The organism is Salinisphaera sp. Q1T1-3, from assembly GCF_003602005.1.
Lineage (GTDB): Bacteria > Pseudomonadota > Gammaproteobacteria > Nevskiales > Salinisphaeraceae > Salinisphaera.
In genome coordinates this window covers 230686-288356 of sequence record NZ_QZWD01000003.1, presented here as the reverse complement: position 1 = coordinate 288356, position 57671 = coordinate 230686, and the positions used below count along the sequence as shown (strand labels likewise).

Here is a 57671-nt window from a genome sequence, read left to right as displayed (position 1 = left end):
TCTGTTCGCGACCGTCCTCCCGGCCAGCCTGCGCCTCGCGCTGTGGGCGGCCGGGCTCGCCGTGGCCACCATGCTTCTCTACAAGATACTTTCGCCCCAGGCACGCATCGGCGAGGCCAAGCGCGAGGCCCGCGAGGCTCGTCGCACCCTCAACCGCTTCGACGGTGAATTCGCCGATGCCGGCCCGCTGATCAAGAACCAGTTCGTCACCGCGTTCCGCCATATCGGGCTCGTGGTGCCGGGCACGTTCATCGCCATCCTCCCGTTGCTGTGTTTTCTGGTCTGGGCCGACAATCAGTTCGGCCACACCCTGCCCGCACCGGGTGACCCGGCACCGGCTGTCCGCACCGTGCCCGAGAGCGGCAGCGACATGCAGACAACCTGGCAGGCGGCCAACGGCGCCGACCGGCCGGCGCAGCTCGATGTGCGCTACGGATCGCAGGCACAGCACTACGCGATGACGGCCCCGGTCAATATCGTAGCCAAGTCCTCGGCCTGGAACTGGCTGGTCGGCAACCCGCTCGGGTATCTGCCCGCGGACGCGCCGGTCGAGGCCGTGACGATCGAATTGCCGACGCGCGAGTTCATCCATTTCGGGCCGGCCTGGATGCGCGGCTGGTTCAGTATCTTCATCCCGGTGATGTTCATCATCTCGCTGGGGATGTTCCGATGGGCGAAAATCGAATGAGCGATCACAACGACGATCACCAGAACACGCCCCGGACGGCCCGCTCGGCACCCAGCGAAGCGGCCGTGGCCAGCTTCGCCGTGCCGGGCTGGATGCATCGCGTGGCAGGATGGCAGGAACGCCATCCCCGTGGCGCCATCCGTCTGGGCAATTTCGATACCCGTATCGCCGCCGAAGCGATCGAAGACCGACAGGTCGTGGCGCCGATCTATATTTCCGGCGTCGCACGCTCGGGCACGACCATGCTGCTCGAACTGCTGGCCGGGCACACGGCCGTGGCCAGCCATCGTTATCGCGATTTCCCGCCGGTGTTCACGCCCTGGCTTTGGGATCGCTGGCTCGCCCGTGCCGCACGCGACGACGAGGCCGCCGCCGAACGGGCCCACGGTGATGGTATCCGGGTGACCTCGCAGAGTCCGGAAGCCTTCGAAGAAGTGCTCTGGATGGCTTTCTTCTCCCATCTGCACGACCCGAGGCAGACCAACCGGCTCGGCCGAGATACCGAAAACGCGCCATTCGCGCAATTCTACGACGATCACATCCGCAAGTTGCTCGCCATACGCGACGGCACGCGCTACGTGGCCAAGGGCAACTACAACCTCATGCGCCTGCCCTATCTACAGAGTCTCTACGCCGATGCGCGTTTCGTGCTCGCCGTACGCGACCCGGTCTGGCACATCGCCTCGCTCATCAAGCAGCAGCGTCTGTTCGAGGCCGGTGAGAAGGCGCACCCGAGAGCACTCGATCATCTGCGACGTGTCGGCCATTTCGAATTCGGTCTCGATCGACGGCCCATCAATCCCGGGGATGAGGCGCGCGTCGAGCAGATCGAGGCCCTGTGGGCCGACGGCCGGGAGATCGAGGGCTGGTCGCGCTACTGGGCGCTCATGTACGACGCGCTCGCCGACGAACTCGCCGGCGATGCCGCGGTCAACGAGGCGGCGCTGGTGGTGCAGTACGAAGCACTGTGCGCCGACTCGGCGTCGCTTTTGCAGCGTCTCTACGCCCACTGCGATCTGGCCATCGACGACGCACGCCTGGCCGAGCAGGCCGCCTCGCTCAACGCGCCCGCCTACTACGAGCCGGCGTTCACGCCGGAAGAACTCGGCCAGATCCGCGAGATCACCGGGCCGACCGCGGCCCGGTTCGGCTATGATCCGGCTCGCCTCGGCGAGCCGGATCCGCTACGCGCCTCGTAAGACCGGTCGTTACGCCGGCTGGATCGCGCCCACGCCGGCCTTGGCGGTCTGGGCGTCCTGATCCGGCTTGACGCCGGAGACGCCGACCGCGCCGACGATCTGCCCGTCCACGATGATCGGTACCCCGCCGGTCATCGTGCCCTGCAGCACCGGCGCCGACAGAAACGCCTGTCGCCCGCCGTTGATCATTTCCTCGAAGACCTGGGTTTCCTTGCGACCCAGCGCCGCCGAACGGGCCTTTTCGGTGGCGATATAGCTGCCCATCGGCGCGCAATCGTCAAGGCGGCGCAGCGCCAGCGGATGCCCGCCGTCGTCGACCACCGCGATGGCCACCGCCCACCCCTGGGTTTCGGCTTCGGCCTGCGCGGCGTCGAGAGCGCGGTTCACGTCATCGAGAGACAGCACGGATTTGGTTTTCATGAACAATCCAGACAGCGAATGAAACGTCGAAGATAACCCGGCCTGATTCAGCGGCCGAGCAAGGGATCGGACAATCCCAGCACATAGAAGCCGATCAGGCCGATGATGCCGGTCAGCAGGCAATAGTAGAACGTCGGCAGAATGGTCTTGCGCAACGTGGTGCCCTCGCGGCCGAGCAGGCCCACGGTCGCCGAAGCCGCCACCACGTTGTGAATGGCGATCATGTTGCCGGCGGCCGCCCCCACGGCCTGCAACGACACCATGAGCGCGGTCGAGACACCGAGTACATCGGCGATGTTGTACTGGAATTCGGCCAGCATCAGGTTCGAGACCGTGTTCGAGCCGGCGATGAAGGCACCGAGCGCGCCGACCGACGGCGCGAACAACGGATAGACATCGCCCACCCCGTTGGCCACGAGTTGTGCCATCGCCACCGGCATGGAGACCAGATCGGCGCCGTTGATGCCGGAATTGATCAGCACGCGCACCATCGGCACGGTGAACACCAGCACGAAACCGGCGCCGAGCATCGTCTGCGTCGATTCGGAGAAGGCCGTGATCGCCGCCCGTGTACGCATGCGATGGATGAAGAACGTGAGGATCACGGCCAACACGATGATGCCGCCCGGCAGATACAACGGCTCGATCGAGCCGGATATGCCCTGCTCGCCCAGAATGTTGGACCACGAGATCGCCACCGACTGCAGCGCTTCCTTGACCGGCGGCACCATGCGCGAGACGACGAGCAGGATCGCGAGCAGCCCGTAGGGCACCCAGCCCATGAACGTCGACATCGGGGCCCGCCCGGCCACGTCCTCGAACTTGATCTCCATCGTGCCGAGCCACTCGTTCGGCCAGGATTCGGCGGGCGGAAATTCCCAGGTCTCCCTGGGGATCAAAAACCCGCGACGGGCGGCCGGGACCACGATCGCCAGTCCGACCAGCGCACCGATCATTGAGGGGAACGACGGGCCCAGAAAGATGCCGGCCAGCGCATAGGGCACGGCAAAGGCCAGGCCGCCGAACAGGCAGAACGGCAGCACGGCCAGACCGTGTGTCCATTTCTTGTCGCGACCGAAGAAACGCGTGAGCACGGTGACCAGGATGAACGGCATCGTCACGCCGCAGATGGCATGAATGACCGCCACCTCGCTGGTGACCAGCTGCAGGTAGTCACTCCACTGGGCGCCCTGTGCGGCCAGCTGTGCTGCGATATCACTCTGATTCACCCCGCCGGTGACCCCGACGATGATCGGGGTACCAACCGCACCGAAGGATACCGGCGTGGACTGGACCATCAGCCCCATCACGACCGCAGGCAACGCCGGAAACCCGAGCGCCACCAGAAGCGGCGACGCCACCGCCGCCGTTGTGCCGAATCCCGAGGCGCCCTCGATGAAGCAGCCAAACAGCCAGGCCGCGATCACGACCTGAATGCGTCGATCTCCGCTGATACCGGAAAAGCCGTTGCGGATTGCCGCGATGCCGCCCGAGTGCTTGAGCGTATTGAGCAGCAGAATGGCGCCGAAGATGATCCACAGGATCGAGATCGTCAGCATCAGTCCCTGCAGCGACGAGGCGACGACGCGCATCGCCGGCATCTGCCAGACCAGAAGCGCGATCACGACGGTATAGATGTACACGATCGGCATCGCGATGCGGGCGGCCAGCCGAAAGCCGATCAGCAGAATGGCGGCAAGCGCCAACGGCGTGAACGCCATCAACGACATCCAGGTCGAAGTCATGCAGACAATTCCTTGTGCAGCGCACGACCGTCGGTCCGGTCGTCGCGCCTTGTTGTGCTCCTCCGCGGGTCTTGTGCCCGCCGTCGGCTCATAGAAAGCACGAACCGGGTGCCCGTCTCAACGTCGCGCCGATAACGCCGCGCCAATACAGGCGTTATCCGAACACCCGGTGTCTCATGCGAACAGGCCGTGGAGACTGGCGTTGATCGCATCGACCGATCACACGTCGTGCCCGATCTGCAAAGCGGCATAATCGACAAATTGATGAGACCTCGGGCCGTTCGAACCGGCGATCACGACCCGCGAACGCGCAACGCCAGGCCGTACGAAATCGTCTTGATCCCCCGCACGGGGACATGGCATGGCCGGCTCCGTTCGGGCGCCCACGAACCCGCCGCGTCAGGGCCGTCAGGCCAGCCCGATCGCACGCAGACCCGCGGTGATCAGCGCTGCCCCGAGTACAACGGCGAGCATGGGCGCGCGCCACCAGGCCAGCCCCGCCCCCACGGCGACCCCGGCGAGGCGCGCCGGATTGAGCCCGCCGTCATCCGCCGACTCTCCGGCCACCGTGGCAGTCGCCGCCAGCGCGATCAGCAGCACGACCGGGGCGACCTCCAGCAGACGCGTGACGGTCGGGCCCGGCTGCCAGCGCGCACCGACCGTCGGGCCGACGAGCCGCAGGGCATAGGTCCCGCCGGCCAGGCCTGCCACGAGTAGTAACCAGAACATCATGACCGTGCCCCCGGCCGCCGAAACCGGCGTGATGGACCGGCTTCGAGCAAACAGGCGACAAGCGCAATCAGTACCGGCACGCCGGGCGGCACGAACGGGGCGCTCGCGATTGCCAGCACGGCACCGGTCAGTGCACAGCGCCGTACCGCGGGCGCACCGAGATGCGGTCGTGCCAGGGCAAACAGAATGGCCGGCAGCACGGCATCCAGACCGAGTGCTGCGGTATCGGTGATGCGATCGCCCAGCAAGAGCCCGGCCACCACCGACAGATTCCATACCGCGAAGATCCAGAGCCCGGCCTGGCGAAACAGGCGATGGCGACGATGGGAATCGTGCTCGCGCAGAATGAGCGCGGTATTGACGTCGGTGATCAGGTGCGCGGTCGCCAGACGGGCACCGCGCGAGCGGCCGAGGGCATCCCGTGCCTGGAAGCCGTAGGCCATGAGCCGTGCGTTGATCACCAGTGCCCCGACCAGGGCCGCGACCAGTCCGCCCCCGGCGAGTACGATCCCGAGCGCGGCGAATTGGGCACTGCCGGCAAAGACCGTCAGCGACATGAGCGGTGCGACCCACCACGGCATGCCGGCGGTGGCTGCGATCGCGCCGAAGGACGCACCAACCAGTGCATAAGCCGCGCAAACAGGCCAGACTTCACGCTGTACGATGCGGCCGATAGCCGTATTATTATTTGAACACATCGTTCGATTTAAAAAACGATCTGAGGCGGCGAGTGTACGCTGTCGTCTCGTGTTTGCCGAGAGGTTTTCGTGTCGATTTCACCCCGGACCGCGCCGACCGAGAACGCGAGCGCGCTCGTCGATGCCATCGCGGCTCGCCTCATCGCGCTTCGGGCCGAACGCGGCTGGTCCGCCTCCGCACTGGCACGCCGGGCCGGTATGGCCAAATCCACGCTCACCCAGCTCGAACAGGGCAACGGCAATCCCGGCATCGAAACGCTCTGGGCGCTCGCCGCCGCACTCGGCGTGCCGTTCGCGGACCTGCTGACCGGCGAAGAACCGCCTGTGCAGGTGGTGCGCGCCAACCAGGGCACGACCACGCAGGGCGAGAACGCCGATTATCGCGCGCGCCTGATGGCCCGTCTGCAATCGACACGGCAGCAGAGTCTCTATCATCTGGATATCGCACCGGCCGCGCGGCACGACGCACGCCCCCACCCACCCGGGACGAGCGAGCATCTGATCGTCACCGCCGGCGGGCTCACGGCCGGCCCGCAGAACGCCCCCGTCACGCTGGCGGTCGGCGACTATCTGCGTTTTGCCGCGGATGTCGACCATACGTATGTTGCCGATGCGACGACCGGGGCCAGCGCGATCCTGATCATCGCCTACGCCTGATGCCGCAGGCGACGCGGGGCATCGCGCGGCTTGGCAGCCGGCGCGGCCCGTGTCAGATACGCGTGTTGTGGTCGCCGGCCGTGATCGCGGTGCCGTCGGCATATCGCACGTCGTGGATCACGAACCCACGCGCGGTGTAATTCGCCAGCGCCCGCGGATGATCGAAATTGCAGGTGTGCAGCCAGACCCGCCGGGTATCGCCCTGCCAGGCGGCCCGCACGCCGGCAGCGAGCACGGCGGCCCCGTAGCCACAGCCGATGAAGGCCGGACACAGGCCGAAATACACGATTTCGACGTGGCGATCGGCTTGTCGAGCCAGTTCGACGAATCCGACGATAGCGGCCTCTCGCCGGGCGACCCAGAGCTCGATGTCGTCCCGTCGCCCGTAGGCCGCCCAGTCCGACAGCCGCCAGTCGGCGCGGTCGTTCCACTGCCAGCGCGTACCGACCGTCATGTAGAGCCAGCGATGCAACGACGGCTCGACCGGCCGACACTGATCGAAGGTAAACGACGGCGGCATCCGGCGCGGCCCACACAGCGCCGCCGGGTCCGTCATTTCCAGATACGTGATGATTTCGTCCACGCTGGCTCCCATAGTCGTTGCGCGGGGCGCCGTCCCGCAATCCCTGCCCAGCATAGCGCCGGCCGGCCGCGCAAACGACGCAAGGCGCCGCGCTCGGCTGACAGCGCAGCGCCCGCGAAAACCCCGCACCGCCCGGCCGATGACAGGCCATCGCACCGGGCTCGCCATCGATGGCCATCGATGGGTCGCACACCGGGCGGCGCAGTTCAGCGCACAGACCGGTACACTGCCCGACTGTCGCGAGCGCTCGGCGCATTGAATCCACATAAAGCGAATAGCCATGGCGGACCGGCCGATTCAGAGCCCTTACATGCATTTTTCCCGTGCCCAGTGGGCGGCGCTGCGCAACGCCGTGCCGATGACACTGACGTCCGGCGAAATCGATACGCTGCGCGGGATCAACGAAGCGTTGTCGATGGATGAGGTCGCCGAGATCTATCTGCCCCTGGCCCGGCTTCTCGATCTGTACGTCAGCGCCAACCAGCATCGAAGCACCACGCTGGACCGCTTTCTCGGCAACAACGATCGCCGACCGCCGTTCGTGATCGGCATTGCCGGCAGTGTGGCGGTGGGCAAGAGCACCACGGCCCGCGTGCTGCAGGCCCTGCTCGATCGCTGGCCGACCTCGCGCCGCGTCGCGCTGGTGACCACCGACGGGTTTCTCTACCCGAACGCCACACTGGAAGCGCGTGGCCTGATGGGCCGCAAGGGTTTTCCCGAATCGTTCGACATCAATCGGCTGCTGTCCTTCGTCTCTCAGCTCAAGGCCGGTGTGCCGGCGCTGGAAGTCCCGATCTACTCGCATCTGGTCTATGACGTGCTCGACGATACCCGCCAGGTCGTGGACCAGCCGGACATCCTGATCCTCGAGGGGCTCAACGTCCTGCAGTCCGGCATGGACTATCCCCAGAACGCCGATCATGTGTTCGTCTCGGACTTTCTGGATTTCTCGATCTACGTCGACGCCGAGATCGAACATCTCAATGGCTGGTTTCTCGATCGGTTCATGACGCTGCGCGAAAGCGTGTTCTCGGACCCGAACTCTTATTTCCACAAGTACGCCGGCCTGTCGGACGCCCAGGCTACCGAAACGGCCAACCGTATCTGGCACGACATCAATCGGCGCAATCTGCTGGAAAACATCCTGCCGACACGCGAGCGCGCCAGTCTCATCCTCACCAAGGGCGCGCATCACGCCGTCGAGCAGGTGATGCTCCGCAAATAGCCTCTGCCCTGCCGGCCGGCTGCGCCCCGCCCCGTCAGCGCGACCGCCTGGCGCTGGCCGCGCTTGCCGCCAGAATCAGAACGACACCGCCCAACTGTGCCGGTGTCAGCGTGTCGCCGAACCACCACCAGGCCAGCACGATCCCGACCACCGGCTCCAGCGTGGCAATGACGGCGGCCGCCGGGGCACTGACATGCACGAGCCCGCGCGTGAACAGGACATAGGCCCCCAGCGTGCCAACCAGACTGATACCGGCCACCAGCGCGAACAGCGTCGGCGACCCCGTATAGAGCAACCGGTCCACGGCCTGCCAACTCGTCGGCCAGGCGGCGACGAGCAGCCCGGCGATGATGAACGAGCTGGCCATGACCGCGCCCGGGTCCGCCTCCCGCATCAGCCGCTGACCGAGCACCGGATAGAGCGCATAGCAGGCCCCGGCCGCCAGACCCAGCGCGGCGCCGAACGGTGCCAGCGCCGGCGCCTCACCGATCAGGCCAACGACCAGCGCCACGCCGAGCAGGGCGATCCCCGCCAGCATGAGTTGGCGTATCACGGGCCGTTGGCCCAGTACCAGCCAGCCGAACAACAACACCCAGAGCGGCGCGGTGTACAACAGGCTCACGGCATAACCGACGCCGATACGCTGCACCGCGCCGAAGTAAGCCAGGTTGTAGGCCACCACGCCGAGCAGCGCATGGGCGACGGCAAGCAACGGTCGCACACGCCACATCGCCAAGGCCCGACGCCACCACAGCGGCAACACACAGGCGAGCACGAGCGCACAGACCAGCAGGCGCAGCGCGGCCACGCCCGCACCGCTGAAGCCGGCCGCATTGAGCGCACTGCCCATCGGCCCGAGCAACCCCCACAACACGGCGGCAGCCGCGACCTGCCCCGCGCCGAGGATATTCATCGACCGCTCATTACGTCGCCGACGGCCGGCGGCGACGCCGCCTCGCACCGTGCCAGTGAAAAATTCAACATTCGAGATCGGTACGGCTTTCGAATCAGCGCGTTAGTCTCGCACGCCCGACGTTGCAAGCGGTTGGAAAGCAGCGTCCTCGACATCAACACACATCGCTTTATCGCGCCGAGCCGCAGCCGACACGGCAGGCCGGGGTGAACATTTTGTGACCAACGGCCACTAAGCCAGTCCTAGCAAGCACTGCGGGCGGCTGCGCACAGCGTTATCCACAACAGATGTGAGTTATTCACGAGGCCACACGACGCCCACGGCCTGACATGCACTTGGCGTGTCAGGCCGCGAATACCGCGATACCAACGGGCCCGCCGATACGCAGGATCATCGATCCGGCCGATCACGGCCTTTCGAACGATACGCGTTCGGTCATTTCAAGCGCACCCTCGCCATGGCCCTTCCGCGCCGACAACCGGCGCTGTCGCCGCCGATATCGATGGGCACGACAACCTGGCGTTCGTTCCGATACCACGACACCCCGCGCGACAAGAAGCCGGATCACTGTAGTAATGTCTGTTATCGCAGCGACGGGCGTGGCGGGCAGAGCATCATTGGTACGAGCGATTTCCAGCAACGCCATGCGGTCCCAAAGCCTGCGGCCGGGGGTGGGAAGGTAGTGGAATTGACGAAGAACGCATTACATCTTCGATGCGACCCCCTGTTGCGGTTCGAGCCCCAGATCCAGCGCCGTTATGAAGCCGAACACAGTACGAAGCGGCTGGCGTCGCTGAGGGCCAACATCGTCGTTGGGCTGGTGTTCTACAACATGTATAACCTGACCGCGATCACCCTGATGCCGGACATCCTCTGGCTTTCGGTCTTTCTGCGGCTCGGCCTTGTCACATCGATTTCTGTGTTGATCGCCTGGGTACTGGGCGCCCTGTCGCCGGCCCGTCGGGAACAGCTCGTCCTGTTCGGGGTTATGAACGCCTACCTGATTCCCGCGTTCATGTTCTGGCTCACGCAGGCGCCGCTGGGCAACTACAGCTTCGGTGAACTGCCGCTGCACCTGATGTTCGGCAACATGCTGCTGGCATTGCGATTCCGGTACGCGCTCGTCTTCACCGGGTTCTGTTTCATCACCGCCACTGTCGTTGCGGTGCTCAAATCCGATGTTTCTCCGGCCCTGGAGCTGGCTTTCGTGCTTCAGTCGCTCACGGCCTGCACGTTCGCCATCTATGCGAACTACCAGATCGAGCGACGACGGTGTCTGGACTATCTGAACTCTCTTCAAGCGCGTCTGAATTCGGCCGAGGCCCGACGTGCGGAACAACACTATCGCGACCTGTCTCTGACCGATCCGCTGACCGGGCTGATGAACCGCCGCGCGCTCGATCAGCAGATTCAGGCGTTGATTGATGCCTCGACACCGGTGGCCCTCCTCATGATCGATGTCGACTATTTCAAATCGCTCAACGACACCGAGGGCCACACCCGCGGCGATGACATTCTGGCGAGCCTGGCCAATTGCCTGAAAAACGTTGCCTCGCGTTTTCAGGAGACGCACGCCGGCCACGTGTCGTGCGCGCGTTTCGGTGGCGAGGAATTCGTGGTGATGGCCGATATCGAGCGTCTCGATTCAGCTCGCCTGGCGCGCGACATCGTCAATGCGATACGCGCCGCTGCCATTCCGCACCCGGCCCGGCCCGATGCGCTCAATATCCTCACCGTGAGCATCGGCGTCGCCTGTATGACGCCGCAGCTCACGATGCAGCCCATCGATCTGCTCGTTTCCGCCGACACGGCGCTCTACGAAGCGAAACGCCTCGGCCGCGATCGTATCGTCTCAGCCGATACGGCGGACGCCTTGGAAAGCGCAGCCTGATACGGGACTGGCTACACCCTGCGGCGAGGCCGGTAATCCATCACGGCGTCGCCAGGATCACCACCGGCTGGCCGGCACTCACGGCCCCGCCCTCGCCGATCGGCAGACGGCTCACGCGTCCGGCACGCCGGGCCCGGATTTCGACCTCCATCTTCATCGATTCGACCTTGGCCACGAGCTGGTCCGCAGCCACGTCATCGTCTTGCGCGACTTCGAGTTTCCACAGACTGCCCGAAACCGGCGAGTCGATGCCGTATTCGTCGTCGGCCAGCTCGGCGACCTCGGACGTCTCGGGCAGATGATCCTCGAACGTGAACTGCCCGTTGGCGCGCCAGGCGGCCATTTCCGCCTCGAAAGCGGCCTGTCGCTGCTCGCGGAAGGCATCGATCGAGTCCTGCCTGTCGGCCAGCCAGCGGTCGTGCTCGGCCAGGGAGAACGTGGTCTTTTCGACCTTCAGATCGAACCGGCCGTGCAGGAATTCCGAGCGGATATCCATCAACTCATCGTGGCTGACTTCATAAAACCGTAGCTGGTCGAAGAAGCGCAGCAGCCACGGCCGGTCGAAGAATTCGGTTTCGCGGTAGCGGTTCCAGACCTGTAGCGTGCGCCCGACGAACTGGTAACCGCCCGGCCCTTCCATACCGTAGACACACAGATACGCCCCACCGATGCCCACCGAGTTTTCGGCGGTCCAGGTGCGTGCCGGATTGTACTTGGTGGTGACCAGGCGCTGGCGCGGGTCGAGCGGCGTGGCCACGGGCGCACCGAGATATACATCGCCGAGCCCCATGACGAGATAACGCGCGTTGAAGACTACGTCGCGAATATCCTCGTGGCTGTCCAGACCGTTGATGCGCTTGATGAAATCCAGGTTGCTCGGGCACCAGGGGGCATCCGGCCGGACGCTGCGCTGGTATTTGTCGATGGCTTCCTGACAGGCCGGATCGTCCCAGGACAGCGGCAGATGCACGATGCGCGATTCGATTTCCAGATCCTCGATATCGCGCAGCTCGGCCTCCGCCGGGGCGAGATGAGCCATCAGCGCATCGAGCGACAGGCGGCGCGGGTCGTAATGAATCTGCAGCGAGCGGATACCCGGCGTGAGTTCCTGCATGCCGTCGATGGGACGCTCGCGCAGCCATAGCATCCAGGCATGGGCCCGGAAACGCAGCTTGATGGCCAGTTCCATCTCGCCGAATTCGAGGAGCAGGAAATCGTCTCCGGCACGCCGATAGACCAGTCGTTCACCGGCGGCTTCGGCGTCGCGTGCCCGAACCACCGGGCTGCCGCGTTCGACGGACAGCGCCGGCGAGGTCGGCGCCGAAAGCGATGCGAGTGCCGCATCCTGGGCCTGCTCGAGCCCACGCGCCGTCTCGATGCTGATCGGCACGAAACGTACCGTGTCGCCGGCCCCGAGCTGACCGAGCTTCCAGCGCTCGGCACGGGCCGTGGTCGCCGGACAGACGAAACCGCCGAGCGACGGGCCGTCCGGACCGAGGATGACGGGCATGTCACCCGTGAAATCGATGGTCCCGAACGCGTAGGCGTTGTCGTGGATATTCGATGGGTGCAGGCCGGCCTCGCCGCCGTCCTCGCGCGCCCATTCGGGTCGCGGGCCCTTCAGGCGGATGCCGGTACGGTTGGAGTGGAAATGGACTTCCCAATCGTGGCCGAAGATCGTCTCGATATCGTCTTCGGTGAAGAAATCCGGTGCGCCGTGCGGCCCGTAGACCACGCCGATTTCCCAGTGCCGACCGTTCTCCCCGGCCTGGCCGAATCTCGGCACGAGGTCCCGGGCCAGTGCGGTGCCCCCGCCCGCCGGGCACTCGGGCAGCGCCAGCACGTCGCCGGCCCGCAGCGCGCGGCCGGCATGGCCGCCGAACTGACCGAGCGTGAAGGTCGCGCGTGAGCCGAGATAGGTCGGGCAATCGATACCACCGGCCGCCAGCAGATAGGCCCGCACCCCGCCGACGACCTTGTCGCACTTGAGCACGGCCCCGGCCGCCACGTCGACAACCTGCCATGACTCGATCGGTGCCTCGTCGAGTGTGGCCTGAATGGCCGCTCCGGCCAGCACGATGCGCGTGGCGCGATTGAAGCGCAGCTGCGGGCCGACCAGGGTGATCTCCAGGCCTGCGGCACCCGCATCGTTGCCGAGCAGCCGATTGCCCAGCCGGAACGACCAGTCGTCGAATGGCCCGGACGGCGGCACGCCGACATCCCAGGCGCCGGTCCGACCCGGCCAGTCCTGGATCGTGGTCATCGTGCCGGCATCCAGCACGTCCACGGTCGGCGGCGCCCACTCGAGATCGGCCAGCCAGCGGGTATGGAAATCCGCAGTCGTGAATCTCGAATCGGCCAACACATGCGCGAGCCAGCTCAGATTGGTTTCGATGCCGTAGATGCGGCTGTCGGCCAGCACCTCGCCCAGACCCGCAATCGCCGCGGCTCGATCGGCGCGATGCACGATCAGCTTGGCCAGCATCGGATCGAACAACGGCGAGACCTCGAAGCCGGCCTCGATCGCGTGATCGATCCGGACGCCGGGGCCGTCGGGGAACACGACCTCGGTGAGCAACCCCGCGCTCGGCCGATAATCCTGGTGCGGATCCTCGGCATAGAGCCGGGCCTGGATGGCATGTCCGCACGGCGTCAGCGCCGCCGCCCGGGCAGCGAGATCATCCAGCCCGCCGGCCCCGAGTTCGATCATCCAGGCCACGATGTCCACGCCCCAGACACACTCGGTCACACCGTGCTCGACCTGGAGGCGGGTATTGACCTCGAGAAAATAGAAGGCCTCTCGGTCTGCGTCGTAGATGAACTCGACGGTGCCGGCGCTACGATAATCGATCGACTCGCCCAGGGTCACGGCCGTGGCCAGCAATTCATCGCGCACGGCGACGGGCAGCGCCGGTGCCGGACATTCCTCGACGACCTTCTGGTTACGGCGCTGGCTGGAGCAATCCCGCTCGCCAAGGGCCACGACCCGGCCCTGCCCGTCGCCGAACAACTGGACTTCGAGATGACGTGCCCGCTCGATATAGCGCTCGACGAAGACGCCGGCATCGCCGAAATTGCGCTGGCCCAACCCGCGCACCGAATCAAGGCCATCGGCAACGCTGTCTCTGTCATGGCAGATCTTCATGCCGATGCCGCCGCCCCCGGCCGTGGACTTGAGCATCACCGGATAGCCGATGCGTTCGGCCTCGGCGACGGCTTGTTCGGCCGAATCCAGCAGCGCCGACCCCGGCACCAGCGGCACACCGGCCCGCTCGGCCAACTGTCGGGCTTCGTGCTTGAGGCCGAAGGCCCGGACCTGTGCCGGCGTCGGCCCGAGAAAGACCAGACCGGCCGCCTCGACCGCGCGAATGAAGCCCTCGTTCTCCGACAGAAAGCCATAGCCGGGGTGGATCGCCTCGGCGCCGGTCTGGACCGCGATCGCGAGCAGTTTGTCGATATCCAGATAGGTCTCGCGGGCGCTGCCCTCGCCGAGCGAGTAGGCTTCATCGGCCTGCTGGACGAACAGCGCGTGGCGGTCGGCCTCGGCATAGACCGCGACACTGGCCACCCCGAGTTCGCGACAGGTGCGCTGGATGCGTGTGGCGATGGCGCCGCGGTTGGCGATCAGAATCTTGTTGAGCATGGCGAATCAACCGGTCGGCGGGTCGTCCCGCGGGAATCGGGCCGCGCTGATGACGAGGTCGTCCCCGTCGCGGCCGGACGCGCGATGCGTCAGTCGGACCAGACAAGCACTTCCAGCGGCGTTGGATTGAAGCCGCTGCAGGGATTGTTGAGCTGCGGACAGTTGGAAATGAGCACGACGACGTCCATGGCCGCGGTCATCTCGACGTACTGGCCGGCGCCGGAAATACCGTCGTCGAAGTACAGATCACCCTCGGCGGTCACCGGCACGTTCATGAAGAAATTGATGTTGTGCGCGATATCCCGCTTCTCGATGCCGTATTCGGGATGATTGGCGATCGCCAGCATCCAGTTGTCGCGACACGAGTGCATGTGGCGCTTTTCCAGGTCATAGCGCACGGTGTTGGACTCGCTGGCACAGGCGCCGCCCAGCGTGTCGTGGCGGCCCACGGTGTCGGCGGTGATCGTGAGCATCACGTTGTTGAGATTCGAGCGCAGTTCGCTGCCCGTGGTCAGATACACGTTGCTCTGCTCGCGCAGCGTGTCCATGCAGCTGTAACGCTCGGACGGGTCGGCCAGATTGAAGAACAGCGTGTCGGCGGCCTCGTTGCCCTCGACATCCACGATCCGCAGCGTCTGGCCGGCATAGACCGGGCCGATGTAATGATCGCCGGCATCGATGAACTGCCGGAATAGCGCGTTGTCTTCGCGGCGCTGGCTTGTGATGGTCATGGGGTGGGGTCTCCGAAGAAGTCGTGAAAACGCGGCGTGCGTGCGCTGGCCGGCTCAGGCCACGCCGAGGTGATAAAGGCGGTTATTGGCGAAACCGCGGGCGTTCTCGTCACAGGACTGCCAGCAGGCATCGTGTTCGTCGGGCGGGGTCGTCGTGCCGAGCGCGATATCCACGCCGCGTTTGGGGTAATTGGCGGCCGGGTCCATCGGGTGCGGTGCGGTGTGCAGCATCACCAGCGTGTCCATCTCGAAGCGCAGCGTCACCGACGCACCGGCCTGGCAATGGCCGGAGACGTACTGCATGGCCCCGGTCTCGTCCGTGGCCACCTTGCTGAACAGGTTCAGATTGGCGGCAAGATCGCGCACGCCCAGGCCGTACTTGGCCATTTCGATCAGGAAACTGTCGTGGCCGGTCTGCGTTCGGTCGTTCAGTGCATCCTGGAACGAGACCGGCTGCCACCCCTTGGCCACCATGTGGCCGGCGTGCAGATTCCCGCCGACGCTGTCGTGCCAGCCCAGATCGTCGGCGACGATGGAGGCCAAGATACGACCCATATCGGAGTACAGACAGTGGCCGCGGGTCAGTTTGAAGGTGTGCTGGCACTTGAGCGTGTCCGGCAGATTCAGCCGCTCGCGCGTATTCTCCGGATTGAACAGCAGCACACCCACGTTGGTGTCGGGCTCGCGCGCGGTCAGCGTCATCGTCGTGTGTCGCCGAAGGCGCAGCGACCAGTGCTGCCCGCCGGGCAGGAAAGTGGCGTAGTCGGTTGCTTGCATGACGGACTCCTCGAAGTTCGGGAAGGGGCAGATCAGACGGATGCCGTGCCGCGCGCGGCGGCCGGCGCCGGCTGCGTGCACAACGCGGTGATGACATAAGCCATCAGACCGACGATCGGGCTCAGGAAGGTCGGCAGGCCGTCGAAACCAGCCCCGAAGATATCGTTGGGGATGTACAACAACGTGTTGTCGACACCGAAGGTGGTCGGCGTCAGGACAAAGAAAACGATGCGGGTGGTCATGCCGGCCGCGATGCAGGCCATGGCCGCCGCGGGCGTCGCGCGCGACCAGAACAGCCCCATCGCCAGCGGCACCAGCAGGCTGGCAAAGCCGATGTCGAAGGCCAGCGTGAGCAGAATGCCGGTCTCCGGTACCCGCAAGGCGAAGAACACGGCCAGGCCGGCGATCGGGAACGACATCAGCCGCGTGGTCAGCAGCAGCGAATCCCGGCCATCGTCGGTGCCGGCAGCGCCCTGCCCGCGCTGGCCGAGCAGATTGCGCGCGGCCACCGCCGAGGTTCCCAGGATGGCACCGTCGGCCGTCGACAGGCCCGCGGCCACGATGCCCGAGAGCACGACCACGGCCAGCCATGCCGGCACGGCGTTCTGTAGCAGTGCATACAGAACCGGGCCTTCGACCGTCACGCCGAGGCCGCCGAGAATCGGCCCGGCGGACAGGGCGATGAACGAGAACGGGACCCCGATCATCAACGTACCGAGACCACCGAGAAAACAGGCCCGCTGGGCTGTCTTCGGGTTCTTGGCCGCAAAGATGCGCTGCATGAAATCGATGGCCACGATGTCGCCGAGACCGAGCGCGGCCAGCGTCGCCCAGTTGATATAGGCCCCGTCGGCCGGATCGGTCAGCTGCCCTGTGGCCAGCGGGCCGCTGCCGGACGGCACGGCAAAGCCGTATTCCAAGGTGATATAGACCACCAGCGCCGCAACGCCCAGAAAGACCAGACTGACCTGTATGACGTCGGTATAGGCCACCGAAAACAGGCCGCCGGCCACGGTGTAGAGCATCACGATGCCGACGATGAGCAATACGCCGACCGTATAGCTCGTCCCGAGAAACTCCTGGAACAGATACCCGCCGGCCACCAGATTGCCGGCCAGCAGAATGGAAAAGCTCAGCACCATGATGATCGAGGCCGCAATCTCGACACCGCGCCCGTAGGTCCGGCGATAGAAATCCGGCAGCGTCGTCAATTGCAGCCGATTCATCGGCTTGGCGAAGAATAGCCCGGTGATGAACAGACAGATCGCCAGCCCGACGGGCAGCGCGGCGCCGGCCCAGAAGCCGAATTGGGAGGCCAGGTCCGTGTTGCCCAGCGTGGCATTGGTATCCACCGCCTGGGCCATGAGCGTGGCCGCCGAGACCGGCAACGCGAGACTGCGTCCGGCCACGATGAAATTCTCGCTGTCGCCCGCGACCTGACGCGATGCATAAAGGCCGATCAGAACGATCAGCACGGTGATAAAGACCACGCCCGCTAGAATCATGTGCTGTCCCCGATTGCCAACGGCTGGCATACCGCCGACGAATTTGAATGCAATTCCAGGGCAAGCATGAAAGATGCCATCGGCACGCACGCCGCCGAGGCGGGCCATCACGCGCGCCCCACAGCAGAAACCTCAAGCGACTCTTTTATAATCGTTTTTGAATAAAACCGAAGGCTGGAAACGAGCATCCATCGGTCGATCGGGCCGGCACGCCTGGGGCCGTCGCATATCTATCGGATCGTCTGGCAACGGCGCACCGCCGACGTGCATGGTGCAGCCCGATTATCATTGCATGCACTTTTATCGAGCCCTCGGGACATCTCACGTCGCTGTCATCCAACATCGCCTTTCATGCCCCGAGACCGACCACGAAGACGGCAGGCACTGCCGGTTTTCATAACCCGGTCCGGCTCCTCGCGCGCCGGCGCACGACCGACAAGCGCCGTACCAAGGCAACGTACGACCCCAGTGCATGCAAAAAACGACTCGATGATCGCTCGGACACCGACCCACAGAGGGTAAAACCGGGTGTCAGGCTCGGGCCTGTTGATGTTTCGTTCGAGCGCCTTTTCGTCGAGACCGCAGCGTGTCCGGCAAGGCGCGAGTTGCCGACCGTGGCGTGCCACGATCCAGACTCGCAACGCCGCCGGGCGGGATTTGTGGCCCAACCCTTCGGGACAAGTGCCCCAAAATCAAAAACACGACGGCAATACAGCGTTCTAGCAGGCTGGCGCAGAATGACACGCTATGCCTGCCACGCCTCGTCTTGCCGCAGAACAGCACTTGGCGCGGACTCGCACGAGATCTCAACAGGCCCTAGCCGGTTTCTCTCATGGCACAGACAGTGCATACACTATGAGACCATTCCGACGATTCGAGCCCGTCGCCATGACGCCGACCGATGCCGCTGCCCGCCCCGGTACCACCGTGGCCGACATGGTGCGCGTACTCTCTGAAGACGTGGTTTCCGGGCGGATTGCGCCCGGGTGTCGACTGACCGCCCAGGCCATTGCGCGGCGGTTCGACGTATCACGTACGCCGGTGCGTGAGGCACTCAGCCAGCTGTGTGCGATGGGCCTGGCCGAACACCGCCCGAATCGGGGCGTGATCGCTGCCGAAATCTCACCCGCCCGGCTGCTCGATATGTTCGAGGCAATGAGCGAGCTGGAGGCGTCGTGCGCGCGGCTGTGCGCCCAACGCATGACGCTGGCCGAGCGCCATCGTCTGAGCGCGATGCACGAATCCTCGCGGGCGCTCACCGGAGACGATCACACCGGCCAGTACACCGAATTCAACGACGACTTCCATTCGGCAATCTACGAAGGCGCCAAGAGTACCCACCTGGCCGAGCTGACAGCGGCAACGCGCGATCGACTCGCCCCGTTTCGTCATACCCAGTTCCTGGCCCGGCATCGACCGGCCGAATCGTTCGCCGAGCACACGACGATCGTCAATGCCATCGCGGCCGGCGATGCCAAGGCCGCAGCCGAAGCGGCCCGACAGCACGTGCTTTCCGTGGCCCATGTTTCCCGGGACTACGTCGCTGCGCACGTCCCGCCCACGACTGACTGAAAGACCCTGCCCATGGATCTGAGCTTCAATGTCCTGCACCGCGCCTATCGCAATGGCGATCTCACACCGGCCGATGTGATCGACCATCTGCTGTCACAGCCCGCCCGGCCGGGTCTCTGGATCACGCGCCTCGACCGGGCCCGGATCCAGCCCTATCTGGACGGCCTTGAAGGGCATTCGCCCGAGACCAGACCGCTGTACGGCCTGCCCTTCGCGATCAAGGACAACATCGATCTGGCCGGCGTGGCGACCACCGCGGGCTGTCCGGATTTCGCCTACACACCGAAAGAAAACGCCTACGTCGTCGAGCGCCTGATCGCAGCCGGCGCCATTCCGCTCGGCAAGACCACGCTCGATCAGTTCGCGACCGGGCTCGTCGGCGAGCGCAGCCCGGCCGCATATGGCGCCCCGGCGAACAGCTTCGATGAACGCTTCATCCCGGGCGGCTCCAGCAGCGGCTCGGCGATCGCGGTGGCGACCGGCCAGGCCAGTTTCTCGTTGGGCACCGACACCGCCGGCTCCGGGCGTGTACCAGCCAGCTTCAACAACCTCATCGGCATCAAACCCACGCGCGGCCTACTGAGCACCCGTGGCGTGGTACCGGCCTGTGCCACGCTCGATACCATCAGCATCTTCGCGCTTGGTGCCGACGACGGCCATGATGTGCTGCAACAGACCGCCCATTACGACGACCGCTGTGCCTGGTCGCGGCCGCATCATTTCGAGGCGGCCGGCCAGCGATACGGTCGCCCGGCGCCGACGTTCGATTTCGGCGTCCCGCCGGCCGACCAGTGGGAAACCGATGGCCCGCACACCGCGGCCATGCATACGGCCATGGCGACGTTGCAGCGACTCGGCGGACGCGCGCGCGAGATCGATGCGACGCCGCTGCTCGAGGCCGCCCGGCTGCTATACGAAGGCCCCTGGGTCACCGAACGATATCTCGCGATCCGGGACTTGATCGACAACGCGCCGGCATCGCTGCTGGATGTCACGCATCGCATCATAGCCGGCGGCGCCAAGCCCTCTGCCACGGATGCGTTCTCGGCCCGTTACCGACTGGCCGAACTCAAACGCGCGGCCGACGAGGCGCTCACCGGCATGGCCTTCATGCTTACACCGACCGTTGTGCGCCACCCGACCCGGGGTGAGGTCGCCGTGGACCCGATCGGCGTGAACTCACAGCTCGGGCGCTGGACCAATTTCATGAACCTGCTCGACTACAGCGCCATCGCGGTGCCGGCCAGCCTGATCGATGACATGCCCCAGGGCGTCACGCTGTTCAGCCGTGCTTTCGATGATTTGTCGTTACTCGGCCATGCACGACAGCTGGAAACCCACCTGGCCCTGCCGCTCGGTGCCACTGGACGCGCCCGGGCGGCGGCGGTTGAAAAGCCGCCACAGGCCGACGGTACGGTCGATCTGGTCGTCTGCGGCGCGCATCTGGAAGGCTGCGCGCTGAACGGCCAGCTCACCGAACGCGGGGGCCGGCTGATCGAGCGCACCCAAAGCGCGGCGACTTATCGGCTTTTCGTGCTGCCGGGTACGCCGCGGCGACCGGCCATGGTGGGCGATGCCAGCCACGGCTGCGCGATCGAGGTCGAAATCTGGCGCCTGCCGAGCGCCTTTCTCGGCAGCCTGCTGACCCGCATCGGCGCTCCGCTGGGGCTGGGGCGCGTCACGCTGGCCGACGGGCGCGAGCGCTGTGGTTTCATTGCCGCCGCCGGCACCTTGCCGGCACCGGAGACTCTCACCGACATCTCTAATTACGGTGGCTGGCGCGGCTGGATCGCGGCCGGCGCCCCGGACTGAGCCGGCACGAAACCATTGGCCCGGCGGTATGACTCGGTCTTTTCAATCGGCCGGCATCGCCCACACGGCTTGCGGCACCGGCCAAAGCCCCGGGTCACGGATACCACCGACCCGGCGTTCGAGTCCTACCGGCCGATCGCCCGGCTCGAAAGCGATCAAGAAGCGCATGCCGCGAGAGATTACATCTCTCTGAGCGTGCACTGGCGCCCTCTCAGCGCGTGTGACGGTGCAGGATTGCCACGCCGATGGCTGAGAGCAGCGCGCCGGTCGCAGCAACGGCAACCACGAGACCCAGCGGCCGCGGCGTACCGTCAGCCAGCAGCCCCACGAGCGCCGAGCCGGCCACGCCGCTGCCGTATTGCGTGGCCCCGACCAGCGCCGAGACCGCGCCCGCGCGATGTGGAAAATCCTCCAGCGCGCCGGCGATGGCATTGGCGACAATGAAGCCGGTCATCGACACGAAAACGAACAACGGCAGCGCCAATCCCCAGAGACCGCCCCATCCCGTCGTGGCTGCCACGGCTGTCGCACAGGCCGCCGCCGCGCTCACCACGGTTCCGCCAAGCAGCATCCGATTGACGCCGACGCGCGGCACGAGCTGTGCGTTGACCATGTTGGTGACCATGATCCCCACCACCCCGGCCGCGAACAGAAAACCGTAGAGATTGGACGGCACGCCGTAGTAGTCGATGTAGGCGAAGGGGCTCCCGGCGATATAGGCGAACATGCCGCCATAGAAGAAGCCGCCGACGCCGATATACCCCAGCAGGCGTCGATGCCGGATCAGCTCACCATAGCGTCGGAACGCACGCACCAACGCTTCGTCGTTGCGGCGCGCCACCGGCAATGTCTCCGGCAACAGCCATAACAGCGCGAGTGCGAGCCCGCCTACGATCACCAGCGTCCAGAAGATGAAGCGCCAGCCCGCGAGCACCGCGATCTCGCCGCCCACCAGTGGCCCGAGCAGGGGCGCGATCGCCATCACTGTCATCAGGGTGGACATCATGCGGGCGGCCTGTTCGCCCTGGTACAGATCGCGCACCATGGCCCGTGACAGCGCCACGCTCGCACAGGCACCGATCGCCTGGACGAACCGCCAACCGATGAGCGCGGCCCCGCTATCGGCCAGCGCACAGCCGGCCGAGCCCGCGATGAACAACACCAGTCCGACGGCCACCGGCAATCGACGGCCGAAGCGATCGCTGACCGGTCCCCAGACAAGCTGCGTCAGGCTGAACCCGATCAGATACCCGGAGACCGTCAACTCGATGGTGCCGGTTGCCGTGCCCAGCGCATCCGCCATGGCCGGCATCGCCGGCAGGTAGAGATCCGTCGAGATCGAGGCGAAGGCCATCAACAGACTCAGGATCGCCAGAACACGCCAGTTGCCTGCGGCGGACACGGTCTCGACGGCTGTCGAGGATGTCCGGGATGGGTTCGTACTCATGCGCCTACTCCCGATTCCTGGCTCGGCCGTGGTCAAAACCCGGCACCGAGCAAGACCGGGGCCAGCGATGTCGTGACCACCCTCGATCGAGGGCACCGATCCATCGAATCTGCATCGACATCGCCCGGACAGGCATGGGCCACCGACCCCGGCCTGCGACGATGCCCGATCAACACCGACGTCGCCGGAACGGCGCATACGCCGAAGCGCGGATCGTGGATAAAAAAAAGGCTCTCCGAAAATCGGAGAGCCTTTTTTGCATGGTGCGCCCGGGAAGATTCGAACTCCCGACCTTGCGGTTCGTAGCCGCACGCTCTATCCAACTGAGCTACGGGCGCTTAACTCTTTGTCTGATTGTTTGGCGGAGAGGGAGGGATTCGAACCCTCGAAGAGGCTACAAACCCCTTACTCCCTTAGCAGGGGAGCGCCTTCGACCACTCGGCCACCTCTCCAATCCGATAACAATCGGTTGTCTGATTCAACGCGAGAGGCCAGATCCAGTCCCTTGCGTCGAGAATCGAACAGATCGACTTTCGAATCGGCGGGGCTTGAAGTGCTTCCGCGATCAATCAAGAGCGCGAATAATAGCCCTTCCCCCCGGGTGGGTAAAGCCTTTTTCGGTATTTTTTTCAGGGCCATCCAACATGGCCTGTCATGACGCCGATCAGCCGCGGGAACCGCACCCCGGATACTTCCCGCGCACCGGCCGAACACAACCGATGCGCGATGCACCTGCCGTGCCACGCCGGAGGCGCGGCACCATCACGGCCTTACTGTTCGGCCTTGGGTGTGAGCTCCGATTCGACCTTCTTGGGTTCTTCGTCGAGATCGAACTCGTCGTGCAAGGCACGCACCGCCAGCTCCAGATACTTGTTCTCGACCACGATCGAGATCTTGATCTCGGTCGTCGAGATCATCCGGATATTGATGTTCTCTTCGGCCAGTACCTTGAACATGCGGGCCGCCACGTTGGCGTGCGAGCGCATGCCGACCCCCACCAGCGAGACCTTGCAGACATCCGGCGTGCCGGCGATCTCGCGGGCCCCGATCTCCGGGGCGGCCTTTTCGAGCAGCGCGCGCGCCGTGTCATAGTCGCGCTTGTGCACCGTAAAGGTGAAGTCGGTCAGCGTGTAGTCGCTCGATGAATCGCCCGAGACGTTCTGCAGGATCATGTCGACTTCGATGTTGGCTTCGCCGATCGGGCCGAGCACGGCATAGGCAATGCCGGGCCGGTCGGGGACGCCGAGCACGGTGAGCTGCGACTCGTCCTTGGTGAAGGCGATGCCGGAGATGATCGGTTCTTCCACGTATTCCTCCAGTGTGATCAACGTGCCCGGGCCCTCGTCGAAGGTGGAGAGCACACGCAGCGGCACGCCGTATTTGCCGGCGAACTCGACCGCACGGATCTGCAGCACTTTCGAGCCGAGACTGGCCATCTCGAGCATTTCTTCAAAGGTGATCTTGTCGAGCCGGCGTGCATCGGGCACCACGCGCGGATCGGTCGTGTAGACGCCGTCGACGTCGGTATAGATCTGGCATTCATCGGCCCCGAGAGCGGCCGCCAGCGCCACCGCGGTGGTGTCCGAGCCGCCGCGGCCGAGCGTGGAGATCGAGCCGTCGCCGGTGATCCCCTGGAAACCGGCGACCACAGCGACGTTGCCATCGTCGAGCGCGGCCTTGAGATTCTCGGACTTGATCTCCTCGATCCGGGCGCGCGAATGGAAATCGTCCGAGACGATCGGCACCTGCCAGCCGGTGAACGAACGCGCGTTGACGTCGATGTGCTGAAGAGCCATCGACAACAGCGCGATGGTGACCTGCTCGCCGGTCGACAACAGCACGTCCATCTCGCGCGGCACGGGCCGGCCGGACAACTCCCCGGCCAGTTCGGTCAGACGATCGGTCTCCCCGCCCATGGCCGAAACGACGACGACGACCTGGTCGCCGGCATCGCGATAGCCTTTGATCTTCTCGGCGATGGCCTTGATCTTGTCGGTCGTGCCGACCGAGGAACCGCCGTACTTCTGAACAATCAATGCCATGGAGTCGTCTTTCCCTGTCCGGGGCGGCGCGTGGCCGCCCGTATGTCAATACTGATCGTGTCGTCGCCCGCTGTCCGGCACTCTGTTACGAGAGGCGTTCGCGCACCCAGTCCGCCACGCTGTCCAGTGCGGCATCGAGATGCGCCGGTTCACTGCCGCCGGCCTGGGCCATATCCGGTCGGCCGCCGCCCTTGCCGCCGACCTGACCGGCGACGTGGTTGACGAGCTCACCCGCCGGCACGTGCGTCTTGACTTCGTCGGCAACCCCAGCGATCAGGGCGATCTTGCCGTCGGCCGCCGCACCGAGTACGACGATGGCGTTATCGAGCTTGTTCTTGAGCGCATCGACGGTATCGCGCAATGTCTTGCGATCGGCCCCGTCCATACGTTGGACCACGAGGTTGGCCCTGCCGATCGCGACCGCCTGACCGGCGAGATCGGCGCCCTGGCTGGCCGCGAGTTTCTGATTGGCCGCTTCGAGCTGTTTCTCGAGACCGCTCACCCGCTCGAGCATGCGATCGAGCTTGTCCTCGAGCTCGCTTGGAGCGGCCTTGAGCTGTGTGGCGACCCGCGCCTGTCGATCGATGATCTGCTGGATCCAGCTCAGGGCATGGCTGCCCGAGACCGCCTCCAGACGCCGATTGCCGGCCGAGACGCCACGCTCTTCGGTGATCTTGACGAAGCCCAGCGCCCCGGTGGACGGCGCATGCGTGCCACCACAGAGCTCGACCGAATAATCGCCGAAGCGCACCACACGGACCACAGACCCGTATTTCTCGCCGAAGAAGGCTGTCGCACCTTCGGCCACGGCATCATCATAGCTGCGCTCGTAGATACGGCCTTCGATGTTCTCGCGAATCTTGTCGTTGACCTGGGCCTCGATGGTCGCCAGCTGTTCCGGCGTCACGGACTCGAAGTGCGAGAAATCGAAACGCAGCCGGTCGGGCGCAACCATCGAACCTTTCTGCTGGACATGCGAACCAAGCGTGTCACGCAGCGCGGCATGCAACAGATGGGTGGCGGTGTGGTTGAGTTCGATATCGTGGCGACGCCGCTCATCGACCGTGGCCGTTACTGCGAGCCCGGCACGGGCCTCGCCCTCGACGACCCGGCCGAAGTGCAGAAACACGCCGCTCTGCTTCTGCGTGTCGGTCACTTCAAAGACGAAGCCGTCACCGCGGATCGACCCGGTGTCGCCGAGCTGGCCGCCGGATTCACCGTAGAACGGTGTTCGGTCGAGCACGACAACCCCTTCGGCGTCGGCGGCCAGTGAGGCGGCCGGCGCGCCTTCCACGAGGACGCTCACCACCGCAGCTTTGGCCGACAGTTCGCTATAACCGAGAAATTCAGTGGCCTCGCCGACATCATCTAGCCGTGCGTGATAATCGGCACCGAACTGGCTGGCCGCTCGCGCACGTTCGCGCTGGGCGCTCATCTCCCGCTCGAAACCGGCCTCGTCCAGCGTGAGACCGCGCTCGCGGGCCACGTCGTTGGTCAGGTCGACCGGAAAACCATAAGTGTCATAGAGCTTGAAGACCGTCTCGCCGGCGATTTCGGTGCCAGCGAGCGCCGCAATCGACTCCTCGAGAATCTTCATGCCGGACGACAGGGTCTCGGCGAACCGCTGCTCTTCCTGGGCCACGACGCGTTCGATCTGTTCACGCGCACCGGCCAGTTCCGGATAAGCCTCGCCCATGAGTGTATCGAGCGGGGCGACGAGCTTGTAGAAGAAGGTCCCGGTGGCGCCGAGCTTGTAACCATGACGGATCGCGCGTCGCATGATGCGACGCAGCACATAGCCGCGCCCCTCGTTGGACGGCATCACGCCGTCGGCGATCAGAAACGCCGTGGCCCGGATATGATCGGCCACGACCTTCAGCGACGGCAGCTGCGCCTCGCTCGGCTCGCCCTCGATGCCCACGGCCTCGGCGGCGGCCGCCATCAGCGTCTGGAAGACATCGATGCCGTAGTTGTCGTGCGTGCCCTGCAGAACTGCGGCGATACGCTCCAGGCCCATGCCCGTATCGATCGACGGTTTGGGCAGATCAACCATCGTCCCGTCGGGCTGGCGATCGTACTGCATGAACACGAGGTTCCAGATCTCGACGAAGCGATCGCCGTCTTCCTCCGGCGTGCCGGGCGGCCCGCCCCACACGTGATCACCGTGATCGTAGAAGATTTCCGAGCAGGGACCGCAGGGGCCGGTGTCGCCCATCTGCCAGAAGTTGTCCTTGGCGCCGATGCGGGCCAGGCGCGCTTCCGGGATGCCGATCTCGTCTTTCCAGATCGCCTCGGCTTCTGCGTCGTCCTCGTAGACCGTGACCCAGAGTCGGTCGACCGGCAGACCCAGTTCGCCGGTCAGAAAGCCCCAGGCGAAATGGATCGCCTCGCGCTTGAAGTAATCGCCGAACGAGAAATTGCCGAGCATCTCGAAAAACGTGTGATGCCGGGCCGTGTAGCCGACGTTCTCGAGATCGTTGTGCTTGCCGCCGGCGCGCACGCAGCGCTGGGCTGAGACGGCGCGGGAGTAGTCGCGCGGGTCCCGACCAAGGAAGACATCCTTGAACGGCACCATGCCGGCGTTGGTGAACAGCAGCGTCGGATCGGACGCGGGCACGAGACTCGAGGACGCCACGAACCGATGCTCATTGGCCTTGAAATACTCGATGAAACGCGAACGCAGCGCGTTGGTCGACATCATGGAAGTCTACTCCCCGGACACCTCGCCAAAATAGCCGCCAAGTCTAGCAGACGCCCGATACCCGGCGCCGCTGCTAGGGCCTGTCGTCACGAGCGACGGAAAGACCGATCGCCAGCGGGATCACGCTGATTTCGGCAGTGACGCTTGTAGCGGGCGCCAATGTGCCGGTGGCGATCGATCATGCCACCGGCCCGACGGCGCGCGCTCCGTTCAGTCGTTATCGAACACGTGGGCGATCTGGTCGCTATCGAACCCGCGGCGCTGCAGGAAACGCATCTGCTTGGCCCGGGTCGGGAAGTCGGCCGGCATGTCCGGACCGAAACGTTTTTCGCGTGCGGCGGCGGCACTGGCCGCCCAGTCGAATTCGACATTCTCGAGCGCGATATCGGCGGCGGCGTCATTCACGCCCGCCTGACGCAGCTCGGCCCGGATACGCATCGGCCCGATGCCGCGACGGGCCTTGGACAGAACGCTGGCCTCGGCGAACCGAGCATCCGAAAGCAGGCCGTCGTCGACCAGCGCATCCAGCACAGCGGCGATATCGTCGACATGATGCTCGTGACGGCTCAGCTTGTGCTGCAGCTCGGCACGGGCATGTTCACGCCGAGCCAGCAGATCCATCGCACGCTTGCGAATGGCCAACCGCTCGGCCTCTCGGGCCGCTTGGTCGTCGCTGTCGTACGCGTCTTGCCTCATCGTCAGTCGCGGCCACGCTCAAGGCGCGGCCGCCGGAATCCAACCTACTTCTTGGCCTGCTTGCCGCCGCCCTGGGATTCGGACAGCAGATCGGCCTCGGCGCCATCGGCTGCGACCTCGGCGGTTTCCTCGCTCTTCTTCTTTTTTTCCGGCAGCAGCTTGGCTCGTAGCGCCGCCTCGATGTTCTGCGCGATCTCGGGGTTTTCCTTGAGAAATTTGCGGGCGTTGTCCTTGCCCTGGCCGATACGGTCGCCGTTGTAGGAATACCAGGAACCGGCTTTTTCCACGAGATTGTTGGCCACGCCCAGATCGATCATCTCGCCCTCGCGCGAGCTGCCCTCGCCGTAGAGAATCTCGAACTCGGCCTTGCGGAACGGCGGCGCCATCTTGTTCTTGACGACCTTGACGCGGGTCTCGTTGCCGATGACCTCGTCGCCTTTCTTGACCGAGCCGATACGTCGAATGTCCAGGCGCACCGAGGAATAGAACTTCAGTGCGTTGCCGCCGGTGGTGGTCTCGGGCGAACCGAACATCACGCCGATCTTCATGCGGATCTGGTTGATGAACATCACCGTGGTGCCGGTACGCTTGATGTTGGCCGTCAGCTTGCGCAGCGCCTGGCTCATCAGACGCGCCTGCAGGCCGACGTGCGAATCGCCCATCTCGCCCTCGATCTCGGCCTTGGGCGTGAGTGCGGCCACCGAGTCGACCACCACGATATCCACCGCCGCCGAGCGCACCAGCATATCGGCGATCTCGAGCGCCTGCTCGCCGGTGTCCGGCTGAGAAATCAGCAGATTTTCGATATCCACGCCGAGCGCTTCGGCATAGGTCGGGTCCAGGGCATGCTCGGCGTCGATGAAGGCCGCGGTGCCGCCGGCCTTCTGGGTCTCGGCGATGGCCTGGAGAGTAAGCGTGGTCTTGCCCGACGACTCGGGCCCGTAGATCTCGACCACGCGGCCGCGAGGATAACCGCCGATGCCCAACGCGATATCGAGCGTGAGCGAGCCGCTGGAGATCGAGGCGACGTTGGAATTGTCCACGTCGCCCATGCGCATCACCGAGCCCTTGCCGAACTGGCGCTCGATCTGGGACAGCGCGGCGGCCAGTGCCTTCTTACGGTCTTCGTCCATGATTCTCTCGTTCCCGTCGGGCGCGCCGACGCGCGCGTGGTCTCTTATGACGATTCGTCTATGTCGGGCATTATTTCATATATCGGCCGGGCTATCGGCCGAGCGCGGCCCGGGCTGCACCGGCGACGCTCAGCCGCGATCGATGCGCTCGCGCAGCCCGACCAGCGCGGCGAGCACCGAGGCCTGGCGCACTGCGCCTCGATCGCCGTCGAACCGATAGGCCACGACGTCGGCCGGTTGCGATGCCGCCTGCCAGCCGATGAACACCGTGCCCACGGGTTTTTCCGCGCTGCCGCCGCCGGGTCCGGCGACACCCGACACGGCAATGGCCCAGTCGGAGCCGGTACGCGCCAGCGCGCCGGCCGTCATCGCGGCCACCACTGGCGCGCTGACCGCGCCGTGCTGTTCGAGCAGGGCGACATCCACGCCAAGGTCAGTCGTCTTGGCAGCGTTTGAATAGGTGACATAGCCACGTTCGAACCAGTAGGAGCTGCCGGCGACTTCGGTACAGGCCGAGGCGATCAGCCCGCCCGTGCACGATTCGGCCGTGACCAGCCGCGCGTCGTGCGCGACCAGCAGCGTGGCCAGGTGGTCGATCGTTTCGGCGATCGCGGCCGCGGGATCCGTGACTCCGTCCATGGGCGTGATTATGCCAGCCTCGTCCAGCCGCGCGGCACTGTCCCGACAAATGTCGTGACGTGTCGCTCGAACCCTTACAATCCGCGTTCCTGCGCGGTGTTGTCTCCCGCGTCCGAACCAACAGCCGAACCTGCCGCCATGAGCGAGTCCGTCGACACTTCTCGGCACGCCCAGCATACGCCGATGATCCGCCAGTATCTGGCGATCAAGGACGAATACGCACACATGCTCGTCTTCTATCGCATGGGCGATTTCTACGAGCTTTTCTTCGACGACGCCCGACGCGCCGCGGAGCTGCTGGATATCACGTTGACCGCGCGCGGCGAGTCCGGCGGCGTCTCGATTCCGATGGCCGGCGTGCCCTATCACTCGGCCGAGTCGTATCTGGCGCGCCTGATCGCCCGGGGCGAGTCGGTGGCGATCTGCGAACAGATGGAAGCCCCCGGTTCGACCAAGGGCCCGGTGCGCCGCGAAGTCGTGCGCGTGGTCACGCCCGGCACGGTCACCGACGACGCGTTGCTCGACGCACGTCAGGCCAACCTCATCGTGGCCGTGGCGCCAGCCAAGCGGGCGATCGGCCTGGCCACGCTGGAACTGGCGCGCGGCGATCTGGCGGTCACCGAGGTGGCCGACGAGGCCGCCCTGGCCGCCGAGCTGGCACGCCTGGCCCCGCGCGAGATCGTCGTCGCCGAGGGCAGCGAGCTGGCCTTCGATGTGCCCCGTGCGGCGCGCACCGAACGCCCGCCCTGGGTTTTCGATGCGGTCTCCGCGCGCCGACGCCTGGAACAGTTCTTCGGCGTGGCCCAGCTCGATGGCTTCGGCTGCGGCGACCTGCCGCGGGCAATCGCCGCGGCCGGGGCGTTGATCGACTACGTCGAGGCCACCCAGCACGTGGCCCTGGCGCATATCGCCTCCATGCGCACCTATTCCATTACCGACACGCTGATCCTGGACGCCGCCACGCGACGCAATCTGGAGATCGAGCGCAGCGCGACCGGCGATACGCGTCACAGCCTGATCGGCCTGCTCGACCGCTGCGCGACACCGATGGGCGCCCGCGCGCTGCGACGCTGGGTGGCCGAGCCGACGCGCGACTTCAACACGCTGGCGCATCGACATCAGGCTATCGAGACCTTGATGGGCGGCGCCTGGGAAGGCCTGACGAGCAAATTGCGCAGCATGGTGGATGTCGAGCGCATCGCCACGCGTATCGCACTGGCGACCGCCCGCCCGCGCGATCTGTCCGGGCTGGCCGGCGCGCTCGCCGGGCTGCCGGCGATCAAGGCCGATCTGGCCGTGCTGGACGCGCCCCTGCTCGGCGGCATCGATACCGCGCTCGACCCGGCGACCGATCTGGCCTCGCTGCTCTCGCGAGCGATCGTCGATGCACCGCCTGTCGTGGTGCGCGACGGCGGCGTGATCGCCGACGGCTACGACGAAACGCTCGACGAGCTGCGCGGTCTATCGGCCAACGCCGACGGCTATCTCGCCGAGCTGGAGAAACGCGAACGCGAGCGTACCGGCGTCGAGACCCTGAAGGTTGGCTACAACCGCGTGCACGGCTACTACATCGAAATGGGCCGGGCCCATGCCGAAAAAGCACCGCTGGACTATCAGCGCCGCCAGACGCTCAAGGCCGTGGAACGCTACATCACCCCCGAACTCAAGTCGTTCGAGGACAAGGTGCTTTCCGCGCGCGAGCGGGCACTGGCCCGCGAGAAACAGATCTATGCCGATCTCGTCGCCGAACTGGCCGGGCATCTGTCGCGCCTGCAGTCGATCGCCGACGGCCTGGCCCGGCTCGACGTGCTGTGCGGGCTGGCCCGTTCGGCGCTCGACAATCGCTGGGTGGCGCCCGAGCTGTCGCACACGCCGAGCATCCACATCAGCGGGGGCCGACATCCGGTCGTCGAGCACTTCTCCGATGCCCCGTTTGTGGCCAACGACACCACGCTGGACGACGAAACCCGGCTCTGGCTGATCACCGGCCCGAACATGGGCGGCAAATCGACCTATATGCGCCAGGTCGCCCTGATCGTGCTGATGGCCCACATCGGCTCGTTCGTCCCGGCCGATTCCGCCGTGATCGGTCCGCTGGATCGCGTCTTCACACGCATCGGGGCCGGCGACGACCTCTCGGCCGGCCAGTCGACCTTCATGGTCGAGATGAGCGAAACCGCCCAGATCCTGCATCACGCCACCGATCGCTCGCTGGTGCTACTCGACGAGATCGGCCGCGGCACCTCCACCTACGACGGTCTGGCCCTGGCCCGAGCCGTGGCCGAACGCCTGGCCGAACACAACCAGTCCTATACTCTGTTCGCCACGCATTACTTCGAACTGACCCGGATTGCCGCCGACTGGCCGGCGACCAAGAACGCCCATTTCGAGGTCGCCGATTACGCGACCAACGGCGAACAGAAACTCGTGTTCCTGCACGCGATTCGGCCCGGGCCTGCCTCGCGCAGCTTCGGGCTGCAGGTGGCCGAACTGGCCGGCGTGCCGAAGAAAGTCGTCCGTCGCGCCCAGAAACATCTGTCCGAACTGGAACGCAGCACGCCGGAGACTGCCAGCCCACAACTCGGGCTGTTCGAGGCCCCGGCCCCAAGCGAACCGGAACCGGATGCCCTGCGGGAAGCGCTCGAGACAATCGACTGTGACGAACTGTCGCCACGTGAGGCGCTTGCTCGCCTCTATGAACTCAAGGGCATGCTTTAATCCGGATCCCGGCCACCAGTGCGCCGATACGGCGCCGCCGAACCGGACCTGTCGATGATTTAGCCCCGGGTCGATGTGGCCCGGCCCGCGAACTGAGCGCTGACGACAGGCTGATCGCGCAGGCACGACACGGTCGGTGTGCCGACCGGACGCCATCAGGTACGACATCGGCCGATGTCGCGGGCCGTCAACGGCCCGAGATGCGCATCCCGGCGGCAGCGCGGATGCCCCGTGCCCCGGCGTACATCCAGCTCGCTGAAAACACGCCCGGGCACCTGACCCCGCCGGCCGTTGCGCCTATCTGCCACGGCTGACGACGTGACCGCCGAAACGGCATCCGAGGCCCGGCAACCACGGGCTGACGGCGCCACGGAAAACGAGCTGGCCTTCCGTCGGCTCGTGCCCGCCACGGCCGTTGCCGGCACGGCCTGTCCAAGCGGCGCCGGCAGGCCGTGCCCCGGCCTCGACCTGAGCCTATGTTCGTGTTCCATGCCGCAAACCGGCGAGCAGGCCGCGGCTTTGCAGTTGGCCTTAGCCGGCGTAGTCGGCTGCCATCTCGTTCGAGAGCTTCAGATCCTTCTGGGTGTGGCGTGCGATCGGGCCGGCCACCGCTTTTTCCACCTTGCCGCCAACCAACGGCACGGAGGCCTTGATCTCGAAGGCGAGCGTCAGGCGCGACCCGTTATCGGTATCGGCCAGGTGCATGTCGGCATGGATCTCGACCGGCGCTTTCTCGATATCGATATCGATTCGACCGCGCGACTGATCGAGCTGCCAGGCATCGGTCTGCTTGAGATAGAGCGAGTCACCGATACGGCTCTTGATGAAATCGGGGAACTTCATGTTGGTCGCATCGAGCGCGTGGCGCACGGTGATCGAGAACTTGTCACCGGCCGACTTGACGTCGAGCACCTCGGGCGACTTGCCGGCCATGCGCTCGTATTTCTTCCGGTAATAGGCTTCGTCGCCGAACATCTCGAGAATCACGTTCGCGGGATAGTCGAAATCGAAGGTTTCCTCGAACTTCATAGAACAGTCCTTATTGATACCGCGGTTCAGGCATCCGGCCTGATCCGCCCGTTCTGCTGGTACAGATATGATGCGAGCAGATCGTGCGTATTCAACTCGACGTCGAGCACCGACAGCAGCACGAAGACCCCGCCGAGTCGTCGATGGAGAAAGACGATCTCGCGCGGCGGGATACGGAACCAGCGCGAGATCGCAGCATCCTGCACGGCTTTCGAGACACGCCAGAACAGATCCGACTCGCCCCATTTGTACTTGTGATCGGCGGTCGCCAGTTCGCGCGGCGGCTCTTTCTCGAACGGCTCGATGATGAGCATGCCGACCTTGGCGAAATCGTCGAAGACATGCTGCGGCGAGTCGCGCCGTAGCAGGCTGATTCCGATCGCCCCATCGATGAGCTTGTCCTGCTTCTTCTCGAAAGCGCCGGCAACCGTGTCGTAGTAGGCGCCGAGAAAACGCGGCCCGAACTCGCGGGTGGCCCCGAAATCCAGCAGCACGAACTTGTCATCGTCGCCGTTGTCGTCGACCCGCACCTTGTAATTACCGAAATGCGGATCGGTCTGGACGATGCCCCAGTTGAAGAATTCGAGAAAGAACAGTTCGAGCGCGGCCTCGCCGAGGCGATCTCGACGGGCCTGCGGCAGATTGGCCACGGCCTCGCTCTGCACGTGGCTGGCCTGCTCGTAGGAGGTCACCAGCACGGTCTCGGTGGAATACTCGGGGAAGACTTCCGGCACCACGTAGCGCCCATCGTGTGCCAGGCGCTCCCCGAACTCGCGCGTCATGCGCAGCTCGCGGTCGTAATCCACCTCGCGGTAGATCATCTCGCGTACTTCCTCCATCACCGCATTGAGCTCGACGCCCTTGGGGACCAGACGGGCCAGCCGCACGATATTGGTCAAGGTGCGGATGTCGGAGTCGATCGCATCGGCAAGCCGCGGATACTGAATCTTGATGCACAGCTCGCGGCCGTCGGACCTGCGTCGGGCCCGATGGACCTGTCCGAGCGAGGCCGCGGCCAGCGGCTCCTCGTCGATCTCGAGCTCGGACAGGCGTTTGTCGCCGAGGCGCTCGCGCACCACGGGGGCAAGGTCGCCCCAGGCCACCGGCGGGCTGTCGTCCTGCAGGCTGCGCAACACCTCGATCGCTTCGGGCGGCATGAAGTACTGCCCGTAGACCGACAGCATCTGGCCGACCTTCATCACGCTGCCCTTGAGCTGGCCGAGCTCGTCGGCCAGGAACTGCGCCTGGCGCACGTAGAACTCGCGATTGCGCGCCTCGCGGTCGGCCTTGCTACGGAACAGGTTGCCGAAGGTATGGCTGGCATAGGACGCACCGGCCACCATGCCCATGCGCGCCATCGCGGCATTGCGATCGAACGACCCGGTCTTGAGTTTGAGCGGTTTGCGCTTATCCCCGTCGGATTTCTTGGCCATGGCCTCTGCTCGATTTCGGCTTGGCCAAAGTCTAGCAGTTCAGCCGTTGTCGACCATCCGCAGGATAACGGGGCCCAGAGACCACGCGTGTCATGCGCCGATGCCCGGGCCGATTCTGCGCACAAAAAAGGCCCGGTCCAGGACCGAGCCTTCATCCGGCGATGTGGGCCATCGCCGGTGCACGTCAACTTGCTGCCGTCGTCGTGCGTGCGCGATGCGTTATGACATCGATCGCTGTCTGGTGGCCATGGCTGGAATTGAACCAGCGACACCGGCATTATGAATGCCGTGCTCTAACCCCTGAGCTACATGGCCTTGGAAAGCGCGAAATTATGTTCGCAGCGGGCGTTTGCGTCAAGGTCACCCGCCGGATTTTCATGTGTTTTTTCAGACGTTGAAACGAAAGTGGACGACGTCGCCCTCGGCCATCACGTAGTCCTTGCCTTCCAGGCGCTGCCGTCCGGCTTCCTTGGCGCCTTTTTCTCCGCCCAGGTCGACATAGGTGTCATAGTCGATGATCTCGGCACGAATGAATCCGCGCTCGAAGTCCGTATGGATGACACCGGCAGCCTGCGGTGCCGTCGAGCCGGCCCGTACTGTCCAGGCCCGGACTTCCTGCGGCCCGGCAGTGAAGAAGGTCTGTAGCCCCAGCAAGGCATAGCCCGCCCGGATCACCCGATTCAAACCTGGCTCTGCCAGACCGAGGTCGGCCAGGAATTCGGCCTTGTCTTCGCCGTCGAGCTGGGCGAGCTCGCCTTCGAGCGCGGCACAGACCGGCACCACCATTGCGCTCTGTGCCTCGGCGTGGTCGCGAATGCGATCGAGCAGCGGGTTGCCCTCGAAGCCGCCCTCGTCCACGTTGGCCACGAACAACGCCGGCTTGGCCGTGATGAGATGCAGCTCGCGCAGCGCGTGGCGCTCGTCGTCGGACAGCGACAGACTGCGAACCGGCGCGCCGGTATCCAGATGATCGCGCACCCGCGCATAGAGTTCGGCGTTACGCTTGGCTGTCTTGTCGCCGGATTTGGCCGCCTTGGCCGACCGTTCCGCGGCCCGCGTGACCGTGGTCAGATCCGCGAGTGCCAGCTCGGTATCGATGGTCTCGACGTCGGCGATCGGGTCGACCCGACCGGCGACGTGCATGACGTCATCGTTTTCGAAACAGCGCACCACGTGCAGGATCGCATCGGTCTCGCGAATGTTGGCCAGAAACTGGTTACCCAGCCCCTCGCCCTGCGACGCACCGGCGACCAGCCCGGCGATATCCACGAATTCGATCGTGGTCGGAATCGTCTTGGACGGTTTGGCGATATCCGCGATCGCGGCCAGACGCGTATCCGGCACGGCAACGACGCCAACGTTCGGGTCGATCGTGCAGAACGGATAATTCTCGGCCGGAATCTCGGCAGCGGTCAGGGCATTGAACAACGTGGACTTGCCGACGTTCGGCAGGCCGACGATGCCGATTTGAAGTGCCATGGTCGCGTAACCTCGGTGAGGGCACCCGGACTCGCGTGCGCGGCGATGATCTCGCCGCGTCCGTCAGTCCCGGCGCGAATTGAGCTTTTGAGCGCCTTTCATCCAGCCATCGCGCAACACCACTTCGACCGCATCGATGGCAGCATCGATGGCATTGTCGATGGCAATCGCCTCGTCGGGCGACGGCGCGCCGAGAACATGCGAGAGCACGCGCGACGCATTGCCAGGATGGCCGATGCCGATACGCAGGCGCCGATAGGTCGCCCCGATCACGCGATGCGTGTCACGCAGCCCGTTATGACCGCCGTGACCACCACCGTCCTTCAGACGGGCGACGCCGCTGTCCAGATCCAGTTCGTCGTGAACGACCAGCACCTCGGTCGGCGCGATCTTGTGAAAGGCTGCCAGCGGCTGAATGGCTTCGCCGCTGGCATTCATGTAGGTCGTGGGCTTCAAGAGCCACACAGTGTCGTCGCCGCGACCGGCACGCGCGAGATCGCCCTTGAATTTCTTCTCGGACGCGAACGACACGCGCCAGCGTTCAGCCAGCCGATCGGCGAACCAGAATCCGGCGTTGTGTCGATCACGCGCATGGTCGGCGCCGGGGTTGCCCAGCGCCACGATGGCACGGATACGATCGCTCATGCGTGACGCTCAGGCCGCGACGAGACGAACGACGCGGACTACTTGTCCTCGCCGTCCTCGTCTTCGCCGGTCTCGCCGTCGCCCTCGCCTTCCTCGGCGTCTTCGGCTTCGGCCTGTTCGGCAGCCTCGGCCTCGGCTTCGGCTTCTTCCTCGGCCTCGAGCTCGACGGCAGCACGCGGCACCTGGACAGTGACCACGGTCAGGTCGTTCTGCTCTTCTTCCTCGCCCATCAGCTCGACCAGCTGCACGTCCTTGGGCAGCACGAGTTCGGACAAATGAACCGAATCGTGCAGATTCAGCTTGCTGCAGTCGACTTCGATGAACTCGGGCAGATCGCGCGGCAGACACTCGATCTCGACATCGTTCATGTTGTGCTGGATGACGCCGTCTTCGTCGACCACGCCCGGGCACTCTTCTTCACCGACGAAGTGCAGCGGCACGTGCATGCGCAGCGCCTCGCCCGCGACGATGCGCAGGAAGTCGGCGTGCTCGACGAACGGCTTGGCCGGATGGCGCTGCAGATCACGCAGTACGACTTCCTCGGTCTCGCCGCCGTCGACGTGGATCTTGATGATGTGCGAGAAGAACGCCTCGTTGTCCAGATGATGGACGAGGTCGTTGTGGTTGAACGACAGCTTCACCGGGTCGCCGTTGCCGCCGTAGATGATGGCCGGCACGCGGCCGCTCTTGCGCAGCCGCTTGTTCTCGGCGCGGCCGGTGGCGCTGCGTTTGTCGGCATTCAGCTCGAAGGCATCCATAGTGTCTCGCTCCAGCTAGCTAGAGGCCGCTGGGGGTTACCGCGGCCGCGGGTTATGATGTGTGATCGGGGTCCGCGGAGAGCGCACCCTGCCTCAAAAGACCGCGTAGTATACGCGTTTGACCGGTTTTTGCACGACCCCGTGACGAAAATCGGCGCGGCACTCGATACCGCCGCCTCAGGCGTCCTTGTAGAGCGTCGAAACCGACTCCTCGGCGCTGACACGACGGATCGTCTCGGCCAGCAGTGCCGCGATGTGCAGCTGGCGGATCTTGCCGCAGGCTGCGGCATCGGCCGACAGCGGAATCGTGTCGGTCACCACCAGCTCATCCAGCCGTGAATTGCGGATGTTCTCGACTGCCTTGCCGGAAAGCACCGGATGGGTGACGTAGGCACGCACCTTGGTCGCGCCCTGGTTCTTGAGCGCATCCGCGGCCTGACAGAGCGTACCGGCCGTGTCGACCAGATCATCGACCATGATGCAGCTCTTGCCGCTGACGTCGCCGATGATGTTCATGATCTTGGCTTCGTTGGCCTTGGGCCGGCGCTTGTCGATGATCGCCAGATCCGCTTCGTCGAGACGCTTGGCCAGGGCCCGGGCCCGCACCACGCCGCCGACGTCGGGCGAGACCACGACGAGATTGTCGTCACGCTGCTTCTGTCGCCAGATGTCGCCCAGCAGCACCGGCGACGCGTAGACGTTGTCCACCGGCATGTCGAAGAAGCCCTGAATCTGATCCGCGTGCAGATCGACCGTCAGCACGCGGTCGGTACCGACCGTGCCGAGCAGGCTGGCCGCGACCTTGGCCGAGATCGGCACGCGCGCGCTGCGCGGGCGCCGGTCCTGGCGTGCATAACCGAAATAAGGAACCACCGCTGTGATACGGCCGGCCGATGCCCGATGCAGCGCATCGATCATCATCAACAATTCGATGAGATTGTCGTTGGTCGGCTGGCAGGTGGACTGGACCACGAAAACGTCGCGTCCGCGGACGTTTTCCTCGATCTCGACCTGACATTCTCCGTCAGAGAATTGCTCGACCGTCGCCTTGCCCACGGGCAGCTTGAGATAACCGGCCACATCGCGCGCCAATGCCGGGTTGGCATTGCCGGTAAAGACCATCAGTCGGGTATCCGCCATGGCATGGTTTTCGTTGTGCAAGTGGCCGGGCAGGCATGATGAACACGCCAAGACCCCCAATGCGCGCCGTAGCGCAAATCATCTATGGCTGGGGCGGCAGGATTCGAACCTGCGCATCACGGGATCAAAACCCGTTGCCTTACCGCTTGGCTACGCCCCACCGGAAAACGCCGCGTATTCTGTTGAGACACCCGCCGGGTGTCAATTCGTAACTGAGATTTTCGATCTGGACGCCGTGCCTGTCGTCGTCATGGATCCTCGGCCAGACCCGGCGACGGCGCCCCGAGGCGCGGCATTCATCCCCAGGTCGATCGATCACGATCACGGCCCCGAAACCGGGCCCGCTGCGCCGACCCCGGCCGGAACGCTTACCGACAGCCGCATCCCGATCGTCAGGCGATATTACAGCCTGTCGACCCTATCAACGCGAGTCGCGCCGGCGGGACGTGTCAACACGCCCTAGCTCGACGATCCCAGATCGAACCAGCGATCGACGACGAGACGAATTCTTGTGTCGCCGTTATCCAGCACGACACGCCGCGGCAGCTCGGCCGGCGCGCCGGCTGGGCGGGTGTAGTCCAGATAAGACACGGTCCAGCCATCCTGGGTGATCGATTGCAGACGGCCGTTCTCACCGACCGAAATCCGGTCGTACGCGCCCGGCGCTGGCAGCCCGCGGGCCCAGTAGCGCAACGGCGCGAGCGGGAACGACCAGCCCAGAGTCCGCTCGACGAGCGCGTCCGGATCACGGGTCACGAAATGCTTGCCGTCATCGGTGTCGATGGTCACCTGATCCAGCGTGCCTTGCGCGCGCATGCCTCCCGCGCCCAGCGGGCCGGCCAGGCGCACGTCGAAGCGCGGACCGCGCTCCCGCCACGACAGATTGCCGGTCCAGCCGAGCAGCTGGCCGGTGGCCACCCGTCCCTGCAGCGACCAGCTGGAGAAATCGGCCAGCGCCGCACGATGCGCCTGCCAGGCCGAGCCGTCGGCGATGCCGGCCTGTTGCTCGGCCGGTTTGTGAATGACGGCACAGCCGGCGAGCAGGGCCACGCCGACGACCGCGACTAGGGCACGCCATCTCATGATCGATGTTCTTCCATGATCTGTTTCAGTTCCGTGTTATCGGGATGATTCTGCGCAGCCTGCGCCCATATCCGGCGCGCAGCCGCATGATCGCCCTGCGCCCAGCGGACCGTGCCCAGATGCAACGCGATTTCCGGGTCGTCGCTGCCCTCGTGTGCCTGCTCCAGCGGCTTTCGGGCCTCAGTCAGCGCGCCCTGCTTGTACAAAACCCAGCCCAGGCTGTCCAGGACGGCCGGATTATCCGGGTCCTGTGACAACGCCTGGCGAATCAGGCGTTCGGCACGCTGATAGTCCTGGCTGTGATTGGTGAGCAGATAGCCGAGGGCGTTCAGCGCGCGGGCATCGTCGCTGTCGTTGTCGAGTACCTGCTCCAGGTCGGCCCGGGCCGCATCGATACGCCCGAGACGCTCATAGACCAGCGAGCGGGCATAGCGTAGATCCGAATCGTCCGGCGCATCGGCCAGGGCCTGATTGAACAGTGCCAGCGCTTTTTTGAGCTGCCCGTCCCGGACCAGCAGCTCGCCGCGCGCCGAGATGATCTCGTTGTCGTGTCCCGATGTGGCCGACTGGAGCCGGTCGAGCCGAGCCAGCGCCCCGTCGAGATCGCCGGACCGGGCGATGAGAAAGGTATCGCGCATGCCGGCCTCGAAGACGTGCGCACCGGAACCGACGTGTCCGTACCAGCGCCGGGCATCGTCGATACGCCCATCCTGTTGCGCGATCACGCCCAGATAGAACGCTGCATCGGCCGTTCGTTCGCCATCGTCGATCAATTGCCTGAACTGCTTGCGGGCGGTCTGTGTGTCGCCCTGCGACAACGACAGCAGCCCGAGCCCGAAACGGGCGTCCGTATTGTCCGGCGCCACATCCAGCGCGGCCTTGAACTCCTCCGTCGCCCGATCCGCCTGACCGGCCTGGAGCAGAAAACGCGCGAGTCCGATGTGATAACCGGCCCGGACCTTTGCATCGCCGGGAAGCGCGGCCACGGCATCCGCCGCGGCCTTGGCATTGCCCTGCCGGACGGCGATGGCCGCGACCAGCATGCCGGCCTCGCCCCAGTCCGGCGCGTTGGCATGGGCACGCGCCGCCGCATCGGCCGCAATGTCCAGCTTGTTGTAGCCCAGTGCGAGCAGCGCCGTGGCGTAGGCCGGCGCTGCCGCATCCGGATGCTGGCGAGACAGATCGCGCAGGGCTGTGATCGCGGCATCGGCATGCGCCGGCCGTCCGCTCAGCAGACGCGCCACGAGCGTATAACCATCACGCGGTGAATGGGCGGCCGCCACGAGACGCGGAATGTATTCGCCCATGCCGGCCGCATCGCCGTTGACCAGCGCCAGACGGACGGCGGCGCGCTGCGCCGGCAGTGCGTCCGGCGCCTCACGGGCCCAGATACGGACCGCCGAATAAGCCAGATCCGGGCGATCGGCCGCCGCGGCAACCCGCGCGGCCCGTTCGGCCAATGCGACATCCGGATCGAGCGCGAGCGCCCGGGCATATTGTGTGGCCGCTTCTCCCGTGCGATCGCGCGCCAGCGCCACTTCCGCTGCCAGCACGTGATACGACAATCGAGCCCTTGGGGCGTTCGCGGCCTCGCGAACCTGCGCGGCCACGGCCGCCTGCCAGGGTGGCGGCGCGGCCTCGGTCGCACTGTCTGCGGCCTCTGCCGTACCGCCGCTGACGAACAGCAGCCCGGCGAGGCCGAACGACAGCACGCATCTGTTGCGACGTCGATAGTTTTTTACGCCACCCGTTGGCATATCGATTACCCCAGACCTATGACACGCACGGTAGAATGCCCGGATGTCGCTGCTCACCGTGGGCCTGAATCACAATACCGCCGCGCTATCGATTCGCGAAGCGGTGGCGTTTCCAGCGGATCAGTTTGCCAGTGCGCTGGATGATTTTCTGCGCCTGCCTCAGATTCGCGAGGGAGCGATCCTATCGACCTGCAACCGCACCGAGCTTTACGCGGTGATCGACGATGCGATCGCGGTCGCGGACGACGCCGGTCTGCGGCAATGGCTGGCTGACAAGCGCGGGCTGGATATCGACGCCCTGCACGACTGTTTCTATATCCATCACGACCGCGAAGTGGTGCGTCACAGTCTGCGCGTGGCCTCGGGGCTGGACTCGATGATTCTCGGCGAGCCACAGATCCTCGGCCAGATGAAGGACGCGTATCGCTCGGCCCAGGCCGCCCGCGGTGCGGGCACGCTCCTCACCCGGCTTTTCGACCACAGTTTCACCGTCGCCAAGACGGTGCGCAGCCAGACCGAGATCGGCGCCAATCCGGTGTCGGTCGCCTATGCAGGCGTCTCACTGGCTCGCCAGATCTTCACCGATGTCTCCCAGTCCTGCGCGATGATGATCGGCGCCGGCGAGACGATCGAACTGACGGCGCGCTATCTGTCGGAGATCGGCGTCTCGCGCATGATCTTCGCCAACCGCAGTCTCGATCGAGCCCAGCAGCTGGCCACCCGATACCGGGGCTATGCGATATCGCTTGCCGACATCAGCGCCCATCTGGCCGAGGCGGACATGCTGATCGCCTCGACCGCCGCCCCCGGATACATGGTCCACACGCGCGACATCAAGACCGCCCTGCGCGCGCGGCGACGCAAGCCGATGTTCGCCCTGGATCTGGCCGTACCGCGCGACATCGAACCCAGTGCGACCCGGCTCGAGGACCTGTATCTTTATTCGGTCGACGATCTGCAAAGCGTGATCGACGACAACAAACGCTCGCGAGCGGTGGCCGCCGAGCGCGCCGATGCCATCATCGACGACCGGATCGACGAATATCTCGAATGGGTGGATTCGCGTCAGGCAACCGCGACGATCCGTGCCATGCGCGATGCCGCCGAGTGCCGGCGCGCCGAGGCGCTGGATATTGCCCGGCGCCGTCTGGCGCGCGGCGAGGATCCGGATGCGGTCATGGAGCGGCTCGCCCGGACATTGACCAACAAACTCATGCACGAGCCGAGCGCGACGTTGCGCAAGGCCGTGGGCGCCCGTCAGCAACGACTGCTGGGCCCGGCGCGTGAACTCTTCGGCCTGGCCGAGGAAGACACGCGTGCCGCGATATCGAACGATCAGGACACGCCGAAGCAATGAAAGACTCCCTGCGCGCGAAACTCGATGAACTGATCGAACGTCACGAGGATCTGGCTCACGCCATGTCCGATCCCGACGTAATCAACGATCAGGACAAGTTCCGGCGCATGTCGCAGGAGTACGCACAGCTGGAGAATCTCGCAGCGGACTATCGCGCCTGGCGCGAGGTGACCGAAGAGATCGCCGGGCTCGAGGACATGAGCGCCGCCGACGATGCCGAACTGTCGGCCATGGCTGACGACGAACTGGAAACGGCACGGCCACGCCAGACCGCGCTCGAGGAATCACTGCGCAAGCATCTGATCCCGAAGGATCCGAACGACAACGCCAATCTCTATCTCGAGATCCGTGCCGGCACCGGCGGCGACGAGGCTGCCCTGTTCGCCGGCGATCTGTTGCGCATGTACACCGCCTACGCCGAGCGCCAGGGCTGGCAGGTGGAACTGTTGTCCGAATCGCCCGGCGAGCACGGCGGCTACAAGGAAGTGATCTCGCGCGTGATCGGTACCGGCGCCTTCTCGCAGCTGAAATTCGAATCCGGCGCCCACCGGGTCCAGCGGGTGCCAGCCACCGAATCCCAGGGGCGCATCCACACCTCGGCCTGTACCGTCGCAGTACTGCCGGAGGTCGATGCGGTCGAGGAGATCAAGATCGATGCCAACGATCTGCGCGTGGATACCTTTCGGGCCGCCGGTGCCGGTGGCCAGCACGTCAACAAGACCGATTCCGCGATCCGGATCACCCATATCCCCACCGGCGTGGTCGTGGAATGCCAGCAGGAACGCTCGCAGCACAAGAACCGCGCCCGGGCGATGAGCCTGCTGCAGACCAAGCTGCGCACTGCCGAGCAGGACAAGCAGGACAGCGAACAGGCCGCCACCCGGAAACGCCTGGTCGGCAGCGGCGATCGCTCCGAGCGCATCCGAACGTACAATTTCCCGCAGGGCCGCGTGACCGATCACCGGATCAACCTGACGCTCTACAAGCTGGAAACCGTCATCACCGGCGAGCTCGATGAAATCATCGAGGCCCTGACCAGCGAGCATCAGGCCGACCTGCTGGCTGAAATGGGCGCCGCCTGAAACCGCGGGCAATGGACACCGGCCCGACGCTCGATGCGTGGCTGGCCGCAGCCCGCGCCGAACTCGCCACCTGCAGCGACAGCCCGGACGTCGAGGCGCGTCGGCTGGTCGAGGATCTGCTCGACCTGACCACCAGCGGTCTGATTCTGGCCGGGCCGCGCGCGCTCGAGCCAGACCAGGTCCATCGACTGGATACCGCGCTCGCGCGCCGTCTGGCCGGCGAGCCGCTGGCTTATGTCACCGGCCGCGTCGGATTCCGGAATCTCGAGCTGCACGTGACCCCGGCAGTGCTCATACCGCGCCCCGATACCGAAGCTCTGGTGGACACGACGCTTGCCTGCCTGGCCCCGCTTGCCGAACAACACGTGGCGGATCTCGGCACGGGCAGCGGCGCGATCGCGCTGGCACTGGCACAAGAACGGCCGGCCTGGCAGCTCGTGGCCACCGATGCCAGCGCTGCGGCACTGGCGGTGGCCCGCTCCAACGGCCAGCGCCAGGGACTGGCCAACATCAGCTTTCGCATCGGCGGCTGGTTCGAGGCCCTGTCCGGAGAGGCCGGCTTCGACGCGATCGTCTCCAATCCGCCCTATATCGCCGATGGCGATCCCCATCTGCCGGCCCTGACCGCCGAGCCATCCAGCGCCCTGATCAGCCCGCAGGACGGCATGGCCGACCTGCATCATCTGATCGATACCGCGATACCGTATCTGGCGCCCAGCGGCTGGCTCGTGCTGGAACACGGCTACGATCAGGCCGAGCGCGTCCGCCGGCGGCTTGCCGAGCGCGGCTACCGCCACATCGATACCGCCCACGATCTGGGCGGCCAACCGCGCGTGAGCTACGGACAGCGCCCGTCCACCATCTGACAGCCAGCAGACCGGACAAATCCGGCCGCGCTCCAACCGCCGGATCATCGAATCGTCGCTCGCCCGGTGGCGCAGCGGGCGGTCGTCAATGTGTCGACAAACCTTACGCATTGCGCAACCCGTCGCAAAATGATCGACGCAAGCCTTTGATCCGTATCGATCGCGAAAACTGGCATGTAACTCGCCTTGCCCTGGCTCTTTTTGACGCCACAGCCGCCACCGGCTTCGCGAGGGATTGCAATGCAAAAGCGTATCTTGAGGCGCGCCATCGTCATGGCCAGTCTTCTACTGGCCGCCGGCACGGCCGATGCCACGATGATCCACGCCGGCTCGAACACCTGGCAGCCGTACCATCCGAGGGGTCAGCTGGGCACGCCCATGCACACCACACCGGTGCTCTACGGCGCCAGCCAGCACCGAACCCGGTTCCGGTTCGATCCATCGCGCAGCGGCTCGCTGCAAGCACTGGTCTTCTACTGGTCCGGATATCCGGTCGCGCAGTTCAACCAGCACGACCTTCTGTCGCTGTTTCCCCACGGGCTCATCGCCCTGTTCAATCTGCCGCCTTTCGACGACGTCTGGTGGGACTGCGATCCCGGCGCGACACCGGACCCGGGGCTACCCGACAACGGCACCGATCCGGACGCGCCGGATACATCGCACGATGTGCCGGAGCCGGGCACCCTGACGCTGTTCGGTCTCGGCCTGGCGGCCATGCAGGTCGCACGCCGCCGGCGCCGCGCCTAGGCGAGTCGACTTTGCCGCCAGGCGGGAGAGCCGCGCGTGCGCCGCGCTCGGGGGCAAACCGGTCGCTCAGGCTGTCAGCCGCTCGACCACGGCTTCGGCGAAGGTATCGGTTCGACCGTCGCCGCCCAGATCCGGCGTGGTGCGATCCCCCGCGGCGATGGTCTCGCGCACCGCGGTGCGAATCCGCGTGGCGCGCTCGTTGTCACCGAGATGATCGAGCATGAGGGCCGCGGCCAGGATCACGGACGTCGGATTCGCGATGCCCTGGCCGGCGATGTCCGGCGCACTGCCGTGCACCGCTTCGAACATCGCACAATGCTGGCCGATGTTGGCCCCGGGGGCGAGACCCAGACCGCCGATCAGGCCGGCACACAGATCCGAGATGATGTCGCCGAACAGGTTGGTGGTCACGATCACGTCGAACTGCTCGGGCGCCATGACGAGCTTCATGGCACAGGCATCGACGATGATCTCGTCGTACTCGATGTCATCGTATTCCGCCGCGATCTCACGCCCGACCTTGAGGAACAGGCCGGACGTGGATTTCATGATATTGGCCTTGTGCGCGAGGGTGACCTTTTGCCGACCGCGGTCCCGGGCCATGTCGAAGGCGAACCGGATGATGCGCTCGGACTGCTCCCGCGTGACCACCGACAGGGCTTCGGCGCGCTGACCGTCGTCCGAGGTGACCTGCCCCTCGCCGGAATACATGCCGCCCTTGTTCTCGCGCACCGTGATGATGTCGATATCGTCGTAACGCGCGCGGGTGCCCGGCAACGACAGCGTCGGCCGGACGTTGGCATACAGGTCGAACTGCTTGCGCATCGCGACGTTGACCGAGCGATATCCCTGACCGACCGGTGTGGTGACCGGCCCCTTGAGCACCAGACCGGTCCGCTCGATCGAGTCGACGGCGGCCTGCGGCATGGGATCGGTTTCGCCTTTGTCCAGCGCCGCCTGGCCGACGTCGACGAACGCCCGGTCGAAATCCGCACCCACGGCATCGAGCACCGTCAGCGCGGCATCGACGATATCCGGGCCGATCCCGTCACCACGAATCACGGTCAGAGGGGTTGCGGCCATGGTCTCTCCTGGGCTTGCATCGATCGAAACAGCTTTATGGCATCCTATCATCGCTGTCCTGACCTGACTTTCTGCCTTGGCGAGCCTATCCATGCGGCCTGTCGTTGTTCTGCTTGTCGGCCTGCTGCTCTGTGCGGCGAGCACGGCTGCAAGTGCCGTGGTCTCGAGCACCGCGCCGGCCGATCTGGTGGTGGTGATGAAGGCCGAGCGCGAGCTCTATCTGTATCGCAACGGACTGATCATCGCGCAGTATCCGGTCGCCCTCGGCCGCGCGCCGATGGGCACGAAACGCATGGCCGGCGACAACAAGACGCCGATCGGTGCCTACACGCTGGATTGGCGCAATCCGGACAGCCGGTTCTATCGATCGCTGCATGTGTCCTATCCCGACCAGGCCGATCGCGACCAGGCCGCCGCGCTCGGCGTGCCGCCCGGCTCCAACATCATGATCCACGGCCAGCCCGGCTATGACGACGTTCCGCGTTCGGGCGACTGGACGAACGGCTGCATCGCCGTCTCGAACCATGCGATCGACGATATCTGGGCCCGCGTGCCCGACGGTACCCCGATCCATATCTATCCGTGAGCGACGCTCCGGCAACCCGCCCGCATTCCGCCCGGCGACAGCCGAACCCGCTGCCTGAAGACAAACGCGTCGAGCTGCGCTCGGCTTGTGGTCTGGAATGGACGACACTGGCGCTGCGCATCACCGTCGTCATCGCGCTGTATGCCGTGATCGGTCACAGTCAGGCCCTGGCCGCGATCTGGTTGAAAAGTCTCTGGGCACTGCTGCCACCGATCGCCTTCCTGGCGGCCGTGCACATCGAGAGCCGCCCGCCGACGGCTCGGTTTCCGTTCGGTTTCTATCGCGCGGGCAGCATCGGTTTTCTCACCGCGGCCCTGGCCCTGACCGCCATGGGCGGCTATCTCGTGATCGCCGGCGCGCATTCGCTCATCGCCGGCACGAAACCCGGCCTGATGACGTTCGCCGCGGCCGGCGGCCCACTGCAATGGCCCGGCTGGTGGCTGGTCGCTGCCCTGGCCTACAGCGTCGCGGTACCGTTCGTCCTGGGGCGCCGGCGCAGCGCGCATGCCATCGCCCTGCACGACAAGGGGCTATACGCCGACGCCTCGATGGGCCACATGAACTGGGTCGCGGGTGTCATCGCCATCCTCGGCGTGCTCGGACTCGGACTCGGAATCTGGTGGGTGGATTTCATGGCGACCGTGATCATCGGCGTGCACATCACAAGCCAGGGCCTACGACATCTGCGCACCGCGGTCTGCGACCTGATGGACGAAATCCCGCGACGCATCGGTTCGAGCGAGGTCGATCCGCTCGGCGCGCGCATCCGGGCCCATCTGGCCGATGAGGCCTGGGTCGCCGACGTACACGTCCGCCTGCGCGAGGAAGGCCGTCTGCTGACCGGCATCGCCCTGATCTGTCCGAACGAGAACCAGGCCACGCTCGCCGATTTCGAGTCGGCGCGCGCGACGATCGTGGCCATGGACTGGCGCTTGCTCGATTTCCAGCTCGTCCCCGTCGCGCGGCTCGACTTCGCGTCCTCGTTGCCCGCCGCATGACATCCGAGCCGCCCGTGCTCGTGTTGAGCGACGCCCTCATGCGGGATCTGCTCGATGCAGCCCGGGCGGCGGGGCCGCGCGAGATCTGCGGTTTCATCGTGCACGACGACAAGGCCGTGCAGTGTCTGCCCGTCAGCAACATCGCCACGCGTTCGCACGATCGGTTCATCATGGACCCGGCCGAGCAGATCGCCGTCTTCCGACAGATCCGCGAACAGGGCCAGACCCTGGGCGCGATCTATCATTCGCATCCGCGCGGCGAGGCCCGGCCGTCGCGCCATGACATCGACGGGCACGGCTATCCGCGCATCCCGGCGTTGATCATTGCGCCGGCGGCCCGCCACGGCGCCGTAATGCAGGCCTGGATGATGCATACGCAGCCACCGCAACCCCTGCCCATCACGACAACGGCCCGTTTTTTGTAGAATCGCGGGCTATTCCAACACCCGAACGAGCCTTCGATGCGCCTATCCCGTCTGGCCCTGGCCACCACCAAGGAAACACCGGCCGATGCCGAAATCGTCTCGCACCAGCTGATGCTGCGTGCCGGGATGATCCGCAAGCTCGGCGCCGGTCTCTATACGTGGTCGCCGCTGGGCATGCGGGTGCTGCGCAAGGTCGAAACCATCGTGCGCGAGGAAATGGATGCGATCGGCGCGCTGGAGATTCTCATGCCGGCCGTCCAACCCGCCGAGCTGTGGCAGCAGACCGGCCGTTGGGACACCATGGGCGATCTCATGCTGCGCATGACCGATCGGGCCGAGCGTGAGTACTGCTTCGGGCCGACGCACGAGGAAGTCATGACCGACTTCGTCAAGCGCGACGTGCGCAGCTACAAGCAGCTGCCGGCCACCTACTACCAGATCCAGACCAAGTTCCGTGACGAGATACGCCCGCGGTTCGGGCTGATGCGGGCGCGCGAATTCCTGATGAAGGATGCCTATTCCTTTCACATGGATAGCGACGACCTGGCGCGCGAATACCAGAGCATGCGCGGGGCCTATGTCCGGATTCTGGATCGCATGGGGCTCGACTACCGAATCGTCGCGGCCGACTCGGGCGCGATCGGCGGCGCCAAGTCCGAGGAATTCCACGTGCTGGCGCAATCCGGCGAGGACGCCCTGGCGGTCTCCAGCGAAGGCAGCTATGCCGCGAACATCGAGGCCGCGATGACCGTGCCCGGCGACGGCGAACGCCCGGCCCCGACACGCGAACTCAAGAAGATCGACACCCCCGGCGTGACGACGATCGCCGCGCTGGCAGCCCATCTCGACGTACCGACCGAGGCCACCTCCAAGGCGATCGTTGTCATGGGCGAGGACGCGCGCCCCGTGCTGCTCATGCTGCGCGGCGACCACACGCTCAACGAGATCAAGGCCGAGAAACTCGACGGAGTCGCGACCCCGCTGACAATGGCCGACGAAGCCACGATCCGCGCCCATTTCGGGGCCGGCCCCGGCTCGCTCGGCCCGGTCAACACCAACATCGCGGTCGTGGCCGATCATGCGCTGGCCAAAGCGGCCGACATGGTCGTCGGTGCAAACTACGACGGCGCCCACTTCACTGGCTTCAACTGGGGACGTGACCACCCGGAGCCGCGTTTCGCGGACCTGCGCAACGTCGAGGCTGGCGATGCCAGCCCGGATGGGCACGGCCACATCCAGATCCTGCGCGGCATCGAGGTCGGCCATGTCTTCCAGCTCGGCGACAAGTACAGCCGCGCGCTCGAACTCAGCGTGCTCGACGAGGACGGACGCGCGGTGACGCCGCAGATGGGCTGCTACGGATTCGGCGTGTCGCGCATCGTCGCGGCCGCCATCGAGCAGTGCCACGATGATGCCGGCATTCGCTGGCCGATGGCCATGGCGCCGTTCGAACTCGTGATCGTGCCCATCAAGGCCGACAAGTCGGCCGCCGTGCGCGAGACCTGCGAACGCCTGTACGACGAGCTCAAGGCCGCCGGCATCGATGTCGCCTACGATGATCGGGGCCTGCGCCCCGGCCCCATGTTCGCCGATGCCGAGCTCATCGGTATCCCGCATCGTCTCGTGGTCTCCGACCGCGGCATCGAAGCCGGCATGCTCGAATACAGGGGGCGCGGCGATGCCGAATCCGGCGAAGTCGCCGCCGATGTTGCCGCCATTCGTCAGAAGATCGGCCGCGGCTGAGGTCAGGCGGCGACGCCGTCGCCGTCTGACACCGCTAGTGCTGCTGCTGGCCGCCCTGAGCCCGGCGGCCTGGCCGGCCGCTGCCGTGCCCCGGGATCTGGATGCGGCCACGCGGGCAGCGATCGAGCAGGCGGTCGCGCGCTCGCCGGGGTTCGACAATCGCTTCGATGCAGAAGTGTGGCTGGTCGACATGTCGCATCGACTGGCCTCCCGCATACCGGACGCCGGGCGGCGGCTGGCCCTGCTGCGCGACGTGCACGCCGCGGCCACCGCGGCCGGCCTGTCGCCCCAGCTGGTGCTCGCCGTGATCGAGGTCGAGTCCGGCTTCCAGCGTTTCGCGCTGTCTTCGGCCGGCGCGCGCGGCCTGATGCAGGTCATGCCGTTCTGGCGCCAGGAGATCGGCACGCCGGACGACAACCTGTTCGCCCGCCGGACCAACCTGCGCTACGGCTGCGCGATCCTCGCGGTCTATCTCAAGCGCGAACAGGGCAACCGATGGCGCGCACTGGCGCGCTACAACGGGAGCCTCGGCCAGTCCTGGTATCCGGCCCGGGTCGAACGCGCACTGCGCCAGCACTGGCAGATCCCGTGATGACTCGCCCGACAGATACCGCGATCGGTGGACGCCGACGACCCTGCCACCCACCATGGGCATATTCGAGCCACCATCCGATTGTCATGGGCGATATTCTCATCCTCTATTACAGCGCCAACGGCGCGACCGCTGCGCTGGCCAACGAAGTCGCGCGCGGCGTGGCACGTGTCGACGGCATGCACGCCCGCGTGCGTACCGTGGCCCGTGTCTCCCCGAACACCGAGGCCAGCGAACCGGCGGTGCCCGTCGAAGGCGTGCCCTATGTCGATCACGATGACCTGGAAGACTGCTGCGGCCTGATCCTCGGCTCACCGACGCGCTTCGGCAACATGGCCGCACCGCTCAAGCATTTCATCGATACCCTGTCCGGCCCGTGGCTCTCCGGCACGCTCAACGACAAGCCGGGCGCAGTGTTCACCTCCACAGGCAGCCTCCACGGTGGCCAGGAAACCACCCTGATGTCGATGATGCTGCCGTTGATCCATCACGGCATGCTGATCACCGGCCTGACCTACACGGCCGACGACCTGCTGGCCGAGACCGATTCCGGCGGCACCCCCTACGGCGCAAGCCATGTCTCGGGCGCCATGGGCGATCGCGATCTGACCGAGATCGAACGCAAGCTCGCGCGCAACCTGGGCGAGCGCGTCGCGCGGGTGGCCGCGAGGATGGCCGACTGAAGCCCGGCCCCGCGGATCACGACCGCGGGCGTCTCGCCCGGGCCGAATCACAGCGGGGCTTCAGGCCAGCGTCTGCTTGACGAAGGGAATCGTCAGCCGTCGATGCGCGGACAGCGAGGCCCGATCCAGGGTGTCCAGGGTCGCCATCAGGGCCGGCACATTCGTCTCGCCGTGTCGCACGATCCAGCGCGCCGTGGCATCCGGCAGATCCATGCCGCGCTGGGCCGCCCGCTCGACGAGCAGCGCAATCTTGTCGTCATCGTCCAGCGGCCGGCACATCACCGCGCCCCCCCAGGACAGACGCGTCGCGAGATCCGACAGTGCCAGACCCAGCTCGCCGGGCAGCGTCTCGCCGGCGGTCAACAGACGACTGCCGCGCGCACGCAGTGCATCCGACAGCCCGACCAGCGCGATCTCGGCGTCCCGGTGGCCGGCGATTGCATCGATATCGTCGATGCACACGCAGTCCATCTCGGCCAGCCCCTTGACCAGGGGCTCCAGCCGCTCGTTGAGCTGCGCCAGCGGCAGATAGACGCTACGGCGACCGTTATCGCCGATCGCGCGACAGGCGGCCTGCAGCAGATGCGTCTTGCCGCTCGCCTTCGGCCCGGCCAGATACAGCCGCTCGCTGCGCCCGGCGATGACCTCGGCCACGGCCGCCTTGGCATCCGCGTTCACATCGCCCACGAACGCATCGAGCGTTGCCGACGAGGGCAGCTGAACACCAAGCACGAGCTGGACGGACATAGACACCTGGCCGGATGGAAAAGACGAAGACGGCAGCGCCGCAAGCATGCCGCGCCGGGGCGAGGCGAACAACCCGAGCAACCGATGAGCGGTGCCCGGCAGCCGCCCTATTCTTGCAGATAGAGACGACTTTCACGCCAGCGCCGGCCGCCGTAGCGCACCAGCACCGCAATGGCCGAGGCAGCCGGCAGGGCCAGCAGCACACCGATGAAACCGAACAGCTGCCCGCCGGCGAGTACCGCGAATATCACCCAGACCGGATGCAGACCGATCTCGCGGCCGAGCACGAGCGGCGTGAGCACCATCTGCTCCATGACCTGACCGATCGCGAATACGATCAATACCCAGACGATCTGCACCGGGTCACCGGTCTGCACCAGCATGGCGAGTGTGGCCATCGACACGCCGGAGAGCACGCCGACGTAGGGGACGAAGCTGATCAACCCGGCCCCCAGACCGATCACCAGCGCCAGATCGAGCCCGGCCAGCCACAGGCCGATCACGTAGATCGCGCCGAGCACGGCCATGACGAGCAGCTGACCGCGGATGAAGTGGCCCAGCACGTCGTCGGTCTCGCGTGCCAGCTCGGTGATCGTGCCAACATAGCGACGCGGCATCTGCTCGCGCACGAAGGCGGTCATCCGATCCCAGTCGCGCAGCAGATAGAACATGATCACCGGCACGAGCAACAGCGTGATCGCCCAGGAGAACAACGCCGTGCCGGAGGAAAAGGCCTTGCGTGCGATGGTGGTCGCCACGCCGCTTGCCGACCCCCAGTTGTTGGCGATCAGTCGCTGGATCGATCCGGCATCGATGCCGCCCGCGCCCGGGGCGATTCGCTGTATCCAGGGATTGAGCGTGTTCTGGACCCAATCGATATAGCGCGGGATGTTGCGCAGCAGCGTTTCGAACTGGGCCTGCAGTATGGGCAGGATCAGAAAGACCGCCAGCGTGCCGATGAGCGTCATCCCCAGAAACACGACGATGACGCCGCCGGTGCGACCGAGACGAAACCGTTCGAGCCGATCGACCATCGGATCGCAGACGTAGGCCAGACCGGCACCGAGCACGAACGGCAGCAGCACCGAATGCAACAGCACGACTGCCGCGACGAGCACGGCGAGTCCGATGGCAGCAAGCGTACGACCGCGCATGCGTCTCCCTGACCGGTAGGCGTTGCCCCTTTTCCACGGCGGGGCCGGCAAGCCGTTACAATAGCACGCCCACGGCCGAGGCCCGGCCCCGTGTTTTCTCCTGTGACAGGTCGTAATCCGTGAACGAGCGCACTTCCCTGACTTATGCCGATGCCGGCGTGGACATCGATGCCGGCAACCGCCTGGTCGATGCCATCCGCGACCCGGTCGAAGCCACGCGCCGGCCCGAGGTGATCGGCGGCCTGGGCGGCTTCGGCGGTCTGTTCGAATTGCCGGTGGCGCGCTATCGCCGCCCGGTGCTGGTCTCCGGCACCGATGGCGTGGGCACCAAACTCCGGCTGGCGATCGAGCATCGCCGCTTCGACGGCATTGGCGTCGACCTCGTGGCCATGTGCGTCAACGACGTGCTCGTCACCGGCGCCGAGCCCCTGTTCTTTCTGGATTATTACGCCACCGCGCATCTCGATGCCGAGGTGGCCGCGCCGGTGATCCGGAGCATTGCCGCGGGCTGCCAGGCCGCCGGCGCTGCCCTGATCGGCGGCGAAACCGCCGAGATGCCCGGCATGTACGCCGCCGGCGACTTCGACCTGGCCGGCTTCTGCGTCGGCGTCGTCGAACACGATGATCGCATCGACGGATCGGCCGCAGCCGCCGGCGATGTCGTGCTCGGACTGGCATCGAGCGGGCCACATTCGAACGGATATTCGCTCGTCCGTCGCATCATCGATTACGCGGGCGTGGACCCGCAACTCGAAACCGTGGGCGAGACATCACTTGTCGATGCGCTGATGGCGCCGACCCGGATCTATGTCGCTGCCGTGCGCGATCTGCTGGCCCATCATCGGGTGCATGCCATGGCCCATGTCACCGGCGGCGGCCTGGCCGAGAATTTCGCGCGCGTTCTGCCCGATCATCTGGCCGCACGGCTGGATGCCACAGCCTGGCGGCGTCCCGCGGTATTCGACTGGCTGGCCGAGGCCGGCAATGTCTCGGAAGCCGAGATGGCCCGCACGTTCAATAACGGCATCGGTTTCTGCCTCGTGGTCCCGGCCGAGACGGCCGAGGCGGCACAGCAACGACTGGAGGCATCGGGCGAAACCGTCTATCGTCTCGGCACACTCGACATGCGAGCCACGGATGCACCGGCCGTGACCTTCGCTTGATGACGGCACGTGACGACGCCGCGCCGGCGCGGCTGGTGGTGCTGATCTCGGGGCGCGGGCGCAATCTGGAAGCGATCCAGGGCGCCATCGAGGATGGCCGCCTGAATGCGCGTATCGTGCTGGTGGTCAGCAACAAGACCCGTGCGCCCGGCCTCCAGTTCGCCCGTCTGGCCGGGCTGCCGACCGTGGCCATCCAGCCGCGCCAGTTCGCCGATCGCCAGTCCTATGACGCCGCACTCGCGCACCGCGTCGCGGCGGCGCGGCCCGACTGGGTGGTGCTGGCCGGCTTCATGCGGGTCTTGAGTCCTGCCTTCGTCGATCCGTTCGCCGGCCATATCGTCAATATTCATCCGTCGCTGCTGCCCTTGTACAAGGGCCTCGACACCCACGACCGGGCACTGGCCGCCGGCGACAGCCATCACGGCGCGAGCGTGCATCTGGTCACCCCGGCGCTGGACGACGGGCCGATCATACGTCAGGGCCGCATCCGTATTCGGCCGACGGACACCACCGAAACACTGGCCGGACGCATCACCGATCGGATCGAAAAGAAACTCTACGCCGCCGCCCTGGCCGATCTGATCGAGGCACGTGTACACGTTGCGCCGGACGGTACGCTCATCGACGCGGCGGGCCGAGCCTACACGCCGCCTGTCGAGGATTACGACTGACATGACGTTGTTCTTTCGCTCCCGCGTGCGACACGCGGTCGCGGCCCTGGTCTCGGCCGTCGCCCTCCTCGGACCGGCCAGCAGCCTGGCCGCCGCCCCCGGCGCCTCGGATGCCGAGCTAGAAACGGCTACCACGCCCTTCGATGCCCGCTTCAAGGTGGTCAAGGCCGGGCTGCCGCTCGGCACCACCCGGTTTCAGCTGGCTGCCGGCGATCAACCCGACTGCTTCGTGTATCGCGGCAACGCGAACCCGAATGCGCTGGTACACATGTTTCTCGGCGATATCACGGAACAGTCGAACTTCTGTGTCGTGGACGGCGTAGTGCGGCCGATGCGGTTTCGCCACACCGAGGCCGGCAAGCCCAAGAAAAGCTATACGCTGCGCTTCGACTGGTCCGCCGGCAAGGCGCATTACCACGACAAGGCCGGTCGCCAGAAGAGCTATGACATCGAGTCCGGTGTGCAGGACCCACTTTCGCTACAGATCGCCGCACGGGCCTGGGTAGCTCAGCAGAGCCGCACTGGCGTCAAACCCGGCGCCATTGGCGATACCCGGTTCTCGCTCGCCGATGACGACGGTGTCGAGGCGTTCAAGCTGACCACAGCCCCCGGCGGCAACGTGTCGGTCGGGGCCGGTCGCTTCAATACGCTGCGGGTGGCGCGTTCAGGTGATCATGCACACACGCTGGTCCTGTGGCTGGCAACGAACCGGAACTGGCTGCCGATCCAGGTGGAAACCGGGCACGACGGTTCAACGTTTATCATGCAGGCCAACCAGTTGACGCTCGGCGCCGACGGCAAGTGACCGGGCCGCCGGCGCCGCCGCTCACGTCCGCGGCAGTGTGACGCCGCGCTGGCCCTGATACTTGCCGCCGCGGTCGGCGTACGACGTCTCGCAGATTTCGTCGGATTCCAGAAACAGCATCTGGGCCACGCCTTCGTTGGCGTAGATCTTGGCCGGCAGCGGCGTGGTGTTGGAAAACTCCAGCGTCACATGGCCTTCCCACTCCGGTTCGAGCGGCGTGACGTTGACGATGATGCCGCAGCGTGCATAGGTGGATTTGCCGAGACAGATCGTCAGCGTGCTGCGCGGAATCCGGAAGTATTCGACGGTCGAGGCCAGTGCGAACGAATTCGGCGGGATGATGCAGACATCGCCCTCGAAGTCGACGAACCCCTTAGGATCGAAGGCCTTCGGGTCGACCATCGCGGTGTTGATGTTGGTGAATATCTTGAACTGGCGCGAGCAGCGCACGTCGTAGCCGTAGCTCGATACGCCGTAGGACACGATCCGCTCGCCGTCGCGTGTCTTGATCTGATCCGGCTCGAACGGCTCGATCATGCCGTTCTGCTCGGCCATGCGACGGATCCACTTGTCTGACTTGATGCTCATTGCTGCGTGCTCGGCGACGGAGAGTCCGCGCTAGTCTAACGATGCCACCAGGCCGCGCCCAGCGGCGCGGCCCGGCTCGGACCGGTCATGGGCCGGCACAGCCCAGCGGAATACGCGGTGTCTGCGCACCACGCGCTACATCGGCCAGAAAACCGGCGGTCTCGCATTGCATTTCGGCCGTGGTCGCCTGACCGGCCTGCGGATTCACCTGGCCACTGGCGGTCCCGGCCATGGGATCGAGGAACGTGCTGTGCGCGCCGCTGGCGAATCGAATCACACGTCCGGCCGAGACCGCATCGCGCGCATAAGGCAACGACACGTCACGCGAGACCAGACCGAAAGCGGCCGCCAGTGGATCGGTGCCGGACAGCGGTGCCCCGATACAGACCGTATCCAGTGCCGGCGTGTAACCCGGACTCGCCGGGCAGGCACCCGGCGCCGGAGCACTGAAGTCGGGGCCGACGTTCACGGGTACCGCATTCGGCACGACAGTATCGGGCGGGTTGGTCCCGCCGTTGCCGCCACCGACCACCTCGATCATGTGCAGCGGATGATTGCCGGCACCGGCAGCGGCATGGTTGATCGGATCGGCCGGGTCGAGCAACGTCTGGGCGATCCGGAGAAAATCCTGCGATGCCTCGCTGCCCTGGGCGATGCCGGCCGCCCTCAGGCCGGCGGTGATCTGCGGTCCGAAGGCTGCCGAACCGGCCAGCAGCCGAATCACGCCACCGCCCGGATTGGCCAGCGTGATGCCGTCGATCGCCTGTCGATCGGTCACGCCGGCGAGCGTGCCACCGACAATCGCGCCCAGCGAGTGGCCCACGAACTGCGGTGCCCGGCCGTCCAGACCGATCGGCTCCCCCCCGGCGACCGGAATACGGCCCTGGCGC

At 65.7% G+C, this 57671-nt stretch carries 50 protein-coding genes and 4 tRNA genes (2 of these 54 only partly in view); 21 read left to right on the top strand and 33 right to left on the bottom strand.

Annotated elements, in window-relative coordinates; all coding sequences use genetic code 11:
- Positions 1 to 688, top strand: the 3' portion of a protein-coding gene (locus tag D3260_RS05020; protein ID WP_120097465.1) for a hypothetical protein. The gene continues 47 nt to the left of window position 1, outside the view; the window shows 688 of its 735 coding nt (coding positions 48-735); the start codon falls outside the window, past its left edge; the stop codon is at positions 686 to 688.
- Positions 685 to 1887 (top strand): sulfotransferase, encoded by a 1203-nt coding sequence (locus tag D3260_RS05015; RefSeq protein WP_233543966.1) that lies wholly within the window; start codon positions 685 to 687, stop codon positions 1885 to 1887. Before D3260_RS05020 ends, D3260_RS05015 begins: the two co-directional genes overlap by 4 nt.
- 9 nt (positions 1888 to 1896) lie before the next feature.
- Here D3260_RS05015 and D3260_RS05010 read toward each other — a convergent pair whose 3' ends face one another.
- The 4 genes from D3260_RS05010 to D3260_RS04995 form a co-directional block, all read right to left on the bottom strand.
- Positions 1897 to 2307, bottom strand: coding sequence for a heme-binding protein (locus D3260_RS05010; RefSeq protein WP_120097464.1), 411 nt, complete (start codon positions 2305 to 2307; stop codon positions 1897 to 1899).
- A gap of 47 nt (positions 2308 to 2354) precedes the next feature.
- The gene (locus D3260_RS05005; protein WP_120097463.1) at positions 2355 to 4052 is read right to left on the bottom strand and encodes an L-lactate permease; all 1698 of its coding nucleotides are present in this window, start codon (positions 4050 to 4052) and stop codon (positions 2355 to 2357) included.
- 408 nt (positions 4053 to 4460) lie between these two features.
- A complete protein-coding gene (locus D3260_RS05000) occupies positions 4461 to 4784 on the bottom strand; it encodes an AzlD domain-containing protein (RefSeq protein WP_120097462.1) in 324 nt (107 codons plus the stop codon).
- The gene (locus D3260_RS04995; protein ID WP_120097461.1) at positions 4781 to 5482 is read right to left on the bottom strand and encodes an AzlC family ABC transporter permease; all 702 of its coding nucleotides are present in this window, start codon (positions 5480 to 5482) and stop codon (positions 4781 to 4783) included. The genes D3260_RS05000 and D3260_RS04995 overlap by 4 nt, the downstream gene beginning before the upstream one ends.
- Before the next feature lie 69 nt (positions 5483 to 5551).
- On the opposite strand from D3260_RS04995, the gene D3260_RS04990 reads away from it, so the two are divergent.
- A complete protein-coding gene (locus D3260_RS04990) occupies positions 5552 to 6139 on the top strand; it encodes a helix-turn-helix domain-containing protein (protein ID WP_158583402.1) in 588 nt (195 codons plus the stop codon).
- 52 nt (positions 6140 to 6191) lie between these two features.
- Here the strand turns inward: D3260_RS04990 and D3260_RS04985 are convergent, their stop codons facing one another.
- Positions 6192 to 6722 (bottom strand): GNAT family N-acetyltransferase, encoded by a 531-nt coding sequence (locus tag D3260_RS04985; protein ID WP_158583401.1) that lies wholly within the window; start codon positions 6720 to 6722, stop codon positions 6192 to 6194.
- A gap of 274 nt (positions 6723 to 6996) precedes the next feature.
- On the opposite strand from D3260_RS04985, the gene coaA reads away from it, so the two are divergent.
- Positions 6997 to 7947, top strand: coding sequence for a type I pantothenate kinase (gene coaA, locus D3260_RS04980; RefSeq protein ID WP_120097458.1), 951 nt, complete (start codon positions 6997 to 6999; stop codon positions 7945 to 7947).
- A gap of 34 nt (positions 7948 to 7981) precedes the next feature.
- Here coaA and D3260_RS04975 read toward each other — a convergent pair whose 3' ends face one another.
- Entirely contained in the window at positions 7982 to 8860 is an 879-nt protein-coding gene (locus tag D3260_RS04975) for a DMT family transporter (RefSeq protein WP_120097457.1), read from the bottom strand.
- A 727-nt stretch (positions 8861 to 9587) separates the two neighbouring features.
- Between D3260_RS04975 and D3260_RS04970 the strand changes: the two genes are divergently transcribed.
- Positions 9588 to 10751, top strand: a complete 1164-nt coding sequence (locus D3260_RS04970) for a diguanylate cyclase (protein ID WP_233543964.1) — start codon at positions 9588 to 9590, stop codon at positions 10749 to 10751.
- Between the two features lie 40 nt (positions 10752 to 10791).
- On the opposite strand, the gene uca is transcribed toward D3260_RS04970, so the two are convergent.
- The 4 genes from uca to D3260_RS04950 form a co-directional block, all read right to left on the bottom strand.
- Positions 10792 to 14394 carry an urea carboxylase gene (gene uca / locus D3260_RS04965; protein ID WP_120097455.1) on the bottom strand — a complete coding sequence of 1201 codons (3603 nt, stop codon included), beginning with the start codon at positions 14392 to 14394 and terminating at the stop codon, positions 10792 to 10794.
- Positions 14395 to 14483: 89 nt separating this feature from the next.
- A complete protein-coding gene (locus D3260_RS04960) occupies positions 14484 to 15125 on the bottom strand; it encodes an urea amidolyase associated protein UAAP2 (protein ID WP_120097454.1) in 642 nt (213 codons plus the stop codon).
- Positions 15126 to 15179: 54 nt separating this feature from the next.
- Positions 15180 to 15902, bottom strand: coding sequence for an urea amidolyase associated protein UAAP1 (locus D3260_RS04955; protein WP_120097500.1), 723 nt, complete (start codon positions 15900 to 15902; stop codon positions 15180 to 15182).
- Positions 15903 to 15934: 32 nt separating this feature from the next.
- Positions 15935 to 17407: a sodium:solute symporter family protein gene (locus D3260_RS04950; RefSeq protein WP_120097499.1), complete on the bottom strand. Its 1473-nt coding sequence runs from the start codon at positions 17405 to 17407 to the stop codon at positions 15935 to 15937.
- 888 nt (positions 17408 to 18295) lie between these two features.
- Here D3260_RS04950 and D3260_RS04945 point away from each other — a divergent pair.
- Entirely contained in the window at positions 18296 to 18979 is a 684-nt protein-coding gene (locus D3260_RS04945; RefSeq protein ID WP_120097453.1) for a GntR family transcriptional regulator, read from the top strand.
- A 12-nt stretch (positions 18980 to 18991) separates the two neighbouring features.
- Positions 18992 to 20791: an allophanate hydrolase gene (atzF, locus tag D3260_RS04940; protein ID WP_120097452.1), complete on the top strand. Its 1800-nt coding sequence runs from the start codon at positions 18992 to 18994 to the stop codon at positions 20789 to 20791.
- A 211-nt stretch (positions 20792 to 21002) separates the two neighbouring features.
- On the opposite strand, the gene D3260_RS04935 is transcribed toward atzF, so the two are convergent.
- The 8 genes from D3260_RS04935 to D3260_RS04900 form a co-directional block, all read right to left on the bottom strand.
- The gene (locus D3260_RS04935) at positions 21003 to 22238 is read right to left on the bottom strand and encodes a multidrug effflux MFS transporter (RefSeq protein ID WP_120097451.1); all 1236 of its coding nucleotides are present in this window, start codon (positions 22236 to 22238) and stop codon (positions 21003 to 21005) included.
- A gap of 261 nt (positions 22239 to 22499) precedes the next feature.
- A tRNA-Arg gene (locus tag D3260_RS04930) sits at positions 22500 to 22576 on the bottom strand.
- A 21-nt stretch (positions 22577 to 22597) separates the two neighbouring features.
- Positions 22598 to 22690, bottom strand: a tRNA-Ser gene (locus tag D3260_RS04925).
- A gap of 318 nt (positions 22691 to 23008) precedes the next feature.
- Positions 23009 to 24280, bottom strand: a complete 1272-nt coding sequence (locus D3260_RS04920) for an aspartate kinase (RefSeq protein WP_120097450.1) — start codon at positions 24278 to 24280, stop codon at positions 23009 to 23011.
- Positions 24281 to 24365: 85 nt separating this feature from the next.
- Positions 24366 to 26981 carry an alanine--tRNA ligase gene (gene alaS, locus D3260_RS04915; RefSeq protein ID WP_233543963.1) on the bottom strand — a complete coding sequence of 872 codons (2616 nt, stop codon included), beginning with the start codon at positions 26979 to 26981 and terminating at the stop codon, positions 24366 to 24368.
- 210 nt (positions 26982 to 27191) lie between these two features.
- Positions 27192 to 27677, bottom strand: coding sequence for a regulatory protein RecX (locus D3260_RS04910; protein WP_120097449.1), 486 nt, complete (start codon positions 27675 to 27677; stop codon positions 27192 to 27194).
- Positions 27678 to 27721: 44 nt separating this feature from the next.
- Complete coding sequence (gene recA / locus D3260_RS04905; protein ID WP_120097448.1) at positions 27722 to 28810, bottom strand: recombinase RecA; 1089 nt, start codon at positions 28808 to 28810, stop codon at positions 27722 to 27724.
- A gap of 129 nt (positions 28811 to 28939) precedes the next feature.
- A complete protein-coding gene (locus D3260_RS04900) occupies positions 28940 to 29449 on the bottom strand; it encodes a CinA family protein (protein ID WP_120097447.1) in 510 nt (169 codons plus the stop codon).
- Positions 29450 to 29587: 138 nt separating this feature from the next.
- Here D3260_RS04900 and mutS point away from each other — a divergent pair, with 138 nt between their 5' ends.
- Positions 29588 to 32167, top strand: a complete 2580-nt coding sequence (mutS, locus tag D3260_RS04895; RefSeq protein ID WP_120097446.1) for a DNA mismatch repair protein MutS — start codon at positions 29588 to 29590, stop codon at positions 32165 to 32167.
- A gap of 531 nt (positions 32168 to 32698) precedes the next feature.
- Here the strand turns inward: mutS and D3260_RS04890 are convergent.
- The 10 genes from D3260_RS04890 to D3260_RS04845 all read right to left on the bottom strand — a co-directional run bounded on the left by D3260_RS04890 (position 32699) and on the right by D3260_RS04845 (position 41446).
- Positions 32699 to 33196 carry a DUF2505 domain-containing protein gene (locus tag D3260_RS04890; protein WP_120097445.1) on the bottom strand — a complete coding sequence of 166 codons (498 nt, stop codon included), beginning with the start codon at positions 33194 to 33196 and terminating at the stop codon, positions 32699 to 32701.
- Positions 33197 to 33222: 26 nt separating this feature from the next.
- Positions 33223 to 34629, bottom strand: coding sequence for an AarF/ABC1/UbiB kinase family protein (locus D3260_RS04885; protein WP_120097444.1), 1407 nt, complete (start codon positions 34627 to 34629; stop codon positions 33223 to 33225).
- Between the two features lie 239 nt (positions 34630 to 34868).
- Positions 34869 to 34944 (bottom strand) — tRNA-Met (locus D3260_RS04880).
- Positions 34945 to 35016: 72 nt separating this feature from the next.
- A complete protein-coding gene (gene ychF / locus D3260_RS04875) occupies positions 35017 to 36108 on the bottom strand; it encodes a redox-regulated ATPase YchF (RefSeq protein ID WP_120097443.1) in 1092 nt (363 codons plus the stop codon).
- Between the two features lie 63 nt (positions 36109 to 36171).
- Positions 36172 to 36753, bottom strand: a complete 582-nt coding sequence (gene pth, locus D3260_RS04870; RefSeq protein WP_120097442.1) for an aminoacyl-tRNA hydrolase — start codon at positions 36751 to 36753, stop codon at positions 36172 to 36174.
- Between the two features lie 38 nt (positions 36754 to 36791).
- Positions 36792 to 37511, bottom strand: a complete 720-nt coding sequence (locus tag D3260_RS04865) for a 50S ribosomal protein L25/general stress protein Ctc (protein WP_120097441.1) — start codon at positions 37509 to 37511, stop codon at positions 36792 to 36794.
- A gap of 177 nt (positions 37512 to 37688) precedes the next feature.
- Positions 37689 to 38651, bottom strand: coding sequence for a ribose-phosphate diphosphokinase (locus tag D3260_RS04860; RefSeq protein ID WP_199671361.1), 963 nt, complete (start codon positions 38649 to 38651; stop codon positions 37689 to 37691).
- An 85-nt stretch (positions 38652 to 38736) separates the two neighbouring features.
- Positions 38737 to 38811, bottom strand: a tRNA-Gln gene (locus tag D3260_RS04855).
- A gap of 299 nt (positions 38812 to 39110) precedes the next feature.
- Positions 39111 to 39734, bottom strand: coding sequence for a lipoprotein insertase outer membrane protein LolB (lolB, locus tag D3260_RS04850; RefSeq protein WP_120097440.1), 624 nt, complete (start codon positions 39732 to 39734; stop codon positions 39111 to 39113).
- Positions 39731 to 41446, bottom strand: coding sequence for a tetratricopeptide repeat protein (locus D3260_RS04845; RefSeq protein ID WP_158583399.1), 1716 nt, complete (start codon positions 41444 to 41446; stop codon positions 39731 to 39733). Before D3260_RS04845 ends, lolB begins: the two co-directional genes overlap by 4 nt.
- An 88-nt stretch (positions 41447 to 41534) precedes the next feature.
- Between D3260_RS04845 and hemA the strand changes: the two genes are divergently transcribed.
- From hemA to D3260_RS04825, 4 genes are all read left to right on the top strand, one after another.
- On the top strand, positions 41535 to 42848 hold the full coding sequence (gene hemA / locus D3260_RS04840; protein ID WP_120097438.1) for a glutamyl-tRNA reductase: 1314 nt from the start codon (positions 41535 to 41537) through the stop codon (positions 42846 to 42848).
- Positions 42845 to 43930, top strand: a complete 1086-nt coding sequence (gene prfA / locus D3260_RS04835; protein WP_120097437.1) for a peptide chain release factor 1 — start codon at positions 42845 to 42847, stop codon at positions 43928 to 43930. Before hemA ends, prfA begins: the two co-directional genes overlap by 4 nt.
- Positions 43931 to 43941: 11 nt before the next feature.
- Complete coding sequence (prmC, locus tag D3260_RS04830; RefSeq protein ID WP_120097436.1) at positions 43942 to 44796, top strand: peptide chain release factor N(5)-glutamine methyltransferase; 855 nt, start codon at positions 43942 to 43944, stop codon at positions 44794 to 44796.
- Positions 44797 to 45036: 240 nt separating this feature from the next.
- Positions 45037 to 45543 carry a PEP-CTERM sorting domain-containing protein gene (locus D3260_RS04825; protein ID WP_120097435.1) on the top strand — a complete coding sequence of 169 codons (507 nt, stop codon included), beginning with the start codon at positions 45037 to 45039 and terminating at the stop codon, positions 45541 to 45543.
- 66 nt (positions 45544 to 45609) lie between these two features.
- Here the strand turns inward: D3260_RS04825 and D3260_RS04820 are convergent, their stop codons facing one another.
- Positions 45610 to 46626 (bottom strand): isocitrate dehydrogenase, encoded by a 1017-nt coding sequence (locus D3260_RS04820; RefSeq protein ID WP_120097434.1) that lies wholly within the window; start codon positions 46624 to 46626, stop codon positions 45610 to 45612.
- 91 nt (positions 46627 to 46717) lie between these two features.
- Here D3260_RS04820 and D3260_RS04815 point away from each other — a divergent pair, with 91 nt between their 5' ends.
- From D3260_RS04815 to wrbA, 6 genes are all read left to right on the top strand, one after another.
- Complete coding sequence (locus D3260_RS04815) at positions 46718 to 47212, top strand: murein L,D-transpeptidase family protein (RefSeq protein ID WP_120097496.1); 495 nt, start codon at positions 46718 to 46720, stop codon at positions 47210 to 47212.
- Positions 47209 to 48210 carry a cation transporter gene (locus D3260_RS04810; RefSeq protein WP_158583398.1) on the top strand — a complete coding sequence of 334 codons (1002 nt, stop codon included), beginning with the start codon at positions 47209 to 47211 and terminating at the stop codon, positions 48208 to 48210. The genes D3260_RS04815 and D3260_RS04810 overlap by 4 nt, the downstream gene beginning before the upstream one ends.
- Positions 48207 to 48635 (top strand): Mov34/MPN/PAD-1 family protein, encoded by a 429-nt coding sequence (locus tag D3260_RS04805; protein WP_120097432.1) that lies wholly within the window; start codon positions 48207 to 48209, stop codon positions 48633 to 48635. Before D3260_RS04810 ends, D3260_RS04805 begins: the two co-directional genes overlap by 4 nt.
- A 36-nt stretch (positions 48636 to 48671) precedes the next feature.
- Positions 48672 to 50378 (top strand): proline--tRNA ligase, encoded by a 1707-nt coding sequence (locus D3260_RS04800; RefSeq protein WP_120097431.1) that lies wholly within the window; start codon positions 48672 to 48674, stop codon positions 50376 to 50378.
- 37 nt (positions 50379 to 50415) lie between these two features.
- Complete coding sequence (locus tag D3260_RS04795; RefSeq protein ID WP_233543962.1) at positions 50416 to 50970, top strand: transglycosylase SLT domain-containing protein; 555 nt, start codon at positions 50416 to 50418, stop codon at positions 50968 to 50970.
- An 86-nt stretch (positions 50971 to 51056) separates the two neighbouring features.
- Entirely contained in the window at positions 51057 to 51653 is a 597-nt protein-coding gene (wrbA, locus tag D3260_RS04790) for an NAD(P)H:quinone oxidoreductase (RefSeq protein ID WP_120097430.1), read from the top strand.
- A gap of 60 nt (positions 51654 to 51713) precedes the next feature.
- Here the strand turns inward: wrbA and hda are convergent, their stop codons facing one another.
- Complete coding sequence (gene hda / locus D3260_RS04785) at positions 51714 to 52400, bottom strand: DnaA regulatory inactivator Hda (protein ID WP_158583397.1); 687 nt, start codon at positions 52398 to 52400, stop codon at positions 51714 to 51716.
- 107 nt (positions 52401 to 52507) lie between these two features.
- Positions 52508 to 53554, bottom strand: coding sequence for an AI-2E family transporter (locus D3260_RS04780; protein ID WP_120097428.1), 1047 nt, complete (start codon positions 53552 to 53554; stop codon positions 52508 to 52510).
- Between the two features lie 119 nt (positions 53555 to 53673).
- Between D3260_RS04780 and purM the strand changes: the two genes are divergently transcribed.
- The 3 genes from purM to D3260_RS04765 are packed head-to-tail and all read left to right on the top strand — an operon-like array spanning position 53674 to position 56193.
- Positions 53674 to 54717: a phosphoribosylformylglycinamidine cyclo-ligase gene (purM, locus tag D3260_RS04775; protein WP_120097427.1), complete on the top strand. Its 1044-nt coding sequence runs from the start codon at positions 53674 to 53676 to the stop codon at positions 54715 to 54717.
- Entirely contained in the window at positions 54717 to 55388 is a 672-nt protein-coding gene (gene purN / locus D3260_RS04770) for a phosphoribosylglycinamide formyltransferase (protein WP_120097426.1), read from the top strand. The genes purM and purN overlap by 1 nt, the downstream gene beginning before the upstream one ends.
- A 1-nt stretch (position 55389) precedes the next feature.
- A complete protein-coding gene (locus D3260_RS04765) occupies positions 55390 to 56193 on the top strand; it encodes a DUF3108 domain-containing protein (protein WP_120097425.1) in 804 nt (267 codons plus the stop codon).
- A 21-nt stretch (positions 56194 to 56214) separates the two neighbouring features.
- Here D3260_RS04765 and dcd read toward each other — a convergent pair whose 3' ends face one another.
- Together dcd and D3260_RS04755 are read right to left on the bottom strand one after the other, a co-directional pair.
- Positions 56215 to 56781, bottom strand: a complete 567-nt coding sequence (dcd, locus tag D3260_RS04760; RefSeq protein ID WP_120097424.1) for a dCTP deaminase — start codon at positions 56779 to 56781, stop codon at positions 56215 to 56217.
- A gap of 85 nt (positions 56782 to 56866) precedes the next feature.
- A protein-coding gene (locus D3260_RS04755; protein ID WP_120097423.1) for an alpha/beta fold hydrolase crosses the window boundary here: on the bottom strand, positions 56867 to 57671 show its 3' end. It continues 1505 nt past the right edge of the window; only the last 805 of its 2310 coding nucleotides appear in the window; its start codon lies beyond the right edge, outside the window; its stop codon occupies positions 56867 to 56869.

Excerpts from the sequence above, each read along its gene's own strand:
- D3260_RS04955 (WP_120097500.1), bottom strand. The coding sequence starts at position 15,902 with ATGCAAGCAACCGACTACGCCACTTTCCTGCCCGGCGGGCAGCACTGG.
- D3260_RS04780 (WP_120097428.1), bottom strand. The coding sequence starts at position 53,554 with ATGCGCGGTCGTACGCTTGCTGCCATCGGACTCGCCGTGCTCGTCGCG.
- D3260_RS04950 (WP_120097499.1), bottom strand. The coding sequence starts at position 17,407 with ATGATTCTAGCGGGCGTGGTCTTTATCACCGTGCTGATCGTTCTGATC.
- purN (WP_120097426.1), top strand. The coding sequence starts at position 54,717 with ATGACGGCACGTGACGACGCCGCGCCGGCGCGGCTGGTGGTGCTGATC.
- D3260_RS04805 (WP_120097432.1), top strand. The coding sequence starts at position 48,207 with ATGACATCCGAGCCGCCCGTGCTCGTGTTGAGCGACGCCCTCATGCGG.
- D3260_RS04890 (WP_120097445.1), bottom strand. The coding sequence starts at position 33,196 with ATGAAGTTCGAGGAAACCTTCGATTTCGACTATCCCGCGAACGTGATT.
- dcd (WP_120097424.1), bottom strand. The coding sequence starts at position 56,781 with ATGAGCATCAAGTCAGACAAGTGGATCCGTCGCATGGCCGAGCAGAAC.
- D3260_RS05010 (WP_120097464.1), bottom strand. The coding sequence starts at position 2,307 with ATGAAAACCAAATCCGTGCTGTCTCTCGATGACGTGAACCGCGCTCTC.
- D3260_RS04800 (WP_120097431.1), top strand. The coding sequence starts at position 48,672 with ATGCGCCTATCCCGTCTGGCCCTGGCCACCACCAAGGAAACACCGGCC.
- D3260_RS04860 (WP_199671361.1), bottom strand. The coding sequence starts at position 38,651 with ATGGCGGATACCCGACTGATGGTCTTTACCGGCAATGCCAACCCGGCA.
- lolB (WP_120097440.1), bottom strand. The coding sequence starts at position 39,734 with ATGAGATGGCGTGCCCTAGTCGCGGTCGTCGGCGTGGCCCTGCTCGCC.
- ychF (WP_120097443.1), bottom strand. The coding sequence starts at position 36,108 with ATGGCACTTCAAATCGGCATCGTCGGCCTGCCGAACGTCGGCAAGTCC.
- uca (WP_120097455.1), bottom strand. The coding sequence starts at position 14,394 with ATGCTCAACAAGATTCTGATCGCCAACCGCGGCGCCATCGCCACACGC.
- atzF (WP_120097452.1), top strand. The coding sequence starts at position 18,992 with ATGGATCTGAGCTTCAATGTCCTGCACCGCGCCTATCGCAATGGCGAT.
- D3260_RS04975 (WP_120097457.1), bottom strand. The coding sequence starts at position 8,860 with ATGAATATCCTCGGCGCGGGGCAGGTCGCGGCTGCCGCCGTGTTGTGG.
- D3260_RS04920 (WP_120097450.1), bottom strand. The coding sequence starts at position 24,280 with ATGGCATTGATTGTTCAGAAGTACGGCGGTTCCTCGGTCGGCACGACC.
- alaS (WP_233543963.1), bottom strand. The coding sequence starts at position 26,981 with ATGATGTCGACCAACGCGCTGCGTTCGCGTTTCATCGAGTATTTCAAG.
- D3260_RS04885 (WP_120097444.1), bottom strand. The coding sequence starts at position 34,629 with ATGGCCAAGAAATCCGACGGGGATAAGCGCAAACCGCTCAAACTCAAG.
- wrbA (WP_120097430.1), top strand. The coding sequence starts at position 51,057 with ATGGGCGATATTCTCATCCTCTATTACAGCGCCAACGGCGCGACCGCT.
- D3260_RS04865 (WP_120097441.1), bottom strand. The coding sequence starts at position 37,511 with ATGGATGCCTTCGAGCTGAATGCCGACAAACGCAGCGCCACCGGCCGC.
- D3260_RS04820 (WP_120097434.1), bottom strand. The coding sequence starts at position 46,626 with ATGGCCGCAACCCCTCTGACCGTGATTCGTGGTGACGGGATCGGCCCG.
- D3260_RS04935 (WP_120097451.1), bottom strand. The coding sequence starts at position 22,238 with ATGAGTACGAACCCATCCCGGACATCCTCGACAGCCGTCGAGACCGTG.
- hda (WP_158583397.1), bottom strand. The coding sequence starts at position 52,400 with ATGTCCGTCCAGCTCGTGCTTGGTGTTCAGCTGCCCTCGTCGGCAACG.
- pth (WP_120097442.1), bottom strand. The coding sequence starts at position 36,753 with ATGAGCGATCGTATCCGTGCCATCGTGGCGCTGGGCAACCCCGGCGCC.
- D3260_RS04825 (WP_120097435.1), top strand. The coding sequence starts at position 45,037 with ATGCAAAAGCGTATCTTGAGGCGCGCCATCGTCATGGCCAGTCTTCTA.
- D3260_RS04815 (WP_120097496.1), top strand. The coding sequence starts at position 46,718 with ATGCGGCCTGTCGTTGTTCTGCTTGTCGGCCTGCTGCTCTGTGCGGCG.
- prmC (WP_120097436.1), top strand. The coding sequence starts at position 43,942 with ATGGACACCGGCCCGACGCTCGATGCGTGGCTGGCCGCAGCCCGCGCC.
- mutS (WP_120097446.1), top strand. The coding sequence starts at position 29,588 with ATGAGCGAGTCCGTCGACACTTCTCGGCACGCCCAGCATACGCCGATG.
- recA (WP_120097448.1), bottom strand. The coding sequence starts at position 28,810 with ATGGACGAAGACCGTAAGAAGGCACTGGCCGCCGCGCTGTCCCAGATC.
- D3260_RS04900 (WP_120097447.1), bottom strand. The coding sequence starts at position 29,449 with ATGGACGGAGTCACGGATCCCGCGGCCGCGATCGCCGAAACGATCGAC.
- D3260_RS04910 (WP_120097449.1), bottom strand. The coding sequence starts at position 27,677 with ATGAGGCAAGACGCGTACGACAGCGACGACCAAGCGGCCCGAGAGGCC.
- D3260_RS05000 (WP_120097462.1), bottom strand. The coding sequence starts at position 4,784 with ATGATGTTCTGGTTACTACTCGTGGCAGGCCTGGCCGGCGGGACCTAT.
- D3260_RS04995 (WP_120097461.1), bottom strand. The coding sequence starts at position 5,482 with ATGTGTTCAAATAATAATACGGCTATCGGCCGCATCGTACAGCGTGAA.
- hemA (WP_120097438.1), top strand. The coding sequence starts at position 41,535 with ATGTCGCTGCTCACCGTGGGCCTGAATCACAATACCGCCGCGCTATCG.
- prfA (WP_120097437.1), top strand. The coding sequence starts at position 42,845 with ATGAAAGACTCCCTGCGCGCGAAACTCGATGAACTGATCGAACGTCAC.
- D3260_RS04960 (WP_120097454.1), bottom strand. The coding sequence starts at position 15,125 with ATGACCATCACAAGCCAGCGCCGCGAAGACAACGCGCTATTCCGGCAG.
- D3260_RS04945 (WP_120097453.1), top strand. The coding sequence starts at position 18,296 with ATGACGCCGACCGATGCCGCTGCCCGCCCCGGTACCACCGTGGCCGAC.
- D3260_RS05015 (WP_233543966.1), top strand. The coding sequence starts at position 685 with ATGAGCGATCACAACGACGATCACCAGAACACGCCCCGGACGGCCCGC.
- D3260_RS05005 (WP_120097463.1), bottom strand. The coding sequence starts at position 4,052 with ATGACTTCGACCTGGATGTCGTTGATGGCGTTCACGCCGTTGGCGCTT.
- D3260_RS04765 (WP_120097425.1), top strand. The coding sequence starts at position 55,390 with ATGACGTTGTTCTTTCGCTCCCGCGTGCGACACGCGGTCGCGGCCCTG.